53 protein-coding genes and 2 pseudogenes (1 of these 55 running past the window's edge) are annotated in these 49,758 nt (G+C 71.3%); 24 read left to right on the forward strand and 31 right to left on the reverse strand.

All coding sequences use genetic code 11. From position 1 onward, the window contains the following. Positions 1–310, forward strand: the final stretch of a protein-coding gene (locus tag ACZ5DS_RS38760; RefSeq protein WP_468248217.1) for a DUF6924 domain-containing protein. Its footprint begins 509 nt before the window's first position; 310 of the gene's 819 nt are visible here — the last part of the coding sequence; its start codon lies beyond the left edge, outside the window; the stop codon is at positions 308–310. Positions 311–417: 107 nt separating this feature from the next. On the opposite strand, the gene ACZ5DS_RS38765 is transcribed toward ACZ5DS_RS38760, so the two are convergent. Then, complete coding sequence (locus ACZ5DS_RS38765; protein WP_468248219.1) at positions 418–1,521, reverse strand: ABC-2 transporter permease; 1,104 nt, start codon at positions 1,519–1,521, stop codon at positions 418–420. 125 nt (positions 1,522–1,646) lie between these two features. On the opposite strand from ACZ5DS_RS38765, the gene ACZ5DS_RS38770 reads away from it, so the two are divergent. Beyond that, positions 1,647–2,048 (forward strand): MarR family winged helix-turn-helix transcriptional regulator, encoded by a 402-nt coding sequence (locus ACZ5DS_RS38770; RefSeq protein ID WP_468248332.1) that lies wholly within the window; start codon positions 1,647–1,649, stop codon positions 2,046–2,048. A gap of 13 nt (positions 2,049–2,061) precedes the next feature. On the opposite strand, the gene ACZ5DS_RS38775 is transcribed toward ACZ5DS_RS38770, so the two are convergent. After that, on the reverse strand, positions 2,062–2,829 hold the full coding sequence (locus tag ACZ5DS_RS38775; RefSeq protein WP_468248222.1) for a GNAT family N-acetyltransferase: 768 nt from the start codon (positions 2,827–2,829) through the stop codon (positions 2,062–2,064). Beyond that, a complete protein-coding gene (locus ACZ5DS_RS38780; protein WP_468248223.1) occupies positions 2,826–3,752 on the reverse strand; it encodes an NADP-dependent oxidoreductase in 927 nt (308 codons plus the stop codon). The genes ACZ5DS_RS38775 and ACZ5DS_RS38780 overlap by 4 nt, the downstream gene beginning before the upstream one ends. 186 nt (positions 3,753–3,938) lie before the next feature. On the opposite strand from ACZ5DS_RS38780, the gene ACZ5DS_RS38785 reads away from it, so the two are divergent. From ACZ5DS_RS38785 to ACZ5DS_RS38815, 7 genes are all read left to right on the forward strand, one after another. Next, positions 3,939–4,544 (forward strand): sulfite oxidase-like oxidoreductase, encoded by a 606-nt coding sequence (locus ACZ5DS_RS38785; RefSeq protein WP_468248225.1) that lies wholly within the window; start codon positions 3,939–3,941, stop codon positions 4,542–4,544. A gap of 115 nt (positions 4,545–4,659) precedes the next feature. Then, positions 4,660–5,379, forward strand: coding sequence for a ferredoxin reductase (locus tag ACZ5DS_RS38790; protein WP_468248335.1), 720 nt, complete (start codon positions 4,660–4,662; stop codon positions 5,377–5,379). A gap of 239 nt (positions 5,380–5,618) precedes the next feature. Then, positions 5,619–6,203, forward strand: a complete 585-nt coding sequence (locus ACZ5DS_RS38795) for an Rv1733c family protein (protein WP_468248228.1) — start codon at positions 5,619–5,621, stop codon at positions 6,201–6,203. 116 nt (positions 6,204–6,319) lie between these two features. Next, the gene (locus ACZ5DS_RS38800; protein WP_468248229.1) at positions 6,320–7,288 is read left to right on the forward strand and encodes an acetylxylan esterase; all 969 of its coding nucleotides are present in this window, start codon (positions 6,320–6,322) and stop codon (positions 7,286–7,288) included. A gap of 25 nt (positions 7,289–7,313) precedes the next feature. Next, positions 7,314–7,718, forward strand: coding sequence for a nuclear transport factor 2 family protein (locus ACZ5DS_RS38805; RefSeq protein ID WP_468248232.1), 405 nt, complete (start codon positions 7,314–7,316; stop codon positions 7,716–7,718). Between the two features lie 145 nt (positions 7,719–7,863). Further along, positions 7,864–9,033: a serine hydrolase domain-containing protein gene (locus tag ACZ5DS_RS38810; RefSeq protein WP_468248234.1), complete on the forward strand. Its 1,170-nt coding sequence runs from the start codon at positions 7,864–7,866 to the stop codon at positions 9,031–9,033. A gap of 131 nt (positions 9,034–9,164) precedes the next feature. Beyond that, positions 9,165–9,908, forward strand: a complete 744-nt coding sequence (locus ACZ5DS_RS38815; protein WP_468248235.1) for a GntR family transcriptional regulator — start codon at positions 9,165–9,167, stop codon at positions 9,906–9,908. Here ACZ5DS_RS38815 and ACZ5DS_RS38820 read toward each other — a convergent pair. Further along, positions 9,886–10,662 (reverse strand): class I SAM-dependent methyltransferase, encoded by a 777-nt coding sequence (locus ACZ5DS_RS38820; RefSeq protein ID WP_468248238.1) that lies wholly within the window; start codon positions 10,660–10,662, stop codon positions 9,886–9,888. The genes ACZ5DS_RS38815 and ACZ5DS_RS38820 overlap by 23 nt on opposite strands. A 99-nt stretch (positions 10,663–10,761) precedes the next feature. Here ACZ5DS_RS38820 and ACZ5DS_RS38825 point away from each other — a divergent pair, with 99 nt between their 5' ends. After that, entirely contained in the window at positions 10,762–11,175 is a 414-nt protein-coding gene (locus tag ACZ5DS_RS38825) for a nuclear transport factor 2 family protein (protein WP_468248240.1), read from the forward strand. Positions 11,176–11,178: 3 nt separating this feature from the next. Here the strand turns inward: ACZ5DS_RS38825 and ACZ5DS_RS38830 are convergent, their stop codons facing one another. Further along, the gene (locus ACZ5DS_RS38830; RefSeq protein WP_468248242.1) at positions 11,179–12,084 is read right to left on the reverse strand and encodes a hypothetical protein; all 906 of its coding nucleotides are present in this window, start codon (positions 12,082–12,084) and stop codon (positions 11,179–11,181) included. Between the two features lie 121 nt (positions 12,085–12,205). Between ACZ5DS_RS38830 and ACZ5DS_RS38835 the strand changes: the two genes are divergently transcribed. From ACZ5DS_RS38835 to ACZ5DS_RS38845, 3 genes and pseudogenes are all read left to right on the forward strand, one after another. Beyond that, a complete protein-coding gene (locus tag ACZ5DS_RS38835; protein WP_468248245.1) occupies positions 12,206–12,442 on the forward strand; it encodes a phosphotransferase in 237 nt (78 codons plus the stop codon). Between the two features lie 344 nt (positions 12,443–12,786). Beyond that, positions 12,787–13,935, forward strand: coding sequence for a transcription termination factor Rho (gene rho, locus ACZ5DS_RS38840; protein WP_468248247.1), 1,149 nt, complete (start codon positions 12,787–12,789; stop codon positions 13,933–13,935). A gap of 232 nt (positions 13,936–14,167) precedes the next feature. Next, positions 14,168–14,863 (forward strand): annotated as a pseudogene (locus tag ACZ5DS_RS38845) (D-alanyl-D-alanine carboxypeptidase family protein); the annotation flags it as partial. A gap of 131 nt (positions 14,864–14,994) precedes the next feature. Here ACZ5DS_RS38845 and ACZ5DS_RS38850 read toward each other — a convergent pair. From ACZ5DS_RS38850 to ACZ5DS_RS38915, 14 genes are all read right to left on the reverse strand, one after another. Continuing rightward, positions 14,995–16,308 (reverse strand): glycosyltransferase family 87 protein, encoded by a 1,314-nt coding sequence (locus ACZ5DS_RS38850; protein ID WP_468248249.1) that lies wholly within the window; start codon positions 16,306–16,308, stop codon positions 14,995–14,997. After that, on the reverse strand, positions 16,305–17,699 hold the full coding sequence (gene mptB, locus ACZ5DS_RS38855) for a polyprenol phosphomannose-dependent alpha 1,6 mannosyltransferase MptB (protein WP_468248251.1): 1,395 nt from the start codon (positions 17,697–17,699) through the stop codon (positions 16,305–16,307). The genes ACZ5DS_RS38850 and mptB overlap by 4 nt, the downstream gene beginning before the upstream one ends. Before the next feature lie 131 nt (positions 17,700–17,830). Then, positions 17,831–18,769, reverse strand: coding sequence for a glutaminase (locus tag ACZ5DS_RS38860; protein WP_468248254.1), 939 nt, complete (start codon positions 18,767–18,769; stop codon positions 17,831–17,833). A gap of 50 nt (positions 18,770–18,819) precedes the next feature. Next, entirely contained in the window at positions 18,820–20,229 is a 1,410-nt protein-coding gene (gene aspA / locus ACZ5DS_RS38865) for an aspartate ammonia-lyase (RefSeq protein WP_468248256.1), read from the reverse strand. A gap of 115 nt (positions 20,230–20,344) precedes the next feature. After that, positions 20,345–21,361 (reverse strand): asparaginase, encoded by a 1,017-nt coding sequence (locus ACZ5DS_RS38870; protein WP_468248336.1) that lies wholly within the window; start codon positions 21,359–21,361, stop codon positions 20,345–20,347. Between the two features lie 32 nt (positions 21,362–21,393). Continuing rightward, complete coding sequence (locus ACZ5DS_RS38875; RefSeq protein WP_468248258.1) at positions 21,394–22,836, reverse strand: amino acid permease; 1,443 nt, start codon at positions 22,834–22,836, stop codon at positions 21,394–21,396. After that, positions 22,833–23,510: a FadR/GntR family transcriptional regulator gene (locus tag ACZ5DS_RS38880; RefSeq protein WP_468248338.1), complete on the reverse strand. Its 678-nt coding sequence runs from the start codon at positions 23,508–23,510 to the stop codon at positions 22,833–22,835. The genes ACZ5DS_RS38875 and ACZ5DS_RS38880 overlap by 4 nt, the downstream gene beginning before the upstream one ends. A gap of 171 nt (positions 23,511–23,681) precedes the next feature. Continuing rightward, the gene (locus tag ACZ5DS_RS38885; RefSeq protein WP_468248261.1) at positions 23,682–24,518 is read right to left on the reverse strand and encodes an undecaprenyl-diphosphate phosphatase; all 837 of its coding nucleotides are present in this window, start codon (positions 24,516–24,518) and stop codon (positions 23,682–23,684) included. Positions 24,519–24,594: 76 nt separating this feature from the next. Next, the gene (crcB, locus tag ACZ5DS_RS38890; RefSeq protein ID WP_468248263.1) at positions 24,595–24,969 is read right to left on the reverse strand and encodes a fluoride efflux transporter CrcB; all 375 of its coding nucleotides are present in this window, start codon (positions 24,967–24,969) and stop codon (positions 24,595–24,597) included. Further along, positions 24,966–25,346 (reverse strand): DUF190 domain-containing protein, encoded by a 381-nt coding sequence (locus ACZ5DS_RS38895; protein WP_468248265.1) that lies wholly within the window; start codon positions 25,344–25,346, stop codon positions 24,966–24,968. Before ACZ5DS_RS38895 ends, crcB (ACZ5DS_RS38890) begins: the two co-directional genes overlap by 4 nt. After that, complete coding sequence (gene crcB, locus ACZ5DS_RS38900) at positions 25,343–25,804, reverse strand: fluoride efflux transporter CrcB (RefSeq protein ID WP_468248268.1); 462 nt, start codon at positions 25,802–25,804, stop codon at positions 25,343–25,345. The genes ACZ5DS_RS38895 and crcB (ACZ5DS_RS38900) overlap by 4 nt, the downstream gene beginning before the upstream one ends. 145 nt (positions 25,805–25,949) lie before the next feature. After that, complete coding sequence (locus tag ACZ5DS_RS38905) at positions 25,950–26,240, reverse strand: ArsR family transcriptional regulator (RefSeq protein WP_468248270.1); 291 nt, start codon at positions 26,238–26,240, stop codon at positions 25,950–25,952. Between the two features lie 184 nt (positions 26,241–26,424). Beyond that, positions 26,425–27,984, reverse strand: a complete 1,560-nt coding sequence (locus ACZ5DS_RS38910) for a glycosyl hydrolase 53 family protein (RefSeq protein ID WP_468248341.1) — start codon at positions 27,982–27,984, stop codon at positions 26,425–26,427. 115 nt (positions 27,985–28,099) lie between these two features. Then, complete coding sequence (locus ACZ5DS_RS38915; protein WP_468248272.1) at positions 28,100–30,121, reverse strand: beta-galactosidase; 2,022 nt, start codon at positions 30,119–30,121, stop codon at positions 28,100–28,102. A gap of 237 nt (positions 30,122–30,358) precedes the next feature. Here ACZ5DS_RS38915 and ACZ5DS_RS38920 point away from each other — a divergent pair, with 237 nt between their 5' ends. Genes ACZ5DS_RS38920 through ACZ5DS_RS38935 form a run of 4 tightly spaced genes read left to right on the forward strand, consistent with a single transcriptional unit; the run spans position 30,359 to position 34,534 of the window. Continuing rightward, positions 30,359–31,678, forward strand: a complete 1,320-nt coding sequence (locus ACZ5DS_RS38920) for an ABC transporter substrate-binding protein (RefSeq protein WP_468248275.1) — start codon at positions 30,359–30,361, stop codon at positions 31,676–31,678. Next, a complete protein-coding gene (locus ACZ5DS_RS38925) occupies positions 31,675–32,601 on the forward strand; it encodes a carbohydrate ABC transporter permease (RefSeq protein ID WP_468248278.1) in 927 nt (308 codons plus the stop codon). Before ACZ5DS_RS38920 ends, ACZ5DS_RS38925 begins: the two co-directional genes overlap by 4 nt. Next, positions 32,598–33,503 (forward strand): carbohydrate ABC transporter permease, encoded by a 906-nt coding sequence (locus ACZ5DS_RS38930; RefSeq protein WP_468248280.1) that lies wholly within the window; start codon positions 32,598–32,600, stop codon positions 33,501–33,503. Before ACZ5DS_RS38925 ends, ACZ5DS_RS38930 begins: the two co-directional genes overlap by 4 nt. After that, a complete protein-coding gene (locus ACZ5DS_RS38935) occupies positions 33,500–34,534 on the forward strand; it encodes a LacI family DNA-binding transcriptional regulator (RefSeq protein ID WP_468248282.1) in 1,035 nt (344 codons plus the stop codon). Before ACZ5DS_RS38930 ends, ACZ5DS_RS38935 begins: the two co-directional genes overlap by 4 nt. A gap of 14 nt (positions 34,535–34,548) precedes the next feature. Here ACZ5DS_RS38935 and ACZ5DS_RS38940 read toward each other — a convergent pair whose 3' ends face one another. Continuing rightward, entirely contained in the window at positions 34,549–34,773 is a 225-nt protein-coding gene (locus ACZ5DS_RS38940) for a LuxR C-terminal-related transcriptional regulator (RefSeq protein ID WP_468248285.1), read from the reverse strand. A gap of 319 nt (positions 34,774–35,092) precedes the next feature. Between ACZ5DS_RS38940 and ACZ5DS_RS38945 the strand changes: the two genes are divergently transcribed. Continuing rightward, positions 35,093–35,443: a VOC family protein gene (locus tag ACZ5DS_RS38945; protein ID WP_468248287.1), complete on the forward strand. Its 351-nt coding sequence runs from the start codon at positions 35,093–35,095 to the stop codon at positions 35,441–35,443. A gap of 73 nt (positions 35,444–35,516) precedes the next feature. Next, on the forward strand, positions 35,517–35,915 hold the full coding sequence (locus ACZ5DS_RS38950) for a MarR family winged helix-turn-helix transcriptional regulator (RefSeq protein WP_468248290.1): 399 nt from the start codon (positions 35,517–35,519) through the stop codon (positions 35,913–35,915). Here the strand turns inward: ACZ5DS_RS38950 and pqqB are convergent. The 7 genes and pseudogenes from pqqB to ACZ5DS_RS38985 all read right to left on the reverse strand — a co-directional run. Continuing rightward, positions 35,912–36,802, reverse strand: a complete 891-nt coding sequence (gene pqqB, locus ACZ5DS_RS38955; RefSeq protein WP_468248292.1) for a pyrroloquinoline quinone biosynthesis protein PqqB — start codon at positions 36,800–36,802, stop codon at positions 35,912–35,914. The two genes, ACZ5DS_RS38950 and pqqB, sit on opposite strands and share 4 nt — an antisense overlap. A 64-nt stretch (positions 36,803–36,866) precedes the next feature. Next, positions 36,867–37,979, reverse strand: a complete 1,113-nt coding sequence (locus ACZ5DS_RS38960; RefSeq protein WP_468248293.1) for a hypothetical protein — start codon at positions 37,977–37,979, stop codon at positions 36,867–36,869. An 85-nt stretch (positions 37,980–38,064) separates the two neighbouring features. Next, positions 38,065–38,463 carry an SseB family protein gene (locus tag ACZ5DS_RS38965; protein WP_468248295.1) on the reverse strand — a complete coding sequence of 133 codons (399 nt, stop codon included), beginning with the start codon at positions 38,461–38,463 and terminating at the stop codon, positions 38,065–38,067. Positions 38,464–38,575: 112 nt separating this feature from the next. Further along, on the reverse strand, positions 38,576–39,307 hold the full coding sequence (locus ACZ5DS_RS38970) for a GntR family transcriptional regulator (RefSeq protein ID WP_468248298.1): 732 nt from the start codon (positions 39,305–39,307) through the stop codon (positions 38,576–38,578). Next, positions 39,304–39,861: a cysteine hydrolase family protein gene (locus ACZ5DS_RS38975; protein ID WP_468248300.1), complete on the reverse strand. Its 558-nt coding sequence runs from the start codon at positions 39,859–39,861 to the stop codon at positions 39,304–39,306. Before ACZ5DS_RS38975 ends, ACZ5DS_RS38970 begins: the two co-directional genes overlap by 4 nt. Then, complete coding sequence (locus ACZ5DS_RS38980) at positions 39,858–41,363, reverse strand: purine-cytosine permease family protein (RefSeq protein WP_468248302.1); 1,506 nt, start codon at positions 41,361–41,363, stop codon at positions 39,858–39,860. Before ACZ5DS_RS38980 ends, ACZ5DS_RS38975 begins: the two co-directional genes overlap by 4 nt. Before the next feature lie 141 nt (positions 41,364–41,504). Then, positions 41,505–41,816, reverse strand: a pseudogene (locus tag ACZ5DS_RS38985) (NADPH-dependent FMN reductase); the annotation flags it as partial. Between the two features lie 206 nt (positions 41,817–42,022). On the opposite strand from ACZ5DS_RS38985, the gene ACZ5DS_RS38990 reads away from it, so the two are divergent. From ACZ5DS_RS38990 to ACZ5DS_RS39000, 3 genes are all read left to right on the forward strand, one after another. Next, positions 42,023–42,469 carry a septal ring lytic transglycosylase RlpA family protein gene (locus tag ACZ5DS_RS38990; protein ID WP_468248305.1) on the forward strand — a complete coding sequence of 149 codons (447 nt, stop codon included), beginning with the start codon at positions 42,023–42,025 and terminating at the stop codon, positions 42,467–42,469. Between the two features lie 76 nt (positions 42,470–42,545). Beyond that, the gene (locus ACZ5DS_RS38995; RefSeq protein WP_468248307.1) at positions 42,546–43,691 is read left to right on the forward strand and encodes a glycoside hydrolase family 19 protein; all 1,146 of its coding nucleotides are present in this window, start codon (positions 42,546–42,548) and stop codon (positions 43,689–43,691) included. Between the two features lie 26 nt (positions 43,692–43,717). Next, on the forward strand, positions 43,718–44,485 hold the full coding sequence (locus tag ACZ5DS_RS39000) for an NPP1 family protein (RefSeq protein ID WP_468248309.1): 768 nt from the start codon (positions 43,718–43,720) through the stop codon (positions 44,483–44,485). Between the two features lie 62 nt (positions 44,486–44,547). Here ACZ5DS_RS39000 and ACZ5DS_RS39005 read toward each other — a convergent pair whose 3' ends face one another. After that, on the reverse strand, positions 44,548–45,090 hold the full coding sequence (locus tag ACZ5DS_RS39005) for a nitrobindin family protein (RefSeq protein ID WP_468248312.1): 543 nt from the start codon (positions 45,088–45,090) through the stop codon (positions 44,548–44,550). Between the two features lie 57 nt (positions 45,091–45,147). Next, the gene (locus ACZ5DS_RS39010; RefSeq protein ID WP_468248314.1) at positions 45,148–46,299 is read right to left on the reverse strand and encodes a permease; all 1,152 of its coding nucleotides are present in this window, start codon (positions 46,297–46,299) and stop codon (positions 45,148–45,150) included. Positions 46,300–46,455: 156 nt separating this feature from the next. Here ACZ5DS_RS39010 and ACZ5DS_RS39015 point away from each other — a divergent pair, with 156 nt between their 5' ends. Beyond that, on the forward strand, positions 46,456–47,412 hold the full coding sequence (locus tag ACZ5DS_RS39015; RefSeq protein WP_468248316.1) for a GlxA family transcriptional regulator: 957 nt from the start codon (positions 46,456–46,458) through the stop codon (positions 47,410–47,412). Between the two features lie 122 nt (positions 47,413–47,534). After that, the gene (gene gap, locus ACZ5DS_RS39020) at positions 47,535–48,533 is read left to right on the forward strand and encodes a type I glyceraldehyde-3-phosphate dehydrogenase (RefSeq protein WP_468248342.1); all 999 of its coding nucleotides are present in this window, start codon (positions 47,535–47,537) and stop codon (positions 48,531–48,533) included. A 172-nt stretch (positions 48,534–48,705) separates the two neighbouring features. Here the strand turns inward: gap and ACZ5DS_RS39025 are convergent, their stop codons facing one another. Both ACZ5DS_RS39025 and ACZ5DS_RS39030 read right to left on the reverse strand, forming a co-directional pair. Continuing rightward, positions 48,706–49,137 carry a tetratricopeptide repeat protein gene (locus ACZ5DS_RS39025; RefSeq protein ID WP_468248319.1) on the reverse strand — a complete coding sequence of 144 codons (432 nt, stop codon included), beginning with the start codon at positions 49,135–49,137 and terminating at the stop codon, positions 48,706–48,708. Positions 49,138–49,183: 46 nt separating this feature from the next. Further along, positions 49,184–49,758, reverse strand: a 575-nt coding sequence (locus tag ACZ5DS_RS39030; protein ID WP_468248321.1) for an LLM class flavin-dependent oxidoreductase, incomplete at its 5' end; no start/stop codon positions are given.

The following is a 49,758-nucleotide window of genomic DNA, read 5'->3' on the forward strand; positions in this document are numbered from 1 at the left end:
CGACGTGGAGCACTACCCGTTGGGGGCGCTGGTCGTCGACGACCGGGCCTTCGAGGGCATCACACCGGGCCAGGTCCCTGCACTGGTCCCGCCCGAGGAGCACACCACGCTGGTCGCGCTCGCCGACGCCAGGACATGGGCCGAGCCCGGCCGACCGCTGACCGTCGTCGACCTGTACGACACCCCGGGGCAGTCCACCGTCCTTCCGTGCCGCGAGGTCGGATCGATGGTGTGCAACCTGGAGATCGGCAACATGGACTTCCACGAGTTCGTCGCCCTGGAGGGCAGGGAACCCTGGTGGGAGGGATGATCAGCGGATCTCCGGCCGGACTGGGTTCGGCCGTGGTCGCCAGGGGCCGGTCGACTCAGCGGTGCGGCGCGAGTACCCTGCGCGCCCTCTCTGACGCTTGAGGGCGCTCAGACGCCGACCGTCTCCTCGACCTCTTCCTCTGCCTCTTCCTCTGCCTCTGCCTCTTCCTCTGCCTCTTCCTCTGCCTCTGCCTCTTCGTCGGCCCTCCGCTCCGTGCTCGGCGCGGGCTCAACAAGGGTGGTGGCCTGCCTGGCCTCGCGTGAGCGCTCGTACGCCGCCGCGACCGCGGTCATTGCGAGGCCGACGACCAGCCAGACGACGAGCGTCCACACGTTGCGCCCGAGGCCGTCGTCGCCGAAGTACAGCAGGCTGCGGACGCCCTCGACGAAACCGGCGCCGTTCCAGAAGGCGTGCAAGGCGCCGAAGAAGCCGTTCTGCAGCTCGGGCCGGAACAGGCCGCCCGAGCTGGTGAAGTTGAGCATGACGAACAGCACCATCATGGTCAGCGTGGTCCACCGCTTGAGGAAGGTGTGCAGGCCGACGCCGATGAAGAGGATGCCCGCGGAGTAGAGCCACGCCATGCCCCACAGGCTCGCGAGCCCGTGGTGCGCGAGGTGGAACACCGGCCCGGCGAGCAGGGCGCCGATGCCGCCGACCACGACGGAGACACCGAGCGCCAGCAGCGCCCGTACGCGCATCGGGAGCGTGGCGCCCGCGGCGCCGAGGGCGGCGACCGAGGCGTAGGAGCCGATGCTGAGCGCGATCAGCAGGAAGAACAGGCCCTGCCCGGTGGGGTCGTCGGCGACCGGCGCGGCCACGTCGGTGACCTTCAGCGGGACACCCTCCTTGGCGGCGACCGGTGTGAAGACCTTCTCGACGGCCGTCGCGCCCATGTCGGAGGCGGCGGTGGCCACCAGCAGTTCGGGCGCCTTGGCGCTCGGCACATAGGCGCCGGTGACCTCGCGGGACGTCAGCAGGCCGACGGCGTCGGCGCGTGTGCCGACGGTGCGGACGTCGAGCTTGTCCCCCGCGGTGTCCTTGACGGTCTGGGCGAACACCTTCGCCTCGGGTCCGGCGCCGACGACGGCCACAGGCAGGTGGTTCGGCTCCGGGGTCACGAAGGCCCCCATGTACGCGAGCCCCATGCCTATGCACATCAGCAGCGGGGTGATCAGGTGCGTGAGCACATGGCGCAGTGCCGGTGACCTCATCGCGGGCGACCTCCAATGGTTGGCTTATACAACTCCCTCTTCAAGTTGTACTATACAACTAGAAGGGCGGAGGAGGTATTCCGGTGACAGCAGCGGAAACGGCCATTGAGACCATCCAGCGCGAGATGACGATCTTCGCCCGCCGGGCCCGGGCCTCGGCGGGACGCATGCACCCCGAGCTGTCGCTCGTGTCGTACACCCTCCTCGGTCACCTGGAGGAGAGCGGCGGCTGCCGCGCCACCGACCTGGCCGCGCACTACGCCCTGGACAAGTCCACCGTCAGCCGCCAGGTGGCCGCTCTGGAGCGGGCCGGGCTGATCGAGCGGCGCCTGGATCCGGAGGACCACCGGGTCCACGTGCTGCACCTGACCGAGGCCGGGCAGGAGATCCTCGCCCAGGTCACCAGCAGCCGCCGGACCGCCTTCCGGGAACGGCTCGCCGGCTGGTCCGAGAAGGACCTGGTGCAGTTCGCCGGGTATCTGGAGCGGTACAACGCGGGGCCGGCGACCGCCGCCGACCCCGACTGAACCGTCGCCCTCCCTACGGCACCGGTACGGCGGCCCGGTCGTCCGGCAGGTGCTCGGGGGCCCTGGCCGCGAGGAACGCCGTACGGCGGCGGAGCCGGAAGCCGAGGGACTCGTACAACCGGATGGCGTTGGTGTTCTGGGCGCTGGTGTGCAGGAAGGGGGTCTCGCCCCGCTCCCGGATGCCGTGCGCGACCGCGCGGATGAGCCGCGTGGCCAGGCCTTCGCCGCGGAAGGCCGGGTCGGTGCAGACCGCGCTGATCTCGGTGTAGCCCGGCGGGTGCAGCCGCTCCCCCGCCATGGCGATCAGGGTGCCCTCGCGGCGGATGCCGAGGTAGGTGCCGAGTTCGATGGTGCGCGGCAGGAACGGCCCGGGCTGGGTGCGCGCGACGAGGTCGAGCATCTCGGGTACGTCCGCCGGGCCCAGCGGTACCGCCTCCGCGTCCGGTGCGGCGGCCAGGCCGTCGTCCACGAACTGCACGCCCTCGGTCCGGAAGGTCTCCTCCCAGCCGTCCGGGATCCGCCCGCGGAAGCCGAGCAGCGGCACCTCGGCGCCGGGGCCGGCCAGCGCGACGAGATCCGCCCAGTCGTCCGCGTCCGGCTCGGCCGGCAGGGCCAGCCACGGCGAGACGTCGACCGGGTAGCGCAGCACCCGGCCGCGCCGCTCGGCGAAGTGGGCGTGCGGGCCGGTCAGGGAGGCGAGGGCGGGGTTGTCGAGAACGTGCGGGGCCGCGGACGGCTCGTGGCCGGCCGCGGTGGAGCGGGCGGCGGGCAGGTCGCTCATGCGGACACCTCGATCACGATCTTGCCCCGGGCGTGCCCGTCCTCGACGGTGCGCAGGGCCTCCGCGGCCCGGTCGAGCGGGAAGGTGCGGGTGACGTGCGGGTCCAGGGCCCCGCGCAGGACGAGGTCCGCCACTGCCTCCAGGACGGCGGCGGTACGGGCGCGGGCGACCGGGAAGCCGCCCAGCTCGGCGACCACCGCGGGCGGGGCCCCGGCGGTGATCAGCTTGGTCCGGTCGGCGAGCAGGGCTGCCGCCTCGGCGAGCGTGTGACCGCCCACCAGGTCGAACACCGCATCGATGCCCTCCGGGACGGCGGCGCGCACGCGCTCGGCAAGGTCCGGACCGCCGGGCACGTGCACGGCGCCCAGCGACTCCACGAAGTCCTTCTTCTCCTCGCTCGCCACGCCCACGACCCGCACGCCGGAGGCACGGGCGATCTGCACGGCTGCGGCGCCGACTCCGCCGCCCGCGCCGGTGACCAGGAGGGTCGCTCCCTCGGGCAGATCCAGCTGGCGGACGCCGTCGTAGGCGGTGGCGGCGGCGACCGGCAGGGTGGCGGCGTCGGTGAAGGACAGCCCGGCGGGCTTGTGCGCGCTCACGTCGGCGCGCAGCAGGGCGTACTCGGCATACCCGCCGTCCACCGTGCCGCCGAACACCTCGTCGCCGGCCCCGAACCCGGTCACACCCGCGCCGACCGCTACGACGACCCCCGCGGCCTCGCTGCCGAAGACCGCGGGAAAGACCCGCTCGTCGCTCTCCCCGGGGCGGCGGAAACCGCCCCGCAGTTTCCAGTCGACCGGGTTCACCCCCGCCGCCCGCACCGCGACCAGGAGCTGGCCGGGACCGGGGCTCGGCCGTTCCACGTCGGTCAGCGCCTCGGTCTCCGGGCCGCCGTACCGCGTGAAGACGTACGCCTTGGGCATCCTCTTTCCTCGCTTCCGTGGTGCCGTCGCCGGCACACGGCCGGCACTCAGCGCCAAGGAGGAGCGCCGGGCGGCTATTCCCGTCCCGCGCAGAGTTCACATGGCTGCAGCAAAGTTCATACGGCCGCAAGGGGCGGGGCGCTGACCTGGGATGGAGCACCCTCGCGGAGCGCGTACGGTTGAAGCATGAACGTCACCCGAGGCTTCACGGGTCGCCCGCGCGTCGCCAATCCAGGGCTGCCACCAGGGCAGTACGACGCGGGGGACGACTGGCCCGTCCTGTCCGCCGAGGTCACCCCCGGCCTCACATCCGCCGACTGGTCCTTCCGCATCGACGGACTGGTGGAGCAGCCGCACACCTGGGACTGGGAGGGGGCGCACGCGCTGCCCACCTCGTCGTACGAGGGTGACATCCACTGTGTGACCGGCTGGTCGAAGTTCGGGGTGCGGTTCGGCGGGGTCTCGTTGGACGCGTTCTTCCATGTGGTGGGGCCACATGTGTCCGCCACCCATGCGATCGCCTATTCCCACACGGGTTACACCACGAACCTGCCGCTCGCGGACCTCACCGGCGGGCGCGCCTGGATCGTCTGGGAGTACGACGGCCGGCCGCTCGCCCCCGAGCACGGCGGCCCGGCGCGGCTGCTGGTGCCGCATCTGTACTTCTGGAAGAGCGCCAAGTGGATCGCCGGCATCACGCTCCTCGACCACGACGAGCCGGGATTCTGGGAGCGCAACGGCTACCACGAGCGGGGCAACCCGTGGGAGGAGCAGCGGTACTCCGGTGACTGAGACGGTGAACACGGCCTCCCCCACCGCGGCCGTACCTGAGACTCCCCCGGCCGTCCCGCAGACGCCCTCGGCCGTCCCCGCGACTTCCCCCGGTGTACCCCGGACCCGTTTCGCCGTGCCCGGACGCATCGCCGTGACCGACCAGGCTGCCGCGGTGTGGCAGACGGCCACCCTGACCGGGATCCGGCGCGAGACGCCGCACGCGACCACGTTCCGGCTTGCCGTGCCGGACTGGGCGGGGCACCTGCCCGGGCAGCACCTCCTGCTGCGGCTGACCGCGGCGGACGGCTATGTGGCCCAGCGCCACTATTCGATCGCGTCGGCACCGGACGACTCCGGCCACATCGAGCTGACCCTGGACCATGTGCCGGACGGCGAGGTCTCGGGCTGGTTCCACACGGTGGCCAGGCCCGGTGACACGGTCGAGGTGCGCGGCCCGCTGAGCGGCTTCTTCGCCTGGCCGGGCGACCGGCCCGCCCTGCTGCTCGGGGCCGGTTCCGGGGTCGTACCGCTGATGTCGATGGTGCGGCACCATCGGGCGCGGGGCCTCGCCGTGCCACTGCGGATGCTGGTGTCCGCGCGCAGCCCCGAGGAACTGATCTACGCGGGCGAACTGGGTGCGGAGACGACGACCGTCTTCACACGCAGTGCCCCCACAGGAGTTCCGGTGGGTCGTATGGCGGCCGCACATGTGGCGTCACTCCTGGCCGAGCGGCCCGAGAGTGGGTGGGAGGCCTATGTGTGCGGCTCCAACGGGTTCGCCGAGCATGCCTCCCGTCTGCTGGTCGAGGCGGGCCAGCCGGTCGAGCGCATCCGCATCGAGCGCTTCGGCTAGGGCCTGTCCGTCCCCCGGACGGGCCACGCGCGCGGGTCGTGTACGCGGCTGCTCGCGCAGTCCTGGGGCGCGTGCCGCAGGCCGTGCTCCATGAGGGCTTGAAGTCGCGGTAGGCGGCGTGAGCGAGGCGCGTTGTACGGGGTACGAGACGGGTGTGGACGCTCGTGTGCTGCGGCGGGGGCGGACGACCGGTACCCCGGCTCGCCCGACCCTCCGCCCTCGGCGGCGAGGAGGTGGACATGCGTACCCGGGTGCATGGCTGGCGCTGGCGGCGCAATCCGCTGCGGCGCCGGTCGGACGTCGTGGAGGCGTGGACGGTGCTGATCGTGGCCGTCCTGCTGTTCGTGGTCGCGCCCCTGGCCGGGATCGCGGCGGGCCTGCACGCCTACGACGGGGCACGCTCGCTGGCGATGGCGCAGCGGGCCCAACGGCACGAGGTGCGGGCCGAGGTGATCGCCAACAAGCCCGAGCGGCTGCCCACGGTGCAGGGCGACCGCGAGCACCCCTACCGTGCCCATGTGCGCTGGACCGAGCCGGGCAAGGGGACCCGTACCGCGCTGGCCCGCGTCCCGGCCGGAACCCGGGCCGGTGACGTGGTGACCGTGTGGTTCGACGCCCAGGGCCGCAGTGTCGCCCCGCCGCCGGACGATGTCGCGGTCTGGCAGCACACGGTCACCGTCGGCGTGTGCGCGGCGGGCGGCGCGGCGGGCGTGATCCTGCTGGGGCACGCCGTGCAGCGCCGGATCGCGCTGCGCCACCGGCTGGCCGAGTGGGAGCGGGAGTGGGCACGCACGGGACCGAAGTGGACGCAACCGAGGACCTGACCTGCCGGTGACCCGATCACAGGTGCCGCGCAAGGGCCTGGCGAGTCATCCGATCACCCCCGTACGGTGAGGTCACGCAGTCTTCCGTCACGTTCCCTCCGTAAAGGCGGTTGTCGATGGCCCTGTTCGACCTCCCGATCGACGAACTCCGCGCGTACCGCAGTGAGTCCGGCGCACCCGAGGATTTCGACTCCTTCTGGGGCCAGACGCTCAAGGAGGCACGCGAGCACGACCTGGGCGCCCGCTTCGAGCCGGTGGACAGCGGGCTGTCCACGGTGCAGGTGTACGACGTGACGTTCGCCGGGTTCGGCGGTCACCCGGTCAAGGGCTGGCTGCGGCTGCCGGCCGATGCCAGCGAACCACTGCCGCTGGTGGTGGAGTTCATCGGCTACGGCGGCGGGCGCGGACTGCCGCACGAGAAGCTGCTGTGGGCGTCGACAGGACGGGCCCACTTCGTGATGGACACGCGCGGGCAGGGCAGCGCATGGGGCGGCGGGGGCGGCACGGCGGACCCGGTGGGCGCGGCGCCCGCCTATCCCGGGTTCATGACGCGGGGCATCGACGCGCCCGAGAACTACTACTACCGCCGTGTGTTCACGGACGCGGTGCGCGCGGTGGAGGCTGCCCGCTCGCATCCGCTCACCGATGCGGCGCGGACCGTCGTGATCGGCGAGAGCCAGGGCGGCGGCGTCGCCCTGGCCGTCGGCGGGCTGGTCCCCGATCTGGTCGCGGTCGCCCCGGACGTGCCGTTCCTCTGCGACTTCCCGCGCGCGACGACACTGACGGACCGTCACCCGTACCGGGAGATCGGCTTGTTCCTCAAGACGCACCGCGGCCGGGCATCCGATGCGCTGCGTACCCTCTCCTACTTCGACGGCGTGCACTTCGCGGCCCGCGGCCGGACCCCGGCCCTCTTCTCGGCGGCCCTGGAGGACCAGACCTGCCCGCCGTCGACCGTGTTCGCGGCGTTCAACGCCTGGGCGCACGCGGACAAGGCGATCGAGGTGTACGACTTCAACGACCATGAGGGCGGCGGGCCGTTCCAGGAGGAGCGCAAGCTGCGCTGGCTGGGGTCGTACGCCTGAGGGGACCGGGAGGAGGGGCGCGGGCATGGACACACGCGAGGCCGCCGAGCGGTTCGTCCGGGTCTGGGAGCGAGCCTGGGCCGCACACGATGTGGACGCGCTGATCGAGTTGTACGCCGAGGGCTGTGTGCACCGGTCGATGCCGTTCCGCGAGCCGCACCGGGGCCGGGACGAGCTGGCCGCGTATCTGCGCTGGTCGTTCGCCGGGGAGCGGGTGGGCGAGGTGCGGTTCTCCGCGCCGCTGGTGGGGCCGGGCGGGGTCGCGGTGGCCGAGTTCCGGGTGCTGAGCGAGGAGGGCGGTGCCCCGTCCACCCTGGCGGGCTGTGTGTTCGTACGCTTCGACACGGAGGGGCGGGCCGTGGAGAGCCGGGACTACTGGCACACCGCCGAGGGTCATCAGGAGCCGGCGGGCCGGCTGTTCTTCCTCTGATGCCCCGCCTCCCCTCACCTCCGGACGCATACCTTCGCCCCTGCCCGTGCCGCCCAGCTCCTTCCCTCCAGTCCGACCAGTCGGTACGTTCGGATGCCCGGGTCGCAGCGTCGCGGCCCGGGCTGCCGGCGACGACGGAGGTCCGATGTCCGCACACGAGGCACAGGTTCACGGCCACTGCGACGCACGCTTCGAGGCGGTGCGGGAGGCATTCGAGGAGAACTTCTGGGAGCGGGGTGAACTGGGCGCCGCGGTGGCGGTGACCGTCGACGGCGTGACGGTGGTGGACCTGTGGGGCGGCTGGGCGGACGCGGCACGCACCCGGCCGTGGGAGCGGGACACGCTGGTCAACGTGTGGTCGACCACCAAGGGTCCGGTGGCGTTGTGCGCGCACGTCCTCGCGGATCGGGGCCTGCTCGACGTCGACCGGCCGGTGGCCGCGTACTGGCCGGAATTCGCGGCGGCAGGCAAGGAGCATGTCCTGGTTCGGCATCTGTTGTCGCACCGTGCCGGGCTGCCCGGCCTCAGGGAGCCGCACTCCGTGGAGCAGCTCTGCGACTGGGAGCTGACGACCTCGCGGCTGGCCGCGACCGAGCCGTGGTGGGAGCCGGGCAGCCGGTCCGGGTATCACGCGCTGACGTACGGCCACCTCGTCGGCGAGGTCGTGCGGCGCGTCTCGGGACTGCGGCCGGGAGCGTTCCTCGAGCGGGAGGTGACGGGGCCGCTCGGGGTCGCCGACTTCACCATCGGCCTGCCGGAGAAGGAGTCCGGCCGCACGGCCGAGCTGGTGCATCCGCGGGCCGCGGACACCAGCGAACAGGCCGCCGTTTTCCGCCAGCTCGCCCCCGCCGCGCTCGCCGCGCTGGCGAATCCGCTGGTGGGCGCGGCACAGGCGAACACGCCCGAGTGGCGGGCGGCGGAGATCCCGGCGGCAGGCGGGCACGGCACCGCCCGGGCGGTCGCCGCGTTGTACGGCGTCTTCGCCGGGCGCGGCTCCTACGGCGGCCGGCGGATCCTGTCGCCGGAGGCCGTCGAGCGGGTGCGCGAGGGGCAGGGCAGCTGCCGGGATCTGGTCCTGGGGGCGGGCTTCGAGGAGGAGACGGAGCTCGGGCTCGGTCTGTGGCTCAGCGGTGCCAACGGTTCGTACGGACCCAATCCGCGGGCTTTCGGACACGACGGGTTCGGCGGTTCCTGCGGGCTCGCCGACCCCGAGGCCGGCGTCTCGCTCGGCTATGCGATGAACCGGATGGGCCCGCGCATCGCGGATGATCCCCGCAAGATGGCACTGGTGAACGCCCTTTACAGCGCCCTGTGACGCCTGGGTCGCGCGGGTGGGTTTCGGCCGAACCGCCGGACCACTCTTCCCTCGTGGTTTAGACCAATGCTTACATGTGGTCGCGCAATGAGCCCGCACGGCTACGTCTTGTCACCAACAGGAGGCGCGGCATGGCCCGCACCACCCCGCACGATCCCCCGCAGACCGACGCTCGACCCCTGTACTGGCAGGTCGCGTCGCTGCTGCTCGACGAACTGCACGACGGCACCATTCCACCCGGCGAGCGACTGCCCGGCGAGCGCCATCTGGCCCGGCACTTCGGGGTCAGCCGGGAGACCGTCCGGCAGGCGCTGGAAGCGCTGCGCCGCAGCGGCCGGATCACCACCGACCGGCGCGGCAGCCATGCCACGCTGTCCGGCCGTCCGGTCGAGGACCCGGTCTCGCTCACCTTCCCGGTCGGCGCCCGCCCGGCGCACCTGAGTGCGGTGGACCGGGCGACGGTGACCTGGGAGGCGCCGTCGCCGGAGCACGCGCAGGCACTGGGCCTGGCCCCGCACCGGCCGACGCTGGTGCACCGCTACCGGTCGGCCCTTCCCGACGGCAGGTCGCTGAGTATGGCGGTGACGTCGTTCTCGGCCGTGGCGCTGGCCGAGGTCGCGGAGCTGGGCCGCTACCGCGACCGGGCCGACGGGGCCACTCCGGCACAGCTGCGGCGGGCCTACGACTGGATGCGCAAGGCCGGTCTGACCCTGCACCACCGGGACTCCATCACCCAGCTCGGCGACACCTCCGCGGTCCGGGTGACCCGGCGGGTGCACGACCAGTACGCACGCCCGCTGGAGATCACCGACCTGGTGGTGAACGCCGAACGGGACGCGCTGGTCTACGAGTTCACCCTGCCGGCGGCGGTGTAGCGCTCTCGCTCCTGCACGCCGAGACCAGCCGGACGCGGGGAGCGCCGTCGCCGCGGTGTCCGAACTCGGGCAGGGCCTGCAGGTCGACCGTGAAGCCCGCGCGGGTCAACTCCCGCAGGACATCGCCGAGTCGGAAGGCCCGGTAGTACATGACGAACGGCGGGCGCCACAGGGCGTTGCGCACCCGCATCACCGCGTCGAAGCCGAGCAGCATCCAGAACGCGGGGCCGGCGGGGCGGGGTGGGGCGAGGACCGGGAAGGCGAAGCGGCCGCCCGGCCGCAGCACCGAGTGGACCTGGGCGAACAGTCCGGGCAGCTCCCGGGGCAGGAAGTGGCCGAACGCCCCGAAGCTGACCACGAGGTCGAAGGCGGCCGTGAACGGCAGGGCACGGGCGTCCGCACGCACCCACGCGACGCCCGGCCCCTCGGCCCCCGCCGGACGGCCCCCGCCCGCACACGCGGCCCGGCGCCGGGCGACGTCGAGCATGCCGGCGCTGAAGTCCACGCCGGTGACGCTGCGCCGGCACAGCCCGGCCAGGACGTCCGTACCGGCGCCGGTGCCGCAGCACAGGTCGAGGCCGTCCTCGAACGGACCGAGCGGGCCGAGCGCCTTCTCCACCGCGTCCAGCACCGCGTCGGGTGTCCGGAAAGGGGTGTGGTCGAACTTCGGGGCCAGCAGGTCGTACCCGTGCTCGACGGACGACAGGGCCTGCACGGCGAGTTCGCGGAGCGTGGGGCCTTCGGGGCTGAACATCCTTTCACCCTAGGGGCTTCCGCAGCTATGGACACGTATACCGCAGCTGACTAATCTCATCCGCGTCTATTCACTTAATTGATTATGCGAGGTGATCCGATGCGCGCGTTCCGCGAGGCGGTGGAGGCGGGCGACCTGGCGGCCGTCGAGGCGCTGCTGGCCGACGATGTCGTCTTCACCAGTCCGGTCGTCTTCAAGCCGTACCCGGGCAAGGCGATCACCACGGCGATCCTGCGCGCGGTCACCCAGGTGTTCGAGGACTTCCGGTACGTCCGCGAGATCGGCGCTCCCGACGCCGCCGACCACGCGCTGGTCTTCACGGCCCGGGTGGGCGACCGGGAGCTGACCGGCTGCGACTTCCTGCATGTGAACGAGGACGGGCTGATCGACGAGTTCATGGTCATGGTCCGACCGCTGTCGGGCGCCCAGGCCCTCGCCGAGGCCATGGGCGCGCGGTTCGACCAGATCGTGAAGGAGGCGGAGGCGGCCACGAGCACTGCGGACCGGGGCTGAGCGTCAGCCCTTGAGCTGGTCCAGCGTGGCCCTGGTGTCCGTCTTCAGCCAGTCGGAGACATCGGTGAGCGCGGGCGGGTTCTTGTCCTGGTCGTAGGAGCTGAGGTAGGCGCTGTAGCTCATCGTGTACGTCATCCAGCCGTCGCGTACGGCGAGGGTGGCGTAGCGAGAGCCGCTGGAGGAGCCGCTGCTGGTGTCCTGGCTGACGAGGTAGGCCTCGTCGCCGATGCCCTTGACCGCGCTGACGTCGTAACCCGTGTGGCTGTCGCCGTAGTTCTTCCAGGTGGCCGTGAACTCCGGTCCGGGATCTGACTTCTTGTGCAGGTCCACCTGGATGGACAGGTAGGCGTCCGCGTACGAGGACCCGGTCTTCTTCAGGCCGAGGCTGCAGTAACTCTCGTCCAGCGCCGCGTCCTTGAGGGAGTTGTGCGTCGCGGAGGAGTCGTTGTCGGGGTATTCGTCCTTGAAGGAGGAGTAGTCCGCGCCGGAGCACAGGTTGGAGGGCGCCGAGTAGCCGCGCAGGTCCGCGCTGTCGCCCTTGCCGCCGATCAGGAACACACCGGCCGCCCAGGCGGCGGACGCGACGACCGCGCCGAGCGCGGCCCAGAGCACGGCCCGCCCGGCACCGCCGCCACCGGACGGCGGCACGGGTACCGCACCGTACTGGGGCGGCTGTGCGTAGGGGTTCCCCGGCACGCCGGCCTGGGGCTGGGGCACCGGCTGCCCGACCAGCGTGGGCTGCGCGTAGAAGCTCCCCGGCGGGGGAGACTGCGGGTTCGGGTAGGGGTAGGCGGTCGGCTGCGGCGGTACGGCCGGTTGCGATGCGGGCTGTCCGGGCAGCTGTGCCTGCTGTCCGGACTGCGGCGGGGGCTGGTCGGCCGGCTGCGGGGGCTGCGGTGGCGTGGACATGTCGTGACGATAAGGCACAGTTGGCGGTCAAGTCCCCTGACGTCCGGGATCGTTATGGTGTGGGGACATCTGGTGCGGGTCGGTGACACACGGGTCCGTAGCCCAGGTGATCTGGGCAGCGGTGGGGAAGCACACGACGGCGGTCCCCGCCGTTCTCGCCGAGTCCGAGCAGGACGAGTCCACCCTGCAGGAGCGGGCGGCCAGGCTCACGAAGGAGTACGACCGACTGGACTTCGCCCTTCCCTTCGGCCTGATTCACGGGGACGCCAACATGGGGAACGCCCTCCGTCACCGGGACGGTCATGCGGTCCTCATCGACCTCGATGGGCTCGCCCTCCCCCCGCGTGAGTGGACCTGATAGGACGAGAACGAGCCCGGTCGTGGCGCCGACGCCTCGACCGCGTCGGCTCTCTTCCCACCAGGGGAATAGCTCGCGTCATCGACATGTTGAACGAATTGCGGCGGCTCCGTCCCGGCGGGTGGTATCGTGCCGTCAGCACTTGTGTACGCCCCCTCGTGGGCGCCGGTGCCAGTTTCTCCTCTCCGCGCTGATCCGTCTGCCATTTCCGGCTCGGTCGCTTCAGCTGCTCAGCACCACCTCGGTCCGAGGTGTCGTTTCCGCCGCCCGGAGGCACGTATGCCCTCCCGTTTCGCGGCTCTCTCCCCCCTTCCTCATGTCTTCCGTCCGTGAAAGGACCGTCCATGACCACCACACTCGAACCCCCTCACGTACAGCAGCAGGCCCCGGCCGCCCGGCCCGTCACCGGTGTGCTCGACATCGACGCGCACGGGAAGGGGTACCTGCGCGCCGTGAACTGCCTGCCCTCGCCCGCCGACCCGCAGGTCCCGCCCGCGCTGATCCGCCGTCACGGCCTGCGCAAGGGCGACCTGGTCGAGGGCGTCCGCGGGGCGCAGCGCGCCCTGACCGAGGTCGCGCACGTCAACGGCCGTACCCCGGGCGAGCTGCGGGGCCGCCCGCACTTCCGGGACCTCACCCCGCTCCACCCGCACCGGCGGATCCGTCTCGAACACCCGGCATCCGGTCTCGCGGGACGGGTCACCGACCTGTTCGCGCCGGTCGGCAAGGGCCAGCGCGGGCTGATCGTGGCCCCGCCGAAGAGCGGCAAGACGGTACTGCTCCAGCAGTTCGCCGCCGCCGTGGCCGGCAACCACTCCGAATGCCGGCTGATGGTCGTGCTGCTGGACGAGCGGCCCGAGGAGGTCACCGAGATGCGCCGCTCGGTGCACGGCGAGGTGTACGCCTCCACCTTCGACCGGACGCCCAAGGAACACATCGCCCTCGCGGAACTGGTCGTCGAGCGGGCCAAGCGGCACGTCGAGGCCGGCGAGGACGTCGTCATCCTGCTGGACTCCCTGACCCGGCTGTGCCGGGCCCACAACAACGCCTCCGCCGCCGGCGGACGCACCCTGAGCGGCGGTGTCGACGCGGGTGCGCTGCTCGGCCCCAAGCGGTTCTTCGGCGCCGCCCGCCAGGCCGAGGAGGGCGGCTCGCTCACCATCCTCGCCACCGTCCTGGTGGACACCGGCTCCCGCGCCGACGGCTACTTCTTCGAGGAGCTGAAGAGCACGGGCAACATGGAGCTGCGCCTGGACCGGGAACTCGCCGCCCGCCGGGTCTTCCCGGCCGTGGACATCGACCCCACGGGCACCCGCCGCGAGGAACTCCTGCTCGCCCCGGCCGAGTTGACGGCCACCCGGGGTCTGCGCCGGGCCCTGCGCTCCCGGGAGGGCGGGCCGGCCTCGCTGGAGACCCTGCTGGAGCGGATGCGGGACACGCCCGACAACGCCACCTTCCTGCGTCGCATCCAGCCGACCCTGCCCGCCGTCTGAGCACCCCCGCTCCGCTAGGAGTGCGGCATCCGGGTTGCTCCTGTAGGCCGACCGGCCCCTGCACCGCGCCGGATGACCGTCACCTTTCTACGTTGATCATATGATCACCGGACTCTCCTGTCGGGCAGTGTCATCGGCCTGTGCCCTGTGCGTCGCGGGGGTGCTGGCCCTCGCGCCGGCCGCCACCGCGCACCGCGCGGGGGATCCCGCCCCACCCGGGCCGCGGGCCGCCATGCCGCAGCCGTCCCTGCTCTACCGCTCCGGGACGCAGGTCAGACCACACCACGACGCGCCCGAGCTGCCGGCTGTCTCCGCACTGTCCTGGCTGGTGGCCGACGCCGGCAGCGGCGAGGTGCTGGCCGCGGGCGACGCGCACCGCAGGCTGCCGCCCGCGAGCACCCTGAAGACCCTGTTCGCCCTCACCCTGCTGCCGAACCTCTCGGCAGGCGTGCAGCACACGGTCACGTACGAGGAGCTCGCGGACGTGGCCGAGGGCAGCAGCCTCGTCGGCGTCGAGGAGGGGCACACCTACCAGGTGTCCGACCTGTGGCACGGCGTCTTCCTCAGCTCGGGCAACGACGCCGTGCACGTGCTCGCGTCCCTGGGCGGCGGCTGGCACGCGACGGCGACCCGGATGCAGGCCGAGGCCCGCTCCCTGGGAGCCCTGGACACGAACGTCGTCTCCCCCGACGGCTACGACGCCCCCGGCCAGGTGTCCTCGGCGTACGACCTGGCCGTCTTCGGGCGGGCCGGGCTGCGCAACCCCGACTTCGCCCGGTACTGCTCCACCGCCGAGGCCCAGTTCCCCGGCGACGGATGGCCGTACGCGATCGAGAACACCAACCGTCTGCTGACCGGCGAGGACGGCGTGGCGCGGTACCCGGGCCTGATCGGCATCAAGAACGGCTACACCAGCAACGCGGGCAACACCCTCGTCGCCGCCGCCCGCCGGGGCGGGCGCACCCTCGTGGTGACGGTGATGAACCCTCAGGAGGGCGGCGGGTTCGCCGTGTACGAGGAGGCCCGCGCGCTGCTCGACTGGGGCTTCGCGGCAGCCGGTCAGGTGGATCCGGTGGGCTCGCTGGACGGGCTGCGTGCCGGGTCCCGGTCCTCGACGTCCGTCCCCGTCGCGGCGGCCACGTCCCCCGAGCGGGACGACGACTCGGACTGGTCGCCCGCGGCCGTCACGGGTCTCGCCGGGCTCGGCGCCGGGGCCGTGTGGCTGGCCATGCGGGCCAAGGGCGGCCGGGCCGAGCGCGACTGACCGACCGGCAGCGCCAGCAGCAGGCCCAGCGTGACCCACGTGTAGATGTTGCTGCCGAGGAAGCCGTCGATACCGGAGGCGTCCTCGAACCAGAGCCACACCACGCTGGTGCACAGCACCGCGTACAGGGCGCCTGCGAGACGCGGGTGCCCGGCCCGCGCCAGCACCGCGAAGGACGGCAGCAGCCACACCAGGTGGTGCACCCAGGTGATCGGGCTGACCAGACAGGCCGCGGCGCCGGTGAGCGCGAAGGCCGCCGTCCAGTCCCCGGACGCCACCGCCCTGCTCGCGCGCCACGCCCACACGCACAGCGCCAGCAGGACCACGGCGCCCCACAGCGCGCGGTCCGGGTCGCCGAGCCGGGCCAGGACGCCCTGGAGCGACTGGTTCGAGACGTAGTCGAGGCGGCCGACCCGGCTGGTGTCCCACAGCGCGTGGGTCCAGTAGAAGCGGGAGGCACGCGGATCCGCCCAGGCGGCCAGTCCGGTCGCCGCGAGCGCCACGGCGGTCGCCACTCCGGCCGCCCGCCACCGCCGGGCGAGCAGCAGCAGCCCGATGAACAATGCGGGCGTGAGCTTCACCGCGGCGGCGAGTCCGATCCCGGCGCCGGCCCAGCGGCCCCGCCCGGTCGACAGCAACCAGCAGTCGCCCAGGACCAGGGCCAGCAGCACCACGTTCACCTGGCCGAAGCTGAAGGTGTCCCTGAGCGGCTCGAACAGCGCGAGCACACACAGCGCCAGCGACCAGCGGAACCAGCCGTGGCGCCGCCAGCCGGACCCGGCCAGGATCCGCAGGACCACCGCCAGCGCGGCCAGGTTCACCAGCAGGGAGGCCACGATCGCGGCGTGCCGGCCGAGCGGCGCCAGCGGCAGCATGGCGAGCGCGGCGAACGGCGGATACGTGAAGCCGTACGACGTCCCCGGCACCTTGTAGTCGTAGATCCGGCCGCCGTGGTGCACCCACATGTGCACCGTGCCGTAGTAGACGCGCAGGTCGAAGAAGTCCCGCAGCAGTGGCACGGTCGCCGTGAACGCGGTGACCGCGGCGACGAGGGCCAGTACGAGCAGGGCGCGCCCCCGGTCGGTGCGCGGCAGCGAAAGCCCCGTCATGCCGTGCGTCCCGTCGCCGGTGCCTGGGCGGTCAGGTGGGCCTGCCACAGCACGACCACGCCGAGCACTCCGCCGGAGACGGCGAGGACCAGCTGGCCGGCATCGGCCGGGCCGCCGCTGGGCAGCACCGCTAGGGCCAGGACGCCCGCCAGGGCCGCCACCCGGTGCCGTACCGAGGTGTCCGGCGCGGCGGCCGCGATGAGGAACAGGCCCCACAGCACGTACCAGGGGCGGATCGCCGGGCCGAACACGGCCACCGCGAGCAGGCTCAGGCCGAGGGCGTACACCGGTCGCAGGCGCAGCCGGAGCCATATCAGCGCTATGGCGATCGCGGTGGCCGCGAGCCCGAACAGATGCCAGGCAGGCACGGCGAGCGGGGCCAGGTCGCTGCCGAGGCGGTCGAGCAGGGCGCCGGTGGCACGGCCGAGCAGACTGGTGATCGCCCAGTTGTGCGGGGAGACCGGCGTGTCCAGGGCGTGGATCCAGCCGTAGCCCGTTCCGGCCACGGCGGTCGCGAAGACCGTGGTCGCCGCGGAGGCGGCCGCCGTGGTGAGGACGGCCCACAGCGGGGTGCGGCGAGTGCGGATCTGCAGGGCCACCACCGCGAGCAGGCCGAGCGCGGCGGGCGCCTTGACCAGCGCGGCCAGTGTGACCAGCACGGCCCCGAGGACGGGCCAGCGGCCGCGTGCGGCGACCAGGCCGAGCCCCAGCAGGCCGAGCATGATCGCGTCGTTGTGGGCGCCCGCCACCAGGTGCAGCAGGACCAGCGGGTTGAGGGCGCCGAGCCACAGCGCGGCGGCCGGGTCGGCGCCGCTGTGCCGGGCCAGGCGGGGCAGTGCCGCCGCCATCAGGGCCACACCGAGCAGGGCCATCAGGCGCATGCCGAGCAGGCCCGCGGGCAGTTCGCCCCGGGTCAGGCCGGAGAGCGCGGAGGCCAGCCCCAGGAAGGCGGGACCGTACGGGGCGGCCGTGTGCTGCCACACCGGCGCCACCTCGTCCGCGAGCGGGCCGCCGAGCTGCGCGGGCCCCTGGGAGTACACGTCCATGTGGGCGTCGACCATGGCTCCCTGGGCGAGGTAGCTGTAGACGTCCCGGCTGAACAGCGGAGGCGCGAGCAGCAGCGGGGTCGCCCAGACGGCCAGGACCGTCAGCAGGGCCCGCTGGGTGGGCGGTTGCGGACCGCGCACCAGCCGGCCGAGGAGCACCCAGGCCGCTATCAGCAGTACGACGCCGAAGTAGACGCCGACCAGCCCCAGCGCGGCCTGCGCGGAGGCGGGTGCCAGGAGGTCCTGCACGGGCAGTGCGCCCGCTGTCTCACCGCCCAGTGCCAGGAAGGCGGTACCGGCCAGGCCCAGCACCTGGCAGCGGCGGAGATCGAAGGGGAAAGCCATGGCCAACACTGGCTCAGCGTGTCAACACGGAATGGCCGGAAGGAGACGCTCCGATCACCAACGGGCGGCCTGCATGTGACTGGTGCGTGAGAAGTGCTGCTCAGTCGGGTGCGGCGTGGTCGGCCGACTGCTCAGAACACGGACAGTCCGGTGAGGGTCGTGAACCGGTCCAGGGCCGCCACGCCCGCCACCGAGTTGCCCCGCTCGTCCAGCCCCGGGCTCCACACGCACAGCGTGCAGCGGCCCGGGACGACCGCGATGATCCCGCCGCCGACGCCGCTCTTGCCGGGCAGGCCGACGCGGTAGGCGAAGTCGCCGGCCGCGTCGTACGTCCCGCAGGTCAGCATCACCGCGTTGACCTGTTTGGCCTGGCTGCGGGTGAGCAGCCGGGTGCCGTCGGCGCGGATGCCGTGCCGGGCCAGGAATCCGGTGGCCAGGGCGAGGTCGGCGCAGGAGGCGGCGACGGAGCACTGCCGGAAGTACTGGTCGAGCAGGACCGGCACCGGGTTGTCGATGTTGCGGTAGGACGTCATGAAGTGGGCGAGGGCGGCGTTGCGGTCGCCGTGCGCGGTCTCCGAGGCGGCGACGTCCAGGTCGAAGTCCAGGGAGGGGTTGCCGCTCTCGGTCCGCAGGAAGGCCAGCAGTTCCCCGGCCGCGTCGCCGGTACGCGTTTGCAGGCGGTCGGTGACCACGAGCGCGCCCGCGTTGATGAAGGGATTCCGCGGGATGCCGTTCTCGTACTCCAGCTGCACCAGGGAGTTGAACGGGTTGCCCGAGGGCTCGCGGCCCACGTGCTCCCAGAGTTCGTCGCCCTCGCGGGCCAGGTCCAGGGCGAGCGTGAAGACCTTGGTGATGGACTGCGCGGAGAACGGCTCCCGCCACTCCCCCACCCCGTACACCGTGCCGTCCAGCTCGGCGACGGCCATGCCGAAGCTGCGCGGATCGCGGGCCGCGAGGGCGGGGATGTAGTCGGCGGGACGCCCGCGGCCGGGCGTGCGCTCCATCTCCTCGGCGATGCGCTCCAGGACCGGCAGGAAGGTGAGGGACGACGTCGTTGTCATGATCACCATTCTGCCTCCGGGCCGGTCCCGGTGCGCAATCGCGTCCGTGTCCGTGCAGGTCAGGCCGCGGGTGCTCCGCTGCCCGCGACGATCTCGGGGCGCAGCAGGTCGGCCAGCCTCTCGGCGGGCAGCAGGCCCTTCTCCAGGACGAGTTCGGCCACGCCCCGGCCGGAGGCGAGGGCCTCCTTGGCGATGTCGGTCGCGGCCGTGTACCCGATGTGCGGGTTGAGCGCGGTGACCAGGCCGATGGAGTTCTCGACGGTCGCGCGCAGCACCTCGGTGTTGGCGGTGATGCCGTCCACGCAGCGCGCGGCCAGGGTGAGGCAGGCGCTCTGCAGATGGGTGATGCTCTCCGACAGGGAGTGCAGGATGATCGGCTCGAAGGCGTTGAGCTGGAGCTGTCCGGCCTCGGCCGCCATGGTGATGGCGACGTCGTTGCCGATCACCTCGAAGGCGACCTGGTTGACGACCTCGGGGATCACCGGGTTGACCTTGCCCGGCATGATCGACGAACCGGCCTGCACCGGCGGCAGGTTGATCTCGCCCAGGCCCGCACGCGGCCCGGAGGAGAGCAACCGCAGGTCGTTGCAGCTCTTGGAGAGCTTGACCGCGATCCGCTTGAGCACGCCGGACATCTGCACGAAGGCGCCGCAGTCCTGGGTGGCCTCGACCAGGTTGGCCGCGGTGACCAGGGGCAGCCCGGTGATGTCGGCCAGATGCCGGCGGGCGGCCTCGGCGTATCCGGCCGGGGCGTTGAGGCCGGTGCCGATGGCCGTGGCGCCCAGGTTGATCTCATGGATCAGCTCGACGGCCTCGGCGAGCCGGCTGCGGTCCTCCTCGATCATGACGGCGAATGCCGAGAACTCCTGACCGAGCGTCATCGGCACCGCGTCCTGCAACTGTGTACGGCCCATCTTGAGCACGTCACGGAACTCGACGGCCTTACGGGCGAAGGCGTCCTGCAGTACGGACATCGCCTTGAGCAGTCCACGTACTGCGAACACCGTCGCTATCTTGACGGCGGTCGGGTAGACGTCATTGGTCGACTGGCCCAGGTTGACGTGCTCGTTCGGGTGCAGAGAGGTGTACTGGCCCTTCGCGTGCCCCAGCAGCTCCAGCGCGCGGTTCGCCACGACCTCGTTGGCGTTCATGTTGGTGGACGTGCCCGCGCCGCCCTGGATGACGTCCACGACGAACTGGTCGTGCAGCTTGCCGGCGCGGATCTCGCGGCAGGCGGCGACGATCGCCGCGGCCTTCTCCGGCGCCAGCAGGCCGAGCTCCTCGTTCGCGAGGGCGGCGGCCTCCTTGACGGCGGCCAGGGCGTCGATCAGGTGCGGGTAGGCGGAGATCGGGGTGCCGGTGATGGGGAAGTTCTCCGTCGCGCGCAGGGTGTGAACACCCCAGTACGCGTCGGCGGGGATGTCGCGGTCGCCGAGCAGGTCGTGTTCGCTTCGGGTGAGCGCGGTCATGAGGTACGGGTCCTCTTTCTGAGGGGGTGAGGGTGAGCGCGCCCCAAAGGGGCGCGGGGAACTGCGCGACCAGCCACAACGGATCCGCAGATCGGATACGGCCGAACGAGCGGAGCTACACGCAAGCGGTCAGCGGAACCGGGTCCAGTGCGCGCACCGGACGCACACATCCCACCGGCTCCCCACCACCGAGCAGCGGCTCACCCGCGAACTCGGTCAGCAGCTCGGGGTCGACGCCCGCGCGAGCGAGCGCCGCCGCGGCAACCGGAACACGCGCCCGATTCGCCCCGTCGGCGATCTTGACGGCGATCGCGCGGCCGTCGGGCAGCGCGGCCACCTGAACGCCCTCGAAGCCGTCCTTGGCGAGCAGCCCGGGCACGGCCCGCATCAGCGCGGCGACATCACGGCCGGAGCCGGAGGCAATCTCCGCGTGCTCGCGCATCGCGTCGGCGACCCGGGCCTCGGGCGTGCCCGGCGCCGCGGTGGTGATGCGGGCGGCGGCACGGGCGAGGCCGTGCAGGGAGATGGAGAAGAGCGGCGCGCCGCAGCCGTCCACGGTCACCTGGGCCACGCGCTGGCCGGTCAGGTCCTCGACGATCTCGGCGATGGCCTGCTGGAGGGGGTGCGCCGGGTCCAGATAGTCCGTCAGGGACCAGTTGTTGAGCCTGGCGGTCCACAGCATCGCCGCGTGCTTGCCGGAGCAGTTCTGGGCGAGGCGGGAGGGCAGTCGGCCCTCGCGGATCCAGGCGTCCCGCACGACCGGGTCGTACGGCAGGTCGGGGACGTTGCGCAGGTCGTCCTCGGCGAGGCCGGCGAGTTCGAGGATCCGCCGGGTGCCGGCGAGGTGGCGCTCCTCGCCGGAGTGGCTGGCGGCGGCCAGGGAGAGCAGGTCGCCGTCGAGCGGCAGCCCGGCCCGCAGCATGGCCACGGCCTGGACGGGCTTGAGGGCCGAGCGCGGGTAGAACGCGGCCTCGATGTCGCCGAGCTGGAACTGGACCTGGCCGTCGGCGCCGAGGACGACGACCGAACCGTAGTGGATGCCCTCGACGACCCCGCCGCGGATGAGGTGGGCGACGGGGGCGTGGAGGGGCTCACGGACTATGGGTGCGTCCGCAGGGGAACTGCTGTACATCACTGCCTGCTGGTCGGGGAGCGCCGCGTGGGTCACGCATCGGCTCCGGTGGTGGACTTGCGCGCTATGCGGCCACGGATGGCGTACCAGCCCGCGACCAGCGCTGCGACGATCAGCGGCAGGCACAGCACGGTGGTGCGTCCGGCGCCGCCGTCGGCGTACATGAGGACCAGGACGGAGGCGAGGAAGGCCAGCGTCACGAGTTCGGTCCAGGGGGAACCCGGCAGCCGGTAGGACGGCCGCGCGAGTTCGCCCTTCTGGGTCTTCCGCCAGAAGAGCAGGTGACAGAGCATGATCATGCCCCAGGTGGCGAGGATGCCGATCGCCGCGAAGTTCAGGACGATCTCGAAGGCGTCCGCCGGGACCACGAAGTTCAGGCCGACACCGAGGACACAGATACCGCTGGTGAGCAGGATCCCGCCGTACGGGACCTGGCTGCGGCTCATCTTCGCGGTGAACTTCGGGGCCGAGCCGTTCACCGCCATGGAGCGCAGGATGCGGCCGGTGGAGTACAGGCCGGAGTTGAGCGAGGACATGGCCGCGGTGAGCACGACCAGGTTCATCACGCCGCCCGCCGCCGGGACACCGATGTGGGACAGGACGGTCACGAAGGGGCTCTCGCCGGCGCTGTACTTGTTCCAGGGCAGGAGCATCGAGAGCAGGACGACCGAGCCGACGTAGAACAGGCCCACGCGCCACATGATCGAGTTGATCGCCTTCGGCATGATCTTCTCGGGGTTCTCGGTCTCGCCGGCGGCGACACCGACCAGCTCGACGGAGGCGTAGGCGAAGACGACGCCCTGGATGATCAGCAGCATGGGCAGCAGGCCGTTCGGGAAGACGCCGCCGTTGTCGGTGATCAGGGAGGGGCCGGGGGTCGCGCCGTCCACGGGGTGCTGGGTGACCAGCAGGAAGATGCCGATGCACATGAAGACGACCAGCGCACTGACCTTCACGATGGCGAACCAGAACTCCAGTTCGCCGAAGATCTTCACGGAGATGAGGTTCACCGTGAGGACGACGCCCAGGGCGATCAGCGCGATCACCCACTGCGGGATGTCGGAGAACATGCCCCAGTAGTGGGTGTAGGTGGCCACCGCCGTGATGTCGGCGATGCCGGTGGTCGCCCAGTTGAGGAAGTACATCCAGCCCGCGGTGTAGGCGCCCTTCTCGCCCAGGAACTCCCGGGCGTACGACACGAAGGCGCCGGAGGACGGGCGGTAGAGCACGAGTTCGCCGAGCGCGCGGACGACGAGGAAGGCGAAGACGCCGCAGACGGCGTACGCGACGAACAGGGAGGGACCGGCGTCGGCGAGCCGGCCGCCCGCGCCGAGGAAGAGGCCGGTGCCGATGGCACCGCCGATGGCGATCATGTTGACGTGCCGGGACTTCAGGGACTTGCTGTAGCCCGTGTCTCCGGCGTCGACATGGGGGGACGAGGGGCGCGTCTCGTCTTTGAGGTGCTGCTCGCTCACGCCTCGGGTCCGCCTTCCGTGGGGAGGTCCGTGCGCCCGGGGCGCACGATGTCGGTGAGGGTCGTCTCGACGCGGTCGAGGTGATGGCTCATCGCCTCGACGGCGTCGTGCTCGGAACCGTCGATCAGCGCCTCGACGATCGCCCGGTGCTCGCGGTTGGACTGCTCTCGGCGCCCGCCCAGCTCGTTGAGGAAGGCCGACTGACGCGCCAGTGCGTCGCGGATCTCCTCGATGACCCGTCGGAAGACCGGGTTCTGGGCGGCCTCGGCCACGGCGAGGTGGAAGAGGGTGTCCATCGCGACCCACGCGGTGGTGTCCGTCTCCCGCTCCATGCGGTCGAGGAGGTGGGCCAGGTGGTCCAGGTTCTCCGGGCTGCGGCGCAGGGCCGCGTATCCGGCGACCGGGATCTCGATGTGGCGGCGCACCTCGAGCAGGTCGTTGGCGGTGTAGTCGCCGAAGGTGGGGTCCTCGACGGCGTTCGCGACGACGAAGGTGCCCTTGCCGGTCCGGGAGACCGTCAGGCCCATCGTCTGCAGGGCGCGCAGCGCCTCGCGGAGCACGGGCCGGGACACCTCGAGGGTGCGGCACAGCTCGGCCTCGGAGGGGAGCTTGTCGCCTATGGCGTACTCGCCGCGTTCGATGGCGCCGCGGAGGTGGCCGAGGACCGCTTCCATGGCGCTGACGCGCCGCGGGGTCCGACCACCTGTCTGGCTGTCTGACAGGTTCACGGGAGCGATCCTGCGGGTTGCGTCAGGGAACTGTCAAGACGTCGCGTAAGGAAACATTCACGGGGTGCGGCGCCTGAATGCAGGCATCCGCACCCCGTGGGTGATCAGAGGCTTCGCTCAGCTGTTGAGGGTGCCGGTGGCGAGCAGGCCGAGGAGCGCGATACCGACGACGATCCGGTAGATCACGAAGGCGTTGAAGGAGTGCTTGGCGACGAACTTCAGCAGCCAGGCGATGGAGGCGTAGGCGACCACGAAGGACACGATCGTGCCGGCGGCCAGCGGGGCGGCGCCGACGCCCGCGCCGAGTGCGTCCTTCAGTTCGTAGATGCCGGCGCCGGTCAGGGCCGGGATGCCGAGGAAGAAGGAGAGGCGGGTGGCGGCGACGCGGTCCAGGTCGAGGATGAGCGCGGTGGACATGGTGGCGCCGGAGCGGGAGAAGCCGGGGAAGAGCAGGGCGAGGATCTGCGAGCAGCCGACCAGCATCGCGTCCTTGAAGGAGGTGTCGTCCTCACCGCGCTTGTGCCGGCCCATCTGGTCCGCCGCCCACATCACGACGGAGCCGCCGATCAGGGAGCCGGCGACCACCCAGAGCGAGGCGAGCGGGCCTTCGATCAGCGGCTTGGCGGCCAGGCCCACCAGGACGATCGGGATGGTCGCGGCGATCACCCACCAGGCGAACTTGTAGTCGTGGTGGTAGCGCTCCTCGCGGTTGGTCAGACCGCGGAACCAGGCGGAGACGATCCGCTTGATGTCCTTGAAGAAGTACACGAGCACGGCGGCGATGGCGCCGACCTGGATGACGGCGGAGAACCCGACGACGGACTTGTCGTCGACCGGGATGTTCATGAGCCCCTCGGTGATCTTGAGGTGGCCGGTGGAGGACACGGGGAGGAACTCGGTCACCCCCTCGACTACTCCGAGGACGACGGCCTGACCGACGGAGATGGCGCTCATGCGGATCCAGTTCTGAGGAAAGTTGGTCGACAGTGCTGTAGACAGTACTCACTATGCCCGGCCGGACGCCAAGCGCCTAGCCCCAGAGGGCCCCGGCGAGGGACACACCCGCGAAGGCCGCCGCGAGTCCCGCCACGACGCTCGCGACGGCATTGGCGGCAGCGTAGAGCCCCGCACCGGCCTCGGTCAGCCGCAGGGTCTCGTAGGAGAAGGTCGAGTACGTCGTCAGCGCCCCGCACAGCCCGGTGCCGATCAGCAGCTGCACGTGCTGGCCTGCGGCTCCGGCGGAGACCGCGCCGGTGAGCAGGCCGAGGATCAGGCAGCCCGTGACGTTCACCACGAAGGTGCCCCAGGGGAAGAGCGAGTCGTGTCTGGCCTGGACGGCGCGGTCGGTGAGATAGCGCAGGGGTGCGCCGACCATGGCCCCCAGTACGACCAGCAGCCAGTTCACAACGACCTCTTACCCTTCGGATCCGGCCTGCCCGGTCCTGAGCCGCGCCCCACGTACCGGATGACCTCGCACTCCTCCAAGGTCACGAGCCCTTCGCCGACCAGCTCGTCCAGCTGCGGCAGGAACGCCCGGACCCGCTCCTCGGTGTCCACCACGACGATCGCCACGGGCAGGTCCTCGCTCAGGGACAGCAGCCGGGAGGTGTGGACGCGGGAGGAGGCACCGAACCCCTCGATGCCCCGGAAGACGCTGGCTCCGGCGAGTCCGGCCGCGTGGGCGCGGTGCACGATCTCGGAGTAGAGGGGCCGGTGGTGCCAGGTGTCGTCCTCGCCGATGTAGACGGTCAGCCTGAGGGCCCGGCCGGTGGGTGCGGTCATCGCTGCCTCCGCGTGAACACCAGGCGGGCGGCGACCGAGGCCAGCCACACCGCCGCTAGGGCCGCGAGCAGGGTCGCGGCGAGATAGGCCAGCCCGGTGCGGGGGTGGCCGGCGTCGACCAGGTTGCGGATGTCGACGGCGTAGGTGGAGAAGGTGGTGAAGCCGCCGAGCACGCCGGTGCCGAAGAAGGGGCGCAGCAGGCGGTGGGCCGCCCACACGTCGGTGATCAGCACCATGAACACGCCGATCACGGCGCAGCCGATGACATTGGTCCAGAAGGTCGCCCAGGGGAAGCCGCCGGGTGGCGTCGGCCAGGCCAGGGCGAGCGCGTAGCGGGCCGTCGCGCCGAGGGCGCCGCCGACGGCGACGACCGCGACGACGGGGGCCTGGCTGCGCCACTCGGGCCGCCGCGGACGCGCGGGGCGGGTACGGAGGCTCTCGGCCTCCGGGGCTGTCATGCTCGTACGTCTCCTGTTCGCCCCTGCCCCGACGGGTGATCACGTTCGAGCACCAGGGTACCGCCGTGTCACCCGGCACAGGTCAGCGCGCGGACCGCGGGGCCGGGCTCTCGGCACGAGCCGTTTGCGACGCGGGCGGCGGTTTTCACCAGCCCTTCTCGAACATCCTGGCCACCTCGGCGATGCGGATCTCGTCGCGCCGGTAGTGGGTACGGCAGCGGATCCGGTGGGTGCGCAGCAGGCCGAGGCGGCAGAGGAAGTCGAGGTGGACGGCGGCGGCCCTGCGGGAGACGCCGAGCTTGGCGGCCACCGCCCGCGCGGTGACGCCGGTCTCGGCCGGATCGCCGTGGCGCCGCCCCGCCGGGAAGTGGGCCTCCGGGTCCTTGAGCCAGTCCAGGATGTCCTGCCGCGTGCTGCCCGCGGGGTTCCTCATCATCCGTCTCGCCTCCGTTCCCGGCCTCTCGTGCGCCGTCTTCCCACTCTCGCGCAGCCGAAGCCGTCCCGTACCGGACTCCGCCGCCCTTGTCCGGTACAGAACGGCCGTTCCCGCCGGACCCGTTCACGGGAACGGCAAGGGGCCCGGCCGTCCCCTATTACGGCCGGGCCCCGTCAGGGGTGGTTCAGCGGTGGCTGAACCACGTCATGGAGGAGAGCGCCTTGTCGTCGTAGCCGAACAGGGCCTGGTTCTCCCATCCGTTGCCGGAGGTGGCGTCGGTCGGGTCCCAGCCGTTGCCGGTGACGGCGGTCCAGGTGGCCTCCCAGTAGAAGGCGCCGAGGCCGCGGCCGTTCGGGACGGCCTCCACGATGCTCGCCACGTCGTTCATCCACTTGGTCTGGCCGGCCACGGTCGCCGGGTAGCCGGAGACCAGCTCGCCGGTGGTGTCGATCTGGTTGACCAGGGAGTCGTCGCTGTCCAGGCGGAAGGGGTAGGCCGTCTCGGCGACGAACACCGGCTTGCCGTAACGGGAGGCCGCGTCGTCGAGCGTGGTCTGGAAGTCGGAGAGCGGGCCGTGCCAGTAGCCGTAGTACGACAGGCCGATCGCGTCGAACTTCACGCCGCCCGCGACCGCGTTGTCGAACCACCACTCGGTGCCGGCCTTGTCCCCGCCCTTGGCCAGGTGCAGCGCGACGACCGTGGACGAGTTGACCGCCTTGACGGCGTCGTAGCCCGAGTTGATCAACCCGGCGAGCCGGCTCCAGTTGTCCGTCGATCCCTCGGACCACAGCATGCCCCCGTTGATCTCATTGCCCACCTGGACCATGTCGGCGGTGGTGCCTTGAGCCTTCAACGCGTTCAACACGTCGTACGTGTGGTTGTACACGTCCGTCCTGAGCCGGCTGTACGAGTGCCCCGCCCACGCGGCCGGCTTGGTCTGGGCGCCCGGGTCGGCCCAGGTGTCCGAGTAGTGGAAGTCGACCAGCAGCTTCATGCCCTGCGCCTTGATGCGCTTGGCCATGGCCAGCACGCGCGTCTTGTTGTTGTAGCCGTCGGCCGGGTTCACCCAGACCTTCAGGCGCGCGTAGTTCATGCCGTACGACTTCAGGACGGCGAGGGCGTCGCCGGTGGTCCCCGAACCCGTCTTGTAGACACCGCCCTTGGCCTCGCCCTTGGCGAGGGAGGAGATGTCGGCGCCATGGATGGATGTACCCGTGGTGCCGGACGTGAAGGTCAGGTCGTCAACGTTGATCCAGTTGCCGGCGTTCGCGTCACTGTTGATGCTGATGGTGCACTGGTTGTTGGTCACGTTGATCGGGGTGACGATACGGATCCACCCGCTGGACGAGATCGGCAGATCCGTGCGCTGTTCGGAACTCCCGCAGTTCTTGAGCGCTATGTAGGCGGCGTTCTGCCCGCCGCTGGAGCGGACCCAGGCGGTGAGGGTGTAGTTCCCGTTGGTCAGCCCCGACAGGTACTGGTACATCTCCACCTTGTAGGCGGCGGACGAGTAGTGCGTCAGACGGTAACTCCCCGCGTGGCCGCCGGACTCGGTGTACGAGGCGCCGGTGTCGCCGTACTCCGACCAGCCGGCGGGCACGGCCACACCCGAACCGTCCGACTCGAAGCCCCCGTTGGTCAGGGTGCTCGCGGCCCGGGCGCTCTGGGCGGGCAGGGCGGTGAGGGCGAGTCCGGCCGCGAGCGGCAGCAGCAGGGCCCCGATGGTGCGTCTGGGATGGAACATCATCGTCCGTCGTCCCTTCGACATGACTGGGTTGGGGGTGCCCTCCGGTGGGGGCCGGAGGGAAGACCCCTCCGCCCGCGGCTCGCGCGGCTCACACGGGCGGAGGGGAGCCGGCTCAGCCGTCGAGTCGGACGACCCGCACGGCCCCCGCCGGGACCGCCAGGCGGCCCGCGGCGCGTTCGCCCGTCAGCAGTTCGGTGCCGGGCGCGTCCAGCGGCACCTTGGCCTCACTGGCGGTGTGGTTGATCGCGAAGAGGAAACTGCCGGAGTCGCCGCTGCGGCGCACCACCTCGACATCGCGGGGCAGGTCGGCGCGCGGGGCGATCCGGGCGTCGTCGGCGGCCCAGCCGATCAGCGCGTCCAGGCCTCGGGCGTCGAGGCGGGTGGAGACGTACCAGGCGGTGCCCTCGCCGAGCCGGTGCCGGGTGACGGCCGGTCGGCCGGCGGTGAGCCCGTCGGCGTACGTCCACACGGTGTCGGCGCCGCGCGGCACCACGAACTCCGTCCACACGTCCCCGGTCGGCTCCGAGCCGTCGGGACCGGTCAGCCGCACCCGCTCGTCCTGAAGCAGCGGCGAGAACTCCTCCACGGTCAGGCCGAGGACCTCGCGCAGCGCGCCCGGGTAGGCGCCCTCGTGCACGGCGTCGTGCTCGTCCACGATGCCGGAGAAGTACGACACCACGAGCGTGCCGCCGTTCTCGACGTACTCCCTCAGGTTGTTCCCGGCCGCCTCCGTCATCAGGTACAGGGCCGGTACGACGACAAGGGGATATCTCGACAAGTCGGCTTCCGGGTGGGCGAAGTCGACGGTGAGATGGCGGTCGTAGAGGGCCTCGTAGAAGGAGTCGGCGCGCTCGCGCGGGTCGTGGTCCTCGCTGGGCCGCCAGGCGAGGTTCTGCGCCCACCAGGACTGCCAGTCCCACAACAGGGCCACGTCGGCCTCGGTACGGGTGCCGCGGATGGCGGTCAACGAGTCCGCGGACGCGCCGAGTTCGACCACCTCCCGCCACACGCGCGTGTCGGTGCCGCCGTGCGGAAGCATCGAGGAGTGGAACTTCTCGGCGCCGCGCCGGGACTGGCGCCACTGGAAGAACATCGCGCCGTCGGAGCCGCGGGCCACATGGGCCAGGGAGTTGCGGGCCATCTGGCCGGGGGCCTTGGCGGGGTTGCGGGGCTGCCAGTTGACGCCCGAGGTGGAGTGTTCGAGCAGCAGCCAGGGGGCACCGCCGGCCACGGAGCGGGTGATGTCCGCCGCCATGGCGAGGTTGACGTGGGTGCGGCGGCCGTCGGTGATCAGGTAGTGGTCGTTGGTGACGAGGTCGACCTCGCGGCCCCAGGCCCAGTAGTCCATGGAGTCGCACTGGCTGAGCGCGGTCATGAAGTTGGTCGTCACCGGGATGCCGGGCGAGAGGCGGTGCAGGATGTCCCGCTCGGCGCGGAAGTTCTCGCGGATGGTGGCGTCGGCGAACCGTTTGTAGTCCAGGGCCTGACCCGGGTTGCCGACGGTCGGGGTGGCCCGCGGCGGGTTGATCTGGTCGAGGCCCGTGTAGTGCTGGCCCCAGAAGGCCGTGCCCCAGGCCTCGTTGACCGCCTCCACGCTGCCGTAGGTGCCGGCGAGCCAGCGGCGGAAGTGGGCCGCGCAGGAGTCGCAGTAGCAGGCCGAGACGGGGACGCCGTACTCGTTGTGCACGTGCCACATCGCGAGCGCCGGGTGGTCGCCGTAGCGCTCGGCGAGCTTCGTGGTGATGCTCGCGGCGGCGGTGCGGTAGTCGGCGTTGCTGTGGCAGATCGCGCCACGCGAGCCGAACTCGTAGCGCACGCCCGCCGCGGTCACCGGCAGCGCCTCGGGGTGGGCCCGGTAGAACCAGGCGGGCGGTGCCACGGTGGGCGTTCCGAGATCGACGCGGATGCTGTTCTCGTGGAGCAGGGCGAGGACCCGGTCCAGCCAGCCGAAGTCGTACTCACCGGGTGCGGGCTCCAGCAGGGCCCAGGAGAAGATCCCGACGCTGACCATCGTGACACCGGCCTCGCGCATCAGCCGGACGTCCTCCTGCCAGACGCTTTCCGGCCACTGCTCGGGGTTGTAGTCCCCACCGAAGGCGAGCCTGGTGAGGCCCCTGGGGGTGGTCTCCGGCATGGATCTCTCCCGTGAAATCGATCATTTGGGAACGTTCACACACAGCGGCGGCGGTGCGAGCCCAACATAACCGCACAGCAACAACCATTGACAAGTGCCTGGGATGTTTCTCTACTGTGAACGCTCACAGAAGCATGGCAGGGCCTTCCGCCACAGAAGGATCCGGGTCATGTGAACGGTCACATCTGCATGGCAGGTCCTCGCAGCAGGCGGGGACCCAGGTCAGGGGAGAGATCCATGCCGCACACGAAGCGCCGTCGCCTCGTGACAACCGCCGTTGCCGTCTCGCTCGGCGCCACCGCCCTCGCCGCCTGCGGCTCGTACGACGACGGCAGCAAGACCGAGTCGGGTCCGGTCTCGCTGACGTACTGGACCTGGACGCCCGGCATGGACAAGCTCGTGGACCTGTGGAACAAGGGGCCTGGCAAGAAGGACCAGATCACCGTCACGGTGAAGAAGCAGGCGTCCGGCGACACGCTGGTCACCAAGATCCTCACCGCGCACAAGGCGAAGAAGGCGCCCGACCTGGTGCAGGCCGAGTACCAGGCGCTGCCGACGCTGGTCAGCAACGGCGCGCTGGCCGACATATCCAAGGACGTCGGCGACGCCAAGAGCAAGTTCGCCGACGGCGTCTGGCAGCAGACCACGCTGGGCACGGACGCGGTCTACGCGGTGCCGCAGGACATCGGCCCGATGATGTTCTATTACCGCGCGGACCTGTTCAAGAAGTACGGTCTGAAGGTCCCGGCCACCTGGGAGCAGTTCGCCGAGACCGCCCGCGCGCTGAAGAAGAAGGCGCCGGACACCGACCTGACCACGTTCTCCGCCGCCGACTCCGGCCAGTTCGCGGGTCTCGCCCAGCAGGCCGGCGCCAAGTGGTGGACCACCTCCGGTGACAAGTGGAAGGTCGCGATCGACGACGCGGCCACCCGGAAGGTCGCCAAGTTCTGGGGCGGCCTGGTCAAGGAGGGCGTCATCGACAACCAGCCGATGTACACCCCGGCCTGGAACAAGGCGCTCAACACCGGCAAGCAGATCGCCTGGGTCAGCGCCGTGTGGGCGCCGGGCACGCTCACCACGGCAGCGCCGGACACCAAGGGCAAGTGGGCCATGGCCCCGCTCCCCCAGTGGTCCGTGGACCAGGACGTCACCGGCAGCTGGGGCGGCTCCTCCACCGCCGTCACCACCGACTCCCAGCACCAGGCGGCCGCCGCGAAGTTCGCCGCGTGGCTGAACACCGACGGCGACGCCCTCAACGGGCTGGCGAAGGAGGGCGGTATCTACCCGGCCTCTACATCGGCCCAGCTCAGCGGCGCCTTCTCCAACCCGCCGGCGTACTTCTCGAACCAGCCGGACTTCTACACCAAGGCCGCCGACATCGCGAAGACCACCGCGCCGTCCGCGTGGGGCCCGAACGTGAACGTCGCCTACACCTCCTTCAAGGACGCGTTCGGCGCCGCCGCCAAGAACAAGTCGGACTTCGCCGCCGCCCTGAAGACGATGCAGGACGACACGGTCGCCGACATGAAGAAGCAGGGCTTCGGGGTTTCTCAGTGACCAGCACCGCACGCCGGAAGTCGTACGGGGTCAAGGGGGCCCCGTACGCCTTCCTCCTCCCCGCATCGATCCTCTTCGCCCTGTTCTTCGCGCTGCCCATCGGCTACGCGGTCTGGCTCAGCTTCCGCAAGGTGCACGTCTCGGGACTCGGCCTGGGCTCGGATGCCCGGAAAGAGGTCTGGGCCGGGCTGGAGAACTACACGGACGCCGTCACCGACAACGAGTTCTACGACGGTGCACTGCGCGTCCTCGGCTACGGCTGCATCGTCGTCCCGGTGATGCTGGGCCTCGCCCTGCTGTTCGCCCTGATGCTCGACACCGACCGGGTCCGGCTCGCCCCGTTCACGCGGCTCGCGATCTTCCTGCCCTACGCCATTCCCGGCGTGGTGGCCGCGCTGCTGTGGGGCTTCCTGTACCTGCCGGACGTCAGCCCCTTCTACTACCTGCTCGACAAGCTGCATCTGCCGCAGCCGAACCTGCTGGACGGCGGGCCGCTCTATCTGGCCCTGTCGAACATCGCGGTCTGGGGCGGCACCGGCTTCAACATGATCGTCATCTACACCTCGCTCAGGTCCATCCCGGCCGAGGTGTACGAGGCGGCGAAGCTGGACGGTGCCACCCCCCTGCAGATCGCGCTGAAGATCAAGATCCCGATGGTGGCGCCCTCGCTGGTGCTGACCTTCTTCTTCTCGATCATCGCGACGCTCCAGGTCTTCAACGAGCCGACCACCCTCAAGCCCCTCACCAACTCGGTCAACACGACCTGGAGTCCGCTGATGAAGGTGTACGTGGACGCCTTCGGCAAGGGGGACATCTACTCGGCGGCGGCCGAGGCGACGCTGATCGCCATCGCCACGCTGGTCTTGTCCTTCGGGTTCCTGCGGGCCGCGAACCGCCGCAACAGGCAGGAGGCAGCGAGTTGAGTTCTCTTGCCGTCCGCAAGGCCGCCCCGGCCGCCGGTACGACGCCCGGCACCGCCCAGGGCCCGCCGCTGCGCCGCCGTATCGCCCTCGTCCCGACGATCACCCTGCTGCTCGGCGCGGTCTACACCCTGCTGCCGGTGGCCTGGGTGGTGATCGCGTCCACCAAGTCCGGCAGCGAGCTGTTCTCCACCTTCACCTTCCTGCCCGGCACCGGCTTCGCCGACAACCTCAAGGACCTCAACGCCTACCGCAGCGGCATCTACTGGCAGTGGATGGGCAATTCCGCCCTGTACGCCGGTCTCGGCGCGCTGTTGTCGACCGCCGTCTCGGCGTTCAGCGGCTACGCGCTCGCGGCCTACCGCTTCCGGGGCCGCGAGACCCTGTTCAACGTGCTGCTCGCGGGTGTCCTGATGCCGCCGGTGATCCTCGCCGTTCCGCAGTATCTGCTGCTGGCGAAGGCCGACCTGACCGATTCCTTCCTGTCCGTGCTGCTGCCGCAGGTCCTTTCGCCGTACGGCGTCTACCTGTCCCGGATCTACGCGGCCGCCGCCGTCCCCGCCGACGTGGTGGAGGCCGGCCGGATGGACGGGGCCGGCGAGTGGCGGATCTTCACCCGGATCGCACTGCCGATGATGGTCCCCGGCATGGTCACGGTGTTCCTGTTCCAGTTCGTGGCCGTGTGGAACAACTTCCTGCTGCCGTACATCATGCTCAGCGACGACGAGAAGTTCCCGCTCACGCTGGGCCTGTACACGCTGCTGGAGCAGGGCGCCAACACCCCGGCGCTGTACACGCTGGTGATCACGGGCGCGTTCCTCGCGGTCCTTCCGCTGATCGCGCTGTTCCTGGTCATCCAGCGGTTCTGGAGCCTGGATCTGCTGTCCGGGGCCGTAAAGTCATGACCATGAGCAGCAATCCGGGGGGCCGGCGCAAACCGCCGACGATCCACGACGTGGCGCGCGAGGCAGGAGTCTCACGAGGCACCGTCTCGCGCGTGCTCAACGGCGGGCACTACGTCAGCCCCGCCGCGCAGGAGGCGGTCAACGCCGCCATCCGCCGGACCGGGTACGTCGTGAACCGGCACGCCCGCTCGCTGATCACCGGACGCTCCGACTCGGTCGGCTTCCTGCTGACCGAGCCGCAGGAGCGCTTCTTCGAGGATCCCAACTTCAATGTGCTGCTGAGCGGTTGCACCCAGGCGCTGGCTGCGCACGACATCCCGCTGCTGCTGATGCTGGCGGGCACGAAGGATGAACGGCGGCGCATAACGCGCTACATCACCGCCGGTCACGTCGACGGGGTGCTGCTGGTTTCCAGCCACTCCGGCGACCCGGTCGCGGAGGAGCTGCGCGAGGCGGGCGTACCGCTGGTCGCCTGCGGCAAGCCGATCGGGCTCGGCTCCAAGGTCAGTTATGTGGCGGCCGACGACCGGGACGGCGCCCGGGACATGGTCCGTCACCTGCTGTCCGTGGGGCGGCGCCGGATCGGTGTGGTCACCGGTCCGCTGGACACCCCGGGCGGTGTGGAGCGGCTCGCCGGTTACCAGGAGGTGCTCGCCGAGGCGGGCGTCGAGGTGGACGAGCGGCTGATCGTCTCCGGCGACTACAGCCGGGCCAGCGGCGAGACGGGCGCGGAGCGGCTGCTGGCGCAGGCCCCGGACATGGACGCCGTGTTCGTCGCCTCCGACCTGATGGCGCAGGGCGTGCTGACCGCCCTGCACCGGGCGGGCAAGCGGGTGCCGGACGACATCGCCGTCGGCGGTTTCGACGACTCCCCCGCGGCGACCGCCGCCTCCCCGGCGCTCACCACCATCCGTCAGCCGTGGGACCGGATCAGTGCCGAGATGGTGCGGGTGCTGCTCGCCCAGATCGGCGGCGAGGACCCGGCCGCGGTGATCCTGCCGACGGAGCTGGTGCGCCGCGAGTCGGCCTGAGGACGCCGGGCTGGTCAGCGCTCCCCCGGCCTGACCAGCCCCGTCTCATAGGCGAGGACGACGGCCTGCGCCCGGTGGCGCAGCCTCAGCTTGGCGAAGTTGCGGGCCGCATGGGGCTCGACCGTGGCCTCGCTGAGGGTCAGCTCGGAGGCCGGTTCGGCCAGGTTCTCCGGGGTGACGTCCTTCAGCCGGTCACGGGCGGCGGCGACCGTCCCGGCGCCGTCGGCGGCCTCGCCCACCACCTCGATGCCCCGGGCGGTGAGGATCAGCCGGAAGCCGGTCTGGATGAGCGTCTGGTCATCGGCGACAGGACGCGGGGCGCTCGCTCGGGCGCGTCGGCCGTCACGGGCCGTCCAGGGGGATCCGGGCCCGGACGCGGTAGCCGCCGCGCGCCCGCCTCACCGTCGCCGAGGTGCTGCGCAGCGAGTGAACGCCGGGGTCGGGGAGCCCGCCGTCGCAACCGGTCAGGATCGGAGAAGCAGCAGCGGGCTCCTCCTCCCTAGCGTGGAAGCACCGACGGAGAACCGTCGGGCCACGCATCTCGAAGGAGTGAGTTCCATGACCGCCGGCCTGCAGACGATCATCTACCCCGTCAAGGACAAGGACCGGTCCAAGGCCCTGTTCACCGTGCTGCTGGGTGTCGAGCCGTACGTGGACGAGCCTTACTACGTCGGTTTCAAGGCCGAGGGACAGGACATCGGCCTCGACCCGAACGGGCACGCCCAGGGCCTGACCGGGCCGGTGCCGTTCTGGCACGTGACCGACCTCCGGGAGCGCCTCGCGACCCTGGTCGAGGCGGGTGCGGAGGTGCTCCAGGACGTGCGGGACGTCGGCAACGGCAGGCTGATCGCCTCTCTGAAGGACGCCGACGGCAACCTGATCGGCCTCCTCCAGGACCCGGCCGCCTGAGGCTCGGACGGACTGTTGCACCCGCACTAGTTGCACACTCAACGGTTGGCTGGATCGGTGCTACGGTGCGGGTATGGCAGTCAAGACGGCCGAGGCCCGGCTCGAGGAGCGGTGGCGGGACATCCTCACGCTGCACGCGCACACGATGTGCGAGATCGACCGCGCCCTGCACCCGCACGGGCTGGGTGCGAGCGACTTCGAGGTGCTGGACATCCTCGCCACCGCCGCGCCCGAGGAGGGCGACCAGTGCCGGGTGCAGAACCTGGTCGGACGGGTCCATCTCAGCCAGAGCGCGCTGTCCCGGCTGATCGGCCGCCTGGAGAAGGAAGGCCTGGTCGAGCGCTCGGTGTGCGCGGAGGACCGGCGCGGGGTGTATGTCGCGCTCACCGGCAGGGGCCGCGACCTTTACACCGAGGTACTGCCGCTGCAGCGAGCCGTGCTGGAACGCATGCTGGCCGCACCGGCCGGCTAGAGGATCAGCTCCGCCCCGTCCACCAGGACCTCCACCCCCTGCTCGGCCACGTGCGCGCGTGCCGATGAGGCGGGGTCCAGCAGCGGGTTGGTGTTGTTGAGGTGGGTGTAGATCCGGCGCGGGCCGGGGTGGCGGGCGAGGGCCTCCAGTGAGCCGTGGGGGCCTGTGACCGGCAGGTGACCCATGGCCGCCTGCCCGGCACCGGTCCGCACCGCGCTGCCCATCTCGTCGGCCGCGAAGAAGGTGCCGTCCAGCAGCACGCAGTCGGCCGACCCGCACAGCTCGTCGAGCACGGGACTCCAGGCGCCGACGCAGGGCGCGTACACCAGCACTCCCCCGCTGGCCAGGTCCTCGACGCGGTACGCCGTCACCCACGGCCCGCCCGGCTCCGGTATCTGCGCCGGCACATACTTCGGGATCTTGGTGCCCACGGGATGGGCCGTGACGACCAGTCCGCCGGCCAGCACGAAGCCGCCGTCGGCCACGCTGTCGGCCCACTCCCAGGAGGCGTAGCGATCCAGGGCGGCGCGTGCGGGAGCGAGGACGGCCCTGACCGGCGGGGCCGCGTAGACCTTCAGCCCCGCCGCCCCGCGCAGCTCGGTCAGACCGGTCACATGGTCGGCCTCCGCGTCCGTGAGCAGCACGCCGCGCAGCGGCGTGTCGCGGGGCCCGGGGCCCGGCCACAGGGCGGGGGTGGCGGTGAGCTGGGTGCGCAGGTCGGGCGATGCGTTCAGCAGCCACCAGTCGCGGCCGTTGCCGGTGACGGCGGCGCACTCCTGGGTGCGGGAGGGCAGTTTGCCGTCCCGGGCGGCCGCGCACAGCGCGCAGGCGCAGTTCCACTGCGGGAAGCCGCCACCGGCGGCGGTGCCCAGCAGGACGACCCTCACGACCATCGGCTCCTTCGGTGCTCCGGACCTTCCGGTGGGATCTTCCCGCCGTGGGGCGGGGTGACTACTCGGAGACGGGGGGCAGTTCCGGCCGACCTGCGCCGGGCCGCCGGTCCACCGGACGCTGCGGCGGGATGGGACCGCCCGGGAAGTCGCGGGGCCCGGTCCACAGGGCGGGCACCGCGTCACAGCGTCGGCACAGTTCGTACGCGATCGTCTCATAGTTGACCCGCCAGCCCTGGAAGTGCGGCCAGGCCTCCTTCGGACTGCGTTCCGCCCGGAAGCCGGCCGCCGCCAGCATGGCCACCGCTTCGTCGAACTCGGCGAAGGTCAGCAGGATCGGGCTGCCGGGCGACGGGTCGGGGTCGAAGGGGATGCGCAGCGCGCGGGCGATGTCGCGCAGGGCGGTGAATCCGGCGCGCAGCACCAGGCGGGCCTCCGGCGGGGCGAGGCGCGGGTCGAGCGCGAGCTGCAGCGCGGCCGCGTCCATGACGGCGATGAGCCCGACCAGCCAGCTGCGGTGCGGGCGCGGGGAGCGGAAGGTCAGCAGAATCGGGTACGTGGAGTGGCTCTCGCCCATGTCCGAGGCGAGGCGCTCCCAGGCGCGGTACAGCTCGGGCAGCGCGGTCTCGGTCTCGACCAGCCACTGCCGGGCGAGGATCTCCGGGCCCCAGGCGGGCTCCCCGGCCCGGGCCTGGAGCAGGGTGACCTCCAGTTCGCGGCGGTTGTAGGCGCTGTAGAGGGTGGGCAGGTAGGCGATCTGGAGGGCGATGAGGACGGGTCCGGTGGCCGCGGCGAGGAAGTCGAGCACGGACAGTTTCAGCCGGGTGCCGCTCGCGAAGCCGAGGGTGAACAGGCTGGAACCGGCTTCGCGGAAGGCGGTCACCCAGGACAGCGGGGACGCCGCGTACAGCAGCAGGCCGAAGCCGAGCAGGGCCCCACCGAGCCAGCTGGCGAGCATGCCGATCAGCATCAGCGGGGCGAGCCACGTCTGGGCGCGGTCGATGGCGTGGTAGCCGCCGCGCAGGGCGATGAGCCCGAGGATCCTGCGCAGCAGCCACCACAGGCGGAACACCAGCGAGGAGTAGAGCCCTCGGGGCACCACGAGGGTGCGGAGAATGCTGCTCAGGACCAGCACCAGTACCAGCCCGCCTGCTACGCCGGAGATCCAATCCATGGGGGCATTTTGTCGCCTGAGGGGGTGGGCTACTGGTGTTGCCCGCGCTGCACTGTGCCGCCGGGTGCTCCGGGCCCTGTCCTGTTCACCTGGTCAGGAGTGTGCGTACTCCGTGTGACGTGAGTGTCAGGCCATGGGTCGAGTTGGCGTCTATCGCCAGGGAGAGGTCGTCCTCGGGCCACTGTGCGGCCAGGGCGCCGAGCGGGATCAGGCGGTAGTGAGAGACGAAGGGCAGCAGCTCGGTCATCGTCGCCTCCGAGGTGAACACGGGGACGACCGGGTCGCCACCGGCCTGTTCGAGGACGGGCAGCGCGACCGTCGCGGGGCCGGCGCCGTCCCCGTCCAGCGCGTCGTCCGGCACCGGCACGAGCACGTCGCTGTGGGCGAGGGTGTCCAGTGCGGCCTCGTTCTCGGCGTCCACGGCCAGGGTGTCCAGCGCCTGCCGGGCCGGCGTCGGAAGGTCGTCGTATGCGGGTGTGTCCATGGCAGATCCCCAGGTAGCGGCGGTCGTACAGCCACGCGCACGGGTCGGCGCCCGGGCGTGTTCCCGCCTCGCGTACCCGGTACGGCTCAGGGCATGCGTGAGGATTCCGGGGTCATGGGGTGTATTCCGTGTCGGACCGGGGGAAGGTGAGGGCCAGCTGGAAGTGGTCGGGGTCGAGCAGGCCGACGACGTGCTCGGCGAAGGAGCCGTCGGGCGTCCGGCTGGTGCGTCGTGTGTGCAGGAACCAGTCGCCGGGCTTCCGGCGCAGCAGCTCCGCCTCGTGGACGTCGATCCGTCGGCCGGACATCCGCTGCTCGCCGTGGTCGGGCCGCAGCCCGGCCCGTTGCAGCACCTCGGGGAGCGAGTCCTGGCCGAGCCCCCGGGCGGGCAGCTCCCGGATCACGGACACGGGCGGCAGGAGGCTGCGTTCGTACGCCACCACGGTGCCGTCCGCGACCAGCTCGCGGGTCCGCTCCACGCACACGAACGCGTCCTTCTCCAGGCCGAGTTCGACGGCGAGCCCGCTGTCGTGCGTCTCGCGTACGGCGAGGGTGTGTACCCGGGTCGAGACATCCTGGAGGGGCAGGGCGGCGGCCCAGCCGGGCCCATGGTCCGGCGGGCGGGCGTCGTGGAGGACGTAGGAGCCCTTGCCGGTTCGGGTGGTGATCAGCCCCTCCTCGGACAGCTCGGCGAGGGCCGCCCGGACCGTCGTACGGCTGACGCCGAACCGCTGGGCGAGGGCGTGTTCGCCGGGCAGCCGTTCTCCGGCCGGGCGGCTGCCGCTGCGGATCTCCCGGGCGAGGATCCGGCCGATCCGCTCGTGCTTGAGCGGGACGCCGGTCACGGCCGGGGCTCCGCCAGCAGGTCGTCGATGGTGGTGACCCGGATCAGCGGCCGGTAGAGGTCCAGCACCTGAAGGGTCTTGACGTGGGAGTCGTCGTCCACGCCCGCGCAGGCGTCGGCCACCACCAGGACCTCGGCGCCGGCGTCGGCGGCGGCCAGGGCGGTGGACAGCACGCAGCAGTCGGTGCTGACGCCCGCCAGGACCAGGCGGCCGTCCGGGCCGACGCGGTCGGCGAGTTCCGGGGTCCACTTGCCGAACGTGGTGGCGTCCACGACGTGGGCGGCGCGGTCGGCGAACTCGTCCGCCAGCTCCCACAGTTCGGCGTCGGGTGGCTGAAGGGCGAAGGGCCACTGGTCGTAGTAGGCGCGCCAGGCTCCGTTGGGGACCTCGGGTGCCAGGAAGCGGGTGAAGACGACGCGGTCGCCGAAGGCGGGCAGCAGGCGTCGTACGCCCGCGGCCGCGTCGGCGAAGCGGGGGGTGGCCCAGGGGCTGGCGGGGTCGGCGAACACGCGCTGCATGTCGATGACGGCCAGCAGACCGGAGGCCGAGGTCATGCCGGGTACACCCCCTCGTTCGGCGACGGGCTCGGCGCCTGGGCCTCCTGCGCGCGCACCCGGCCCCGGCCCAGCAGCAGGGTGGCGAGGAAGGCGAGCGCGAGGGCGGCCAGGACGCCGAGGTTGGCGTACGCCCAGGCGCCGGTCCTTCCGCCGAGGCCGAGCGGCTCGAGGAGGTAGCCCTGCCAACTGAGCCAGCCGGCGGCGGTGTTGGTGACCAGGCCCCAGCCGACGGCGGTGGCGCCGAGGGTGAGCAGCAGCGGCAGCAGGGGTACGTCGCCGTAGCGGCCGTGCGGGCGGTACAGGTCGCCCTCGTCGTAGTCGCGCCGGCGCAGCGCGAGGTCGGCGAGCATGATGCCGCACCAGGCGGCGATGGGCACGCCGAGCGTGGTGAGGAAGCCCATGAACGGGGCGAGGAAGCTGTCGGCGAAGAAGACGATGTAGACGGAGCCCGCGATCATCAGGATGCCGTCGAAGAGTGCGGCCAGATATCGCGGCACGCGCACGCCCGCGGAGAGCAGGGCCAGGCCGGAGGAGTAGATGTCCAGGACGGCGCCGCCCACCAGGCCGAGGACGGCGACCACCGCGAACGGCACCAGGAACCAGGTCGGCAGGATCGTGGTCAGCGCGCCGATCGGGTCGGCGGCGATCGCCGTGCTCAGCCGGTCGGAGGAGCCGGCCAGGAGGAGGCCGAAGACCAGCAGGAGCAGCGGGGCTGCGGAGGCGCCGAGGGTGGTCCAGCCGATCACGCCCCGCCTGGACGAACTGCGGGGTAGGTAGCGGGAGTAGTCGGCGGCCGCGTTGACCCATCCCAGCCCGAAGCCGGTCATCATGAACACCAGCGCGCCGATGAAGTCCTGGGCGGAGCCCGCCGGGAGCGCGCTGACCGTGGGCCAGTGGATGTGGTCGGCGACCAGGCCGACGTAGGCGAGGGTGAGTACGCCCGTGATCACGGTGATCCAGGTCTGCAGGCGCATGATCAGGTCGAACCCCATGACCCCGCCGACCACGGTCAGCGCGGCCACCACCATGAGGGCGACGACCTTAGTCTCCGTGCCGCCGCCCCAGCCGAGCCGGCTGAAGACGGTCGCGGTGGCCAGGGTGGCGAGCGCGGTGAGGACGGTCTCCCAGCCGACGGTGAGCATCCAGGAGATCACCGACGGCAGCCGGTTGCCGCTCACCCCGTACGCGGCCCGGCTGAGCACCATCGTGGGGGCCGAGCCGCGCTTGCCGGCGACCGCGATGAAGCCGCAGAGCAGGAAGGAGACGACGATGCCGAGCACGCCGGCCGCGAGGGCCTGCCAGAAGGAGATGCCGAAGCCGAGGGCGAAGGCGCCGTAGCTGAGGCCGAGAACGGAGACGTTCGCCCCGAACCAGGGCCAGAACAGCGTGCTCGGGGTGCCCTTGCGCTCCGCGTCCCCGATCACGTCGAGGCCGTGCGTCTCCAGCTGGATCTGACGGCCGGTGGATCTGCTGTCGAGGGCGTCCTGCGGATGCGTCATCGCGACCTACCTGTCCAGACGTGTCCAGTCGAGGCTAGGTCCGGGCACGGGGAGCGTCAAGATCGAAACGCACGGAGGGGTTGCTCGACGTGGTTGCCGCGCAGCCGCGTCCGCCACGACCGCGCAGCTCCGGGTGCAGATTCACGCCGGGTACGGGGCTGCCTCGCGTGCCGTCCGGAGCGCGCCCGCCCACCCGGCCAGTTGGTCGGGCAGGGTCCTGGCGTATCCGGAGGCGTCGGGGTCGAGCGGACGGCGGTCCTGCCATGCGGTGACGCAGTCCGGGAAGGCGAGACCGTCCCGGATCGTCACCGCGTGCACCTCGGTCAGGACGTTCTCCAGGTGCGGGACCGCGTGCCGGCCGCCTGCCGCTCCCCCGTAGCTGACGAAGGCGACGGGCTTGGCCGTCCACTGGGTGACGTGCCAGTCGATGGCCGCATTGAGCGAGGCGGGGTAGCCCCGCCGTAAACAACTGAAGGCGAGGCAGCGGGTGTTCTCGATCTTCCGTAATTCCTCTGGGTGTTGGGCACCTTGGGGATTCGGTTCCGAGAAGCATCGCACCCCCAACTGCCGTGTCTCATTCACCTCTTGACCCCTTTGGTACAGACCTCTTAGGTTCCAGCTTGTCCTGCCGTCGATCAGGAAAGGCTGTGATCTCCTCCGTGACCGGACCGTCCTCCCTCCGCCCCGTCGCATTACGAGGCGGCCTCGCCCTCGCCGCACTCGCCCTGACCGCCGCCTCGTTCACCGCCCTTCCCGCCCAGGCCGCTGTCAGCCGCGCCGCATCCGGCCAGTGCTGGGCCACCCACTACGGCCCCCAGCCGCCCGGCGCGCTCACAGCCAGCGGCGAACTCTTCGACAACAACGCCGACACGGCGGCGACATCGCTCAGCCGGAACCCGCAACTGCCCTTCGGGACCCGGGTGCAGGTCACCAACGTCGCCAACGGCAGGTCGCTGGTGGTCCGCATCAACGACCGGGGCACGTTCGTGCAGACTCCGCAGGAGCCCAAGTGCCTCGACCTGACCGACGGCGCCTTCGGCCGGCTCGGCGGCAGCCTCAACCCCGACGCGGGCCACATCGTCGTCACCCAAGCCGTCCTCAACTGACCTCCGGCCGCCGGCGTTCGCCAACTCTTTTTTCTCACTACTTACTTCAGGCATTGATGAAAGTGGGGGTTCCACCATGCCAACGCTCAGCCTCAGACGGCCGCGCACCGCACTCGGGGCGGCAGGCCGGTTCACGATCGGCTTCGTCCTCACCGCCCTTCTCGCCGCGCTGTTCGCCGCCGCTCCCGCCCGGGCCGCCGACGGCACCATCACCGGACTCGCCGGAAAGTGTGTCGACGTGGCGGGGGCCAACAGCGCCAATGGCACCGCCGTACAGCTCTACGACTGCAACGGAACCGGCGCCCAGATCTGGTCCAACCCCGGCGACGGAACGCTGCGGGCGCTCGGCAAGTGTCTGGACGTGGTGGACCGCGGCACCGCGGACGGCGCGGCGGTGCAGCTGTGGGACTGTTCGGGCGGCGCCAACCAGCAGTGGGTGGTGACGGCGGCGCACGACATCGTCAACCCGGCCGCGAACAAGTGCCTGGACGTGCGGGACAACAACAGCGCCAACGGCAGCCGGCTGCAGATCTGGAGCTGCTCCGGCGGGGCGAACCAGAAGTGGAACGCGCCCGTGAGCGGCGGTGGCGGGGGCAACCCGTCCGGATTCGTGGTCAGCGAGGCGCAGTTCCACCAGATGTTCCCGAACCGGAACTCGTTCTACACCTACAGCGGGCTGACCGCGGCCCTCGGCGCCTACCCCGGCTTCGCGAACACCGGCAGCGACACCGTGAAGAAGCAGGAGGCCGCCGCCTTCCTCGCCAACGTCAGTCACGAGACCGGCGGTCTGGTGTACGTCGTCGAGCAGAACACCGCCAACTACCCCACCTACTGCGACTGGAGCCGGCCCTACGGCTGCCCCGCGGGACAGGCGGCGTACTACGGGCGCGGCCCGATCCAGCTCAGCTGGAACTTCAACTACCAGGCGGCCGGTGCCGCCCTCGGCATCGACCTCCTCAACAACCCGTGGCTGGTGCAGAACGACGCCTCCGTGGCCTGGAAGACCGGCCTGTGGTACTGGAACACCCAGACGGGACCGGGCAGCATGACCCCGCACAACGCGATGGTCGACGGCGCGGGCTTCGGCCAGAGCATCCGCAGCATCAACGGCTCCCTGGAGTGCGACGGCAGGAACCCCGCGCAGGTCCAGAGCCGCGTCGACGCCTACCAGCGCTTCACCCAGATCCTCGGGGTCTCCCCGGGCAGCAACTTGTACTGCTGACGCGAGCTGCCCGACAAGGAGCCGTCATGCGCACATTGACGTCTGTGACCAAGGTCCTCCTCGGTGCCCTCGGCGCGATGACGCTCGTCGTCGCGGCCCCGGCGAGCGCCCACGCGAACGTCCTGCAGCTGCTGCCGCAGAACGCCGACGGCCTGGAGCAGACCTTCTCCCCCGCCTACGACTACGACGGTGACGGCTGCTACGCCACCGCGGCCATCGGAGCCGACGGCACCATCAACCCCGGCCTGAAGCTCGGCGGCGATGTCAACGGACACTGCCACGACTACGCCCAGCTGGCCAACGCCAACACCTACTCACGAGAGAAGTGCAACAACGGCTGGTGCGCGGTGATGTACGCCAGCTACTTCGAGAAGGACCAGGCGACCCTCGGCCCGGCGGCCATCGGGCACACCCACGACTGGGAGCACGTCGTGGTGTGGATCAACAACAACGAGGTCCAGTACGTGTCGGTGTCCCAGCACACCAGCTACCAGGTGGCCGCCCGCTCCGCGGTCCGCTTCGACGGCACGCACCCGAAGATCGTCTACCACAAGGACGGACCGTCCACCCACGACTTCCGCTTCGCCAACACCAACGACGAGCCTCCGGAGAACGCGACCGGCGGCTGGTTCTTCCCCCGCCTGGTGGGCTGGAACGGCTACCCGGCCGGGTACCGCGACAAGCTCATGAGCGCCGGCTTCGGGGCGGCCAGCATCAAGATCAAGGACGGCGACTTCGCGTACGCACTGGCGCACTCCATGCCGTCGGGCATCCCCTTCGACCCCAACGGCTGATCTCCGGCGCGCCGCATCGCGAGGTGCGGCGCGCCGCGGTCGACGCCCGGGCGGTGCGGCACCTAGTCGTTGCGCAGCAGCCGTGCCGTCAGGTGGTGTTGCAGCGGCCGGCCGACCGCACTCAGGTCGTGCTCGAACGACAGCGAACCGTCGTCGTTCAGGAGGTAGCGGCGGCGAGTGGCGTCGACCTTCTTGGCGGTGGGGGCGAGGGCCACTGCGTGCGTGGTGAGGTCGACCTCGTGCCCGGTGACCCGTCCGACCAGGATCTCCGCGATGCCGGTGGGCTGGGTGATGAGCGCTTCGACCCGGCCGTCCGGCTGCATACGCCACCATCCGCTCTCCCGGGCGGCGGGGCGCAGCGGGGCGTCGTCCTCGTCGAGCAGCCAGGCCCGGGCCTCGTAGCGCAGGAAGGGACGGCCGTCGTGGCTGAAGGTCACCTCCTGCTCGTACGTGAAGTCCCCGGAGAGCGTGGGGTATCCGCCCCGGCCCCGGCCGTGCCAGCGGCCCAGCAGGCCGAGCACGGGCTGGAGCAGTGCATGCGGGGCGGGCTCCTCCTCCGGGCGGAGACGGTCCGGATAGGGGGACTCCGATGCGGGGTCGATCACGATGCGCGCTCCTGGGTCTGCGTCGGTGACGGTGCCGGTGCCGGTGCCAGGTGAAGCCTATGCCGCCGAGCCGGTGGCGCCTGGTGCGCCGCCCATCATGCGCAGCATCGCCGATCCGCCGGTGCGGAAGAACCGTACGAGCAGGACGGCGGCCAGCAGGAGGAAGGCGATGTTGAGCCAGGTGGTGTAGTTCCAGGAGACGCCCTCCATGGGGATCTTCGCCCGGCTGCGGTCGGGGACGAGGCCGAGGCCTCCGAAGACGAACTCCACGACGTATCCGGCGACGACCGTCGCGCCGTAGAAAGTGGCCAGGAGGAAGCCCGCCATCCCGATGCCGTAGTACTTCCGGTAGATGTTGAGGATCGGCAGGATCACCAGATCGGCGAAGACGAACGCCACGACGCCGCCGAAGCTGATGCCGCCCGTCCACAGCACCACCGCCAGCGGCACGTTGCCGATGGAACACACGAACGAGGCGATCGCCACCAGCGGGCCGATGAGGGGTCCCCACAGTTTGGCGGCGAGCGGGTGGCCCTCGAAGAAGAAGGCACCCCAGAACGAGTCGGGCACCCAGGCGGCGATGGCACCGGCGATGAGCAGCCCCAGCACCAGGTCGCGCAGGATCGCCGCCCACTCCATGACGAAGACGTGCGAGGTGGCGGTGAAGCCCGCACCGGACAGCAGCCGGCGGGTGAAGGAGCCTTCGCGGCGGACGGACATGTCCATCGCCGCGTGACCCTCCATCGACCCGGCCAGCCCCCGCTCGGCCTGCGCGCTCGCCTGACGCAGCAGCCTGTCGCTCAGGAAGCGGCGGAAGAGGACGGCCAGCACAACGATCATGACGGGCCCGCCGACGAATTCGGCGAGGGTGAACTGCCAGCCCATCAGCAGCGCCAGGATCACGCCGAGTTCGACGACGAGATTGGTGGAGGCGATCTCGAAAGCCATGGCGGCGGTGAAGTTCGCGCCCCTGCGGAACAGCGATCGCGCCAGTGCGACCGCGGCGTAGGAGCAGGAGGAGGAGGCGGCACCCAGGCCGGCGGCGATGGCGAGCGTACGCGGCCGGTCGTCGCCGAGGAGCGAGACGACCGCGGACTTGCGGACCACGGCCTGAACAACCGCGGACAGGGTGAAGCCGAGGATCAGGGCCCAGGTGATCTCCCAGGCCATGGATCCGGTGATGGACAGTGCGTGCAGTACGGCGTGCATCTGGGAAGCCTCTCGTCCCCGGTGCGGCGTTCGGTCCATGGACACGCGGTCACGACGGGTGGCCAGCTCGTACGGCCGGGCGCGGGGCGCCGCCCGGGCGCACCCCGCGCTCGTCGGCCCCACCGGCCGCCCCTGCCCCCGCGTACCCTGTTTCACGTGCCCGTTTCCCGCCTCCGCCGCGTCGCCGTTCTCGTGCTCGAAGGTGCGAAGCCGCTCGATGTCGGCATTCCCGCGCAGGTCTTCACGACCCGCGCGAGCATGCCGTACGAGGTGCGGGTCTGCGGGGCGGCCCCCGGACTCGTGACCGGCGGCGACGGGCTGTCGTACCACGCCGCCCACGGTCTGGAAGCGCTCGCCTGGGCCGACATCGTCTTCATCCCCGGCTACCGGTTCCCGGACCGCGAGGACCCGCCGCAGGCCGTCGTGGACGAGCTGATCGCGGCCCACGAACGCGGCGCGCGGCTCGCCGCCATCTCGACGGGCGCCTTCGCGCTCGCCGCCACGGGCCTGCTCGACGGCAGGCGCGCCACCACGCACTGGCACTACGCACGGGCGCTCGCGACGAAGCATCCGCTCGTCCGGGTCGACGAGAACGTCCTGTTCGTGGACGAGGGCAGCGTGCTGACGTCGGCCGGCGCCGCCTCGGGCATCGACCTGTGCCTGCACATCCTGCGCGGCGACCTGGGCGTCGCCGCCTCGAACCACGCGGCCCGGCGCCTCGTTGCGGCCCCCTACCGCAGCGGCGGCCAGGCGCAGTACGTGCCGCGCAGCGTGCCCGAGCCGCTCGGCGAGCGGTTCGCCGCGACGCGCGAGTGGGCGCTGCACCGGCTCGCCGAGCCGCTCACCCTGGAGACGCTCGCCCGGCACGCGGCGGTCTCGCCGCGCACCTTCTCGCGGCGCTTCGCCGAGGACACCGGGTACACGCCCATGCAGTGGGTCATGCGCGCCCGCATCGACATGGCCCGTGAGCTGCTGGAGCGGTCGGAGCGGGGCGTGGAGCAGATCGCCGCCGACGTCGGGCTCGGCACGGGTGCGAATCTGCGGCTGCACTTCCAGCGCATCCTCGGCACCACGCCGAGCGAGTACCGGCGCACCTTCACCAAGGGCGAGTAGTCCAAGGGCGAGCACTCCGGCGCGGTGTGGCGCGATCCTTGCGAACCATGGCGATCGCGCCGCTGTCCGGTGCGGGCGCGGTCCGCGAACCTGGTGGCGACGCGAAGGGACACCACTCACTCATGACTCGTATCGCCATCAATGGATTCGGCCGCATCGGACGCAATGTGCTGCGCGCGCTGCTGGAGCGCGACAGCGATCTCGAGGTGGTCGCCGTCAACGACCTCACGGAGCCGGCCACCCTGGCCCGGCTTCTCGCCTTCGACACGACGGCCGGCCGGCTCGGCCGCCCGGTGAGCGTCGACGGGGACACTCTCGTGGTCGACGGCCGCCGTATCAAGGTGCTCGCCGAGCGCGAGCCGGGGCAGCTGCCGTGGGCCGAACTCGGCGTCGACATCGCCCTCGAGTCGACCGGCCGCTTCACCTCGGCCAAGGCCGCCGGCGCCCACCTGGACGCGGGCGCGCGGAAGGTGCTCGTCAGTGCGCCGTCGGACGGTGCCGATGTCACGCTCGCGTTCGGCGTCAACACCGATGCGTACGACCCGGCCCGGCACACGATCGTCTCGAACGCCTCGTGCACGACCAACGCCCTTGCCCCGCTGGCCTCGGTGCTCGACGACCTCGCCGGCATCGAGCACGGCTTCATGACGACGGTGCACGCCTACACGCAGGAGCAGAACCTGCAGGACGGTCCGCACCGCGACGCCCGCCGCGCCCGTGCCGCCGCCGTCAACATCGTGCCGACCACGACGGGCGCCGCGAAGGCGATCGGTCTCGTGCTGCCGAACCTGGACGGCAGGCTGTCGGGCGACTCGATCCGCGTGCCGGTGCCGGTGGGCTCGATCGTCGAACTCAACACGACCGTCGCCCGTGACGTGACCCGCGACGACGTGCTGGCCGCCTACCGCACCGCGGCCGAGGGCCCGCTCGCCGGCATCCTCGAATACTCGGAGGACCCCCTGGTGTCGGCCGACATCACGGGCAACCCGGCCTCTTCGATCTTCGACTCGGCCCTCACCCGCGTCGACGGCCGCCATGTCAAGGTCGTCGCCTGGTACGACAACGAGTGGGGCTTCTCGAACCGCGTGATCGACACCCTCGAACACCTCGCCACTCACTGACCGACCGCCCGGGGCGGCCCCGTCTCTGGGGCCGCCCTCTTCCTGTTTCGGTGGGGCCGCCCCGGGCGGGCGTGCGCACAGCGGGGGCCAGTTGGCCCGGCCGGAAGTGGGAACGGGTACGGCCACCGAGAGGGCGGCCACTGTCGCGTCGCCGGCGAATGTCTGTCGTGCCTCAGTCGTCGTCCGGAAACTCGCCCGAGAAGGCGGCCGCCAGGCGCAGCCAGGGCCTCGCCTCGTCCTGCCGACCCTGACGCTGCAGGGTGCGGCCCAGCATCAGATGGGCGTAGTGCTCCACCGGATCGCGCTCGACGATGATGCGCAACTGCTCCTCGGCACGCCGCAGTTGCGCCGAGTGGTAGTAGGCGCGCGCCAGCAGCAGCCGGGGGCCGGTCTGCTCCGGGACCTCCTCCACGACGGCGGTGAGCAGCCTGGCGGCACCGAGGTAGTCCTTCGCCCCGAAGAGCAGCCGGGCCCGCTCCCAGCGCTCGGTGGTGGTCTCCTCGTGCGGGACCCCGGCACCGTTGTCGAACAGGTGCAGGGCGCTGGCCCAGCGGTCGGGCGCGACTCCGTCGGTCGCCCGGTGGTCGTTGAAGTTGTCGCTCATCAGGGTCCTCCTCTCCCAGCTCGCCGCCAGGTTCTGTCGTGGCGTCTCAGACCGCCGGCTGGGCCGACTGCGTACGCTCGGCAAGCAGGGACGCGTGGGTCGGGGCGTCGGGCACGGCGGCCGGCCGGTTCTTGGCGAACTCCCGCCGCAGGACGGGTACGACCTCCTCGCCGAGCATGTCGATCTGCTCCAGCACGGCCTTCTGCGGGACTCCCCCGCCGTCCACGACGAACAACTGGCGCTGGTAGTCGCCGAAGTGCTCGCGGAAGGTGAGGGTCTTCTCGATGACCTGCTCGGGGCTGCCGACGGTCAGCGGGGTCTGCTCCATGTACTCCTCCATGGAGATTCCGCCTCCCATCAGCGGCGAGTGGTCGAAGTATGGCCGGAACTCGCGGATGGCGTCCTGCGAGTTGGGGCGCATGAACACCTGGCCGCCCAGGCCCACGATCGCCTGCTCCGGTGTGCCGTGCCCGTAGTGGGCGTACCGGGTCCGGTACAGCTCGACCATCCGCTTGGTGTGGTCGGCGGGCCAGAAGATGTTGTTGTGGAAGAAGCCGTCGCCGTAGTACGCGGCCTGCTCGGCGATCTCGGGCGAGCGGATCGAGCCGTGCCAGACGAACG

The sequence above is a fragment of the Streptomyces sp. NPDC031100 genome (assembly GCF_055570785.1).

What these genes read in the sequence shown, in the direction of transcription:
- ACZ5DS_RS38765 (WP_468248219.1), bottom strand. Translation starts at nt 1,521, where the DNA reads ATGAGGTCACCGGCACTGCGCCATGTGCTCACGCACCTGATCACCCCG.
- ACZ5DS_RS38770 (WP_468248332.1), top strand. Translation starts at nt 1,647, where the DNA reads ATGACGATCTTCGCCCGCCGGGCCCGGGCCTCGGCGGGACGCATGCAC.
- ACZ5DS_RS38775 (WP_468248222.1), bottom strand. Translation starts at nt 2,829, where the DNA reads ATGAGCGACCTGCCCGCCGCCCGCTCCACCGCGGCCGGCCACGAGCCG.
- ACZ5DS_RS38780 (WP_468248223.1), bottom strand. Translation starts at nt 3,752, where the DNA reads ATGCCCAAGGCGTACGTCTTCACGCGGTACGGCGGCCCGGAGACCGAG.
- ACZ5DS_RS38785 (WP_468248225.1), top strand. Translation starts at nt 3,939, where the DNA reads ATGAACGTCACCCGAGGCTTCACGGGTCGCCCGCGCGTCGCCAATCCA.
- ACZ5DS_RS38795 (WP_468248228.1), top strand. Translation starts at nt 5,619, where the DNA reads ATGCGTACCCGGGTGCATGGCTGGCGCTGGCGGCGCAATCCGCTGCGG.
- ACZ5DS_RS38800 (WP_468248229.1), top strand. Translation starts at nt 6,320, where the DNA reads ATGGCCCTGTTCGACCTCCCGATCGACGAACTCCGCGCGTACCGCAGT.
- ACZ5DS_RS38805 (WP_468248232.1), top strand. Translation starts at nt 7,314, where the DNA reads ATGGACACACGCGAGGCCGCCGAGCGGTTCGTCCGGGTCTGGGAGCGA.
- ACZ5DS_RS38810 (WP_468248234.1), top strand. Translation starts at nt 7,864, where the DNA reads ATGTCCGCACACGAGGCACAGGTTCACGGCCACTGCGACGCACGCTTC.
- ACZ5DS_RS38815 (WP_468248235.1), top strand. Translation starts at nt 9,165, where the DNA reads ATGGCCCGCACCACCCCGCACGATCCCCCGCAGACCGACGCTCGACCC.
- ACZ5DS_RS38820 (WP_468248238.1), bottom strand. Translation starts at nt 10,662, where the DNA reads ATGTTCAGCCCCGAAGGCCCCACGCTCCGCGAACTCGCCGTGCAGGCC.
- ACZ5DS_RS38825 (WP_468248240.1), top strand. Translation starts at nt 10,762, where the DNA reads ATGCGCGCGTTCCGCGAGGCGGTGGAGGCGGGCGACCTGGCGGCCGTC.
- ACZ5DS_RS38830 (WP_468248242.1), bottom strand. Translation starts at nt 12,084, where the DNA reads ATGTCCACGCCACCGCAGCCCCCGCAGCCGGCCGACCAGCCCCCGCCG.
- rho (WP_468248247.1), top strand. Translation starts at nt 12,787, where the DNA reads ATGACCACCACACTCGAACCCCCTCACGTACAGCAGCAGGCCCCGGCC.
- ACZ5DS_RS38850 (WP_468248249.1), bottom strand. Translation starts at nt 16,308, where the DNA reads ATGACGGGGCTTTCGCTGCCGCGCACCGACCGGGGGCGCGCCCTGCTC.
- mptB (WP_468248251.1), bottom strand. Translation starts at nt 17,699, where the DNA reads ATGGCTTTCCCCTTCGATCTCCGCCGCTGCCAGGTGCTGGGCCTGGCC.
- ACZ5DS_RS38860 (WP_468248254.1), bottom strand. Translation starts at nt 18,769, where the DNA reads ATGGTGATCATGACAACGACGTCGTCCCTCACCTTCCTGCCGGTCCTG.
- aspA (WP_468248256.1), bottom strand. Translation starts at nt 20,229, where the DNA reads ATGACCGCGCTCACCCGAAGCGAACACGACCTGCTCGGCGACCGCGAC.
- ACZ5DS_RS38870 (WP_468248336.1), bottom strand. Translation starts at nt 21,361, where the DNA reads ATGTACAGCAGTTCCCCTGCGGACGCACCCATAGTCCGTGAGCCCCTC.
- ACZ5DS_RS38880 (WP_468248338.1), bottom strand. Translation starts at nt 23,510, where the DNA reads ATGGAAGCGGTCCTCGGCCACCTCCGCGGCGCCATCGAACGCGGCGAG.
- ACZ5DS_RS38885 (WP_468248261.1), bottom strand. Translation starts at nt 24,518, where the DNA reads ATGAGCGCCATCTCCGTCGGTCAGGCCGTCGTCCTCGGAGTAGTCGAG.
- ACZ5DS_RS38895 (WP_468248265.1), bottom strand. Translation starts at nt 25,346, where the DNA reads ATGACCGCACCCACCGGCCGGGCCCTCAGGCTGACCGTCTACATCGGC.
- crcB (WP_468248268.1), bottom strand. Translation starts at nt 25,804, where the DNA reads ATGACAGCCCCGGAGGCCGAGAGCCTCCGTACCCGCCCCGCGCGTCCG.
- ACZ5DS_RS38905 (WP_468248270.1), bottom strand. Translation starts at nt 26,240, where the DNA reads ATGATGAGGAACCCCGCGGGCAGCACGCGGCAGGACATCCTGGACTGG.
- ACZ5DS_RS38910 (WP_468248341.1), bottom strand. Translation starts at nt 27,984, where the DNA reads ATGTTCCATCCCAGACGCACCATCGGGGCCCTGCTGCTGCCGCTCGCG.
- ACZ5DS_RS38915 (WP_468248272.1), bottom strand. Translation starts at nt 30,121, where the DNA reads ATGCCGGAGACCACCCCCAGGGGCCTCACCAGGCTCGCCTTCGGTGGG.
- ACZ5DS_RS38920 (WP_468248275.1), top strand. Translation starts at nt 30,359, where the DNA reads ATGCCGCACACGAAGCGCCGTCGCCTCGTGACAACCGCCGTTGCCGTC.
- ACZ5DS_RS38935 (WP_468248282.1), top strand. Translation starts at nt 33,500, where the DNA reads ATGACCATGAGCAGCAATCCGGGGGGCCGGCGCAAACCGCCGACGATC.
- ACZ5DS_RS38945 (WP_468248287.1), top strand. Translation starts at nt 35,093, where the DNA reads ATGACCGCCGGCCTGCAGACGATCATCTACCCCGTCAAGGACAAGGAC.
- ACZ5DS_RS38950 (WP_468248290.1), top strand. Translation starts at nt 35,517, where the DNA reads ATGGCAGTCAAGACGGCCGAGGCCCGGCTCGAGGAGCGGTGGCGGGAC.
- ACZ5DS_RS38960 (WP_468248293.1), bottom strand. Translation starts at nt 37,979, where the DNA reads ATGGATTGGATCTCCGGCGTAGCAGGCGGGCTGGTACTGGTGCTGGTC.
- ACZ5DS_RS38965 (WP_468248295.1), bottom strand. Translation starts at nt 38,463, where the DNA reads ATGGACACACCCGCATACGACGACCTTCCGACGCCGGCCCGGCAGGCG.
- ACZ5DS_RS38975 (WP_468248300.1), bottom strand. Translation starts at nt 39,861, where the DNA reads ATGACCTCGGCCTCCGGTCTGCTGGCCGTCATCGACATGCAGCGCGTG.
- ACZ5DS_RS38980 (WP_468248302.1), bottom strand. Translation starts at nt 41,363, where the DNA reads ATGACGCATCCGCAGGACGCCCTCGACAGCAGATCCACCGGCCGTCAG.
- ACZ5DS_RS38995 (WP_468248307.1), top strand. Translation starts at nt 42,546, where the DNA reads ATGCCAACGCTCAGCCTCAGACGGCCGCGCACCGCACTCGGGGCGGCA.
- ACZ5DS_RS39000 (WP_468248309.1), top strand. Translation starts at nt 43,718, where the DNA reads ATGCGCACATTGACGTCTGTGACCAAGGTCCTCCTCGGTGCCCTCGGC.
- ACZ5DS_RS39010 (WP_468248314.1), bottom strand. Translation starts at nt 46,299, where the DNA reads ATGCACGCCGTACTGCACGCACTGTCCATCACCGGATCCATGGCCTGG.
- gap (WP_468248342.1), top strand. Translation starts at nt 47,535, where the DNA reads ATGACTCGTATCGCCATCAATGGATTCGGCCGCATCGGACGCAATGTG.
- ACZ5DS_RS39025 (WP_468248319.1), bottom strand. Translation starts at nt 49,137, where the DNA reads ATGAGCGACAACTTCAACGACCACCGGGCGACCGACGGAGTCGCGCCC.